At 63.1% G+C, this 57,671-nt stretch carries 47 protein-coding genes and 1 tRNA gene (1 of these 48 running past the window's edge); 27 read left to right on the top strand and 21 right to left on the bottom strand.

All coding sequences use genetic code 11. The features are described 5' to 3' along the window. Window positions 1-460: 460 nt before the first annotated feature. Window positions 461-1,537 carry a YihY/virulence factor BrkB family protein gene (locus BRAS3843_RS20360; protein WP_035982315.1) on the bottom strand — a complete coding sequence of 359 codons (1,077 nt, stop codon included), beginning with the start codon at window positions 1,535-1,537 and terminating at the stop codon, window positions 461-463. A gap of 320 nt (window positions 1,538-1,857) precedes the next feature. Between BRAS3843_RS20360 and BRAS3843_RS20365 the strand changes: the two genes are divergently transcribed. Then, the gene (locus BRAS3843_RS20365) at window positions 1,858-2,118 is read left to right on the top strand and encodes a DUF3551 domain-containing protein (protein WP_008970904.1); all 261 of its coding nucleotides are present in this window, start codon (window positions 1,858-1,860) and stop codon (window positions 2,116-2,118) included. A 19-nt stretch (window positions 2,119-2,137) separates the two neighbouring features. Here BRAS3843_RS20365 and BRAS3843_RS20370 read toward each other — a convergent pair whose 3' ends face one another. Continuing rightward, window positions 2,138-2,698 carry a carboxymuconolactone decarboxylase family protein gene (locus BRAS3843_RS20370; RefSeq protein ID WP_008970905.1) on the bottom strand — a complete coding sequence of 187 codons (561 nt, stop codon included), beginning with the start codon at window positions 2,696-2,698 and terminating at the stop codon, window positions 2,138-2,140. A 431-nt stretch (window positions 2,699-3,129) separates the two neighbouring features. Here BRAS3843_RS20370 and BRAS3843_RS20375 point away from each other — a divergent pair, with 431 nt between their 5' ends. The 5 genes from BRAS3843_RS20375 (at window position 3,130) to BRAS3843_RS20390 (ending at window position 7,790) form a co-directional block, all read left to right on the top strand. Next, window positions 3,130-5,256, top strand: coding sequence for a TonB-dependent siderophore receptor (locus BRAS3843_RS20375; RefSeq protein ID WP_244425420.1), 2,127 nt, complete (start codon window positions 3,130-3,132; stop codon window positions 5,254-5,256). Next, the gene (locus BRAS3843_RS41620) at window positions 5,253-5,426 is read left to right on the top strand and encodes a hypothetical protein (protein ID WP_008970908.1); all 174 of its coding nucleotides are present in this window, start codon (window positions 5,253-5,255) and stop codon (window positions 5,424-5,426) included. The genes BRAS3843_RS20375 and BRAS3843_RS41620 overlap by 4 nt, the downstream gene beginning before the upstream one ends. Continuing rightward, complete coding sequence (locus tag BRAS3843_RS20380; RefSeq protein ID WP_008970909.1) at window positions 5,423-6,631, top strand: PepSY-associated TM helix domain-containing protein; 1,209 nt, start codon at window positions 5,423-5,425, stop codon at window positions 6,629-6,631. Before BRAS3843_RS41620 ends, BRAS3843_RS20380 begins: the two co-directional genes overlap by 4 nt. 331 nt (window positions 6,632-6,962) lie before the next feature. Beyond that, window positions 6,963-7,247 carry a hypothetical protein gene (locus tag BRAS3843_RS20385; RefSeq protein WP_008970910.1) on the top strand — a complete coding sequence of 95 codons (285 nt, stop codon included), beginning with the start codon at window positions 6,963-6,965 and terminating at the stop codon, window positions 7,245-7,247. A 105-nt stretch (window positions 7,248-7,352) separates the two neighbouring features. Next, complete coding sequence (locus BRAS3843_RS20390) at window positions 7,353-7,790, top strand: hypothetical protein (RefSeq protein WP_008970911.1); 438 nt, start codon at window positions 7,353-7,355, stop codon at window positions 7,788-7,790. Window positions 7,791-7,938: 148 nt separating this feature from the next. On the opposite strand, the gene BRAS3843_RS20395 is transcribed toward BRAS3843_RS20390, so the two are convergent. From BRAS3843_RS20395 to BRAS3843_RS20420, 6 genes are all read right to left on the bottom strand, one after another. Next, window positions 7,939-8,499: an NYN domain-containing protein gene (locus tag BRAS3843_RS20395; RefSeq protein WP_008970912.1), complete on the bottom strand. Its 561-nt coding sequence runs from the start codon at window positions 8,497-8,499 to the stop codon at window positions 7,939-7,941. Window positions 8,500-8,602: 103 nt separating this feature from the next. After that, the gene (locus BRAS3843_RS20400) at window positions 8,603-8,887 is read right to left on the bottom strand and encodes a DUF3551 domain-containing protein (RefSeq protein ID WP_008970913.1); all 285 of its coding nucleotides are present in this window, start codon (window positions 8,885-8,887) and stop codon (window positions 8,603-8,605) included. A 151-nt stretch (window positions 8,888-9,038) separates the two neighbouring features. Further along, window positions 9,039-9,968 carry a LysR family transcriptional regulator gene (locus BRAS3843_RS41625; RefSeq protein ID WP_008970914.1) on the bottom strand — a complete coding sequence of 310 codons (930 nt, stop codon included), beginning with the start codon at window positions 9,966-9,968 and terminating at the stop codon, window positions 9,039-9,041. A 15-nt stretch (window positions 9,969-9,983) separates the two neighbouring features. Beyond that, window positions 9,984-13,088 (bottom strand): efflux RND transporter permease subunit, encoded by a 3,105-nt coding sequence (locus BRAS3843_RS20410; protein ID WP_008970915.1) that lies wholly within the window; start codon window positions 13,086-13,088, stop codon window positions 9,984-9,986. Continuing rightward, window positions 13,085-14,146, bottom strand: a complete 1,062-nt coding sequence (locus BRAS3843_RS20415; protein ID WP_244425422.1) for an efflux RND transporter periplasmic adaptor subunit — start codon at window positions 14,144-14,146, stop codon at window positions 13,085-13,087. Before BRAS3843_RS20415 ends, BRAS3843_RS20410 begins: the two co-directional genes overlap by 4 nt. Before the next feature lie 11 nt (window positions 14,147-14,157). After that, window positions 14,158-15,258, bottom strand: a complete 1,101-nt coding sequence (locus BRAS3843_RS20420) for an efflux RND transporter periplasmic adaptor subunit (RefSeq protein WP_008970917.1) — start codon at window positions 15,256-15,258, stop codon at window positions 14,158-14,160. A gap of 347 nt (window positions 15,259-15,605) precedes the next feature. Here BRAS3843_RS20420 and BRAS3843_RS20425 point away from each other — a divergent pair, with 347 nt between their 5' ends. Next, window positions 15,606-16,295, top strand: coding sequence for a TetR/AcrR family transcriptional regulator (locus tag BRAS3843_RS20425; protein ID WP_008970919.1), 690 nt, complete (start codon window positions 15,606-15,608; stop codon window positions 16,293-16,295). A gap of 173 nt (window positions 16,296-16,468) precedes the next feature. On the opposite strand, the gene BRAS3843_RS20430 is transcribed toward BRAS3843_RS20425, so the two are convergent. Beyond that, window positions 16,469-17,173: a TetR/AcrR family transcriptional regulator gene (locus BRAS3843_RS20430; protein ID WP_008970920.1), complete on the bottom strand. Its 705-nt coding sequence runs from the start codon at window positions 17,171-17,173 to the stop codon at window positions 16,469-16,471. A 130-nt stretch (window positions 17,174-17,303) separates the two neighbouring features. Here BRAS3843_RS20430 and BRAS3843_RS20435 point away from each other — a divergent pair, with 130 nt between their 5' ends. The 3 genes from BRAS3843_RS20435 to BRAS3843_RS38965 all read left to right on the top strand — a co-directional run bounded on the left by BRAS3843_RS20435 (window position 17,304) and on the right by BRAS3843_RS38965 (window position 18,247). Then, entirely contained in the window at window positions 17,304-17,507 is a 204-nt protein-coding gene (locus BRAS3843_RS20435; protein WP_008970921.1) for a hypothetical protein, read from the top strand. After that, window positions 17,504-17,629: a hypothetical protein gene (locus tag BRAS3843_RS42530; protein ID WP_008970922.1), complete on the top strand. Its 126-nt coding sequence runs from the start codon at window positions 17,504-17,506 to the stop codon at window positions 17,627-17,629. Before BRAS3843_RS20435 ends, BRAS3843_RS42530 begins: the two co-directional genes overlap by 4 nt. 108 nt (window positions 17,630-17,737) lie before the next feature. Further along, window positions 17,738-18,247, top strand: coding sequence for a hypothetical protein (locus BRAS3843_RS38965; protein WP_008970923.1), 510 nt, complete (start codon window positions 17,738-17,740; stop codon window positions 18,245-18,247). 52 nt (window positions 18,248-18,299) lie between these two features. Here BRAS3843_RS38965 and BRAS3843_RS20445 read toward each other — a convergent pair whose 3' ends face one another. Continuing rightward, window positions 18,300-19,040, bottom strand: a complete 741-nt coding sequence (locus tag BRAS3843_RS20445) for a hypothetical protein (RefSeq protein ID WP_008970924.1) — start codon at window positions 19,038-19,040, stop codon at window positions 18,300-18,302. 454 nt (window positions 19,041-19,494) lie between these two features. On the opposite strand from BRAS3843_RS20445, the gene BRAS3843_RS20450 reads away from it, so the two are divergent. Both BRAS3843_RS20450 and BRAS3843_RS20455 read left to right on the top strand, forming a co-directional pair. Beyond that, window positions 19,495-19,797, top strand: coding sequence for a hypothetical protein (locus BRAS3843_RS20450; RefSeq protein ID WP_008970925.1), 303 nt, complete (start codon window positions 19,495-19,497; stop codon window positions 19,795-19,797). Window positions 19,798-20,177: 380 nt separating this feature from the next. Continuing rightward, on the top strand, window positions 20,178-21,062 hold the full coding sequence (locus BRAS3843_RS20455) for a hypothetical protein (RefSeq protein WP_008970926.1): 885 nt from the start codon (window positions 20,178-20,180) through the stop codon (window positions 21,060-21,062). A gap of 68 nt (window positions 21,063-21,130) precedes the next feature. Here the strand turns inward: BRAS3843_RS20455 and BRAS3843_RS20460 are convergent, their stop codons facing one another. From BRAS3843_RS20460 to BRAS3843_RS20475, 4 genes are read right to left on the bottom strand one after another with little or no spacing between them, the layout of a single operon-like run. Beyond that, entirely contained in the window at window positions 21,131-21,403 is a 273-nt protein-coding gene (locus tag BRAS3843_RS20460; protein WP_008970927.1) for a hypothetical protein, read from the bottom strand. Continuing rightward, window positions 21,396-22,691: an NAD(P)/FAD-dependent oxidoreductase gene (locus BRAS3843_RS20465; protein WP_008970928.1), complete on the bottom strand. Its 1,296-nt coding sequence runs from the start codon at window positions 22,689-22,691 to the stop codon at window positions 21,396-21,398. Before BRAS3843_RS20465 ends, BRAS3843_RS20460 begins: the two co-directional genes overlap by 8 nt. A gap of 8 nt (window positions 22,692-22,699) precedes the next feature. Further along, entirely contained in the window at window positions 22,700-23,401 is a 702-nt protein-coding gene (locus tag BRAS3843_RS20470) for a dihydrofolate reductase family protein (protein WP_008970929.1), read from the bottom strand. Then, window positions 23,398-24,705, bottom strand: coding sequence for an MFS transporter (locus BRAS3843_RS20475; RefSeq protein ID WP_008970930.1), 1,308 nt, complete (start codon window positions 24,703-24,705; stop codon window positions 23,398-23,400). The genes BRAS3843_RS20470 and BRAS3843_RS20475 overlap by 4 nt, the downstream gene beginning before the upstream one ends. An 852-nt stretch (window positions 24,706-25,557) precedes the next feature. On the opposite strand from BRAS3843_RS20475, the gene BRAS3843_RS20480 reads away from it, so the two are divergent. From BRAS3843_RS20480 to BRAS3843_RS20495, 4 genes are all read left to right on the top strand, one after another. Beyond that, window positions 25,558-26,361: a hypothetical protein gene (locus tag BRAS3843_RS20480; protein ID WP_008970931.1), complete on the top strand. Its 804-nt coding sequence runs from the start codon at window positions 25,558-25,560 to the stop codon at window positions 26,359-26,361. Window positions 26,362-26,852: 491 nt separating this feature from the next. Beyond that, on the top strand, window positions 26,853-27,806 hold the full coding sequence (locus tag BRAS3843_RS20485) for an ABC transporter ATP-binding protein (protein WP_008970932.1): 954 nt from the start codon (window positions 26,853-26,855) through the stop codon (window positions 27,804-27,806). Then, a complete protein-coding gene (locus BRAS3843_RS20490) occupies window positions 27,799-30,735 on the top strand; it encodes a Gldg family protein (RefSeq protein ID WP_035982305.1) in 2,937 nt (978 codons plus the stop codon). The genes BRAS3843_RS20485 and BRAS3843_RS20490 overlap by 8 nt, the downstream gene beginning before the upstream one ends. Then, window positions 30,732-31,829 carry a DUF4340 domain-containing protein gene (locus BRAS3843_RS20495; RefSeq protein ID WP_008970934.1) on the top strand — a complete coding sequence of 366 codons (1,098 nt, stop codon included), beginning with the start codon at window positions 30,732-30,734 and terminating at the stop codon, window positions 31,827-31,829. Before BRAS3843_RS20490 ends, BRAS3843_RS20495 begins: the two co-directional genes overlap by 4 nt. 78 nt (window positions 31,830-31,907) lie before the next feature. Here the strand turns inward: BRAS3843_RS20495 and BRAS3843_RS20500 are convergent, their stop codons facing one another. After that, a complete protein-coding gene (locus BRAS3843_RS20500; RefSeq protein ID WP_008970935.1) occupies window positions 31,908-32,804 on the bottom strand; it encodes a LysR family transcriptional regulator in 897 nt (298 codons plus the stop codon). 211 nt (window positions 32,805-33,015) lie between these two features. Between BRAS3843_RS20500 and BRAS3843_RS20505 the strand changes: the two genes are divergently transcribed. From BRAS3843_RS20505 to BRAS3843_RS20515, 3 genes are all read left to right on the top strand, one after another. Continuing rightward, window positions 33,016-34,032 (top strand): zinc-dependent alcohol dehydrogenase family protein, encoded by a 1,017-nt coding sequence (locus BRAS3843_RS20505; RefSeq protein WP_008970936.1) that lies wholly within the window; start codon window positions 33,016-33,018, stop codon window positions 34,030-34,032. Between the two features lie 121 nt (window positions 34,033-34,153). Continuing rightward, window positions 34,154-34,606 (top strand): (2Fe-2S)-binding protein, encoded by a 453-nt coding sequence (locus tag BRAS3843_RS20510; protein ID WP_008970937.1) that lies wholly within the window; start codon window positions 34,154-34,156, stop codon window positions 34,604-34,606. A 2-nt stretch (window positions 34,607-34,608) separates the two neighbouring features. After that, on the top strand, window positions 34,609-36,924 hold the full coding sequence (locus tag BRAS3843_RS20515; RefSeq protein WP_008970938.1) for a molybdopterin cofactor-binding domain-containing protein: 2,316 nt from the start codon (window positions 34,609-34,611) through the stop codon (window positions 36,922-36,924). Window positions 36,925-37,128: 204 nt separating this feature from the next. On the opposite strand, the gene BRAS3843_RS20520 is transcribed toward BRAS3843_RS20515, so the two are convergent. The 4 genes from BRAS3843_RS20520 to BRAS3843_RS20535 form a co-directional block, all read right to left on the bottom strand. Then, window positions 37,129-38,982, bottom strand: coding sequence for a tetratricopeptide repeat-containing glycosyltransferase family protein (locus BRAS3843_RS20520; protein ID WP_008970939.1), 1,854 nt, complete (start codon window positions 38,980-38,982; stop codon window positions 37,129-37,131). A gap of 110 nt (window positions 38,983-39,092) precedes the next feature. Beyond that, window positions 39,093-40,592: a DASS family sodium-coupled anion symporter gene (locus tag BRAS3843_RS20525; protein WP_008970941.1), complete on the bottom strand. Its 1,500-nt coding sequence runs from the start codon at window positions 40,590-40,592 to the stop codon at window positions 39,093-39,095. 75 nt (window positions 40,593-40,667) lie between these two features. Then, on the bottom strand, window positions 40,668-42,764 hold the full coding sequence (locus BRAS3843_RS20530; RefSeq protein WP_008970943.1) for an acetate--CoA ligase family protein: 2,097 nt from the start codon (window positions 42,762-42,764) through the stop codon (window positions 40,668-40,670). Between the two features lie 4 nt (window positions 42,765-42,768). Beyond that, a complete protein-coding gene (locus tag BRAS3843_RS20535; protein ID WP_008970944.1) occupies window positions 42,769-43,560 on the bottom strand; it encodes an enoyl-CoA hydratase-related protein in 792 nt (263 codons plus the stop codon). Between the two features lie 298 nt (window positions 43,561-43,858). Between BRAS3843_RS20535 and BRAS3843_RS20540 the strand changes: the two genes are divergently transcribed. From BRAS3843_RS20540 to BRAS3843_RS20555, 5 genes are all read left to right on the top strand, one after another. Continuing rightward, a complete protein-coding gene (locus tag BRAS3843_RS20540) occupies window positions 43,859-44,638 on the top strand; it encodes an IclR family transcriptional regulator (RefSeq protein ID WP_008970945.1) in 780 nt (259 codons plus the stop codon). Between the two features lie 43 nt (window positions 44,639-44,681). Continuing rightward, window positions 44,682-45,599 carry a type II secretion system protein GspK gene (locus BRAS3843_RS20545; protein ID WP_008970946.1) on the top strand — a complete coding sequence of 306 codons (918 nt, stop codon included), beginning with the start codon at window positions 44,682-44,684 and terminating at the stop codon, window positions 45,597-45,599. 586 nt (window positions 45,600-46,185) lie between these two features. Next, a complete protein-coding gene (locus tag BRAS3843_RS20550) occupies window positions 46,186-50,913 on the top strand; it encodes an RHS repeat-associated core domain-containing protein (RefSeq protein WP_175361142.1) in 4,728 nt (1,575 codons plus the stop codon). Beyond that, the gene (locus tag BRAS3843_RS40850) at window positions 50,900-51,382 is read left to right on the top strand and encodes a hypothetical protein (RefSeq protein ID WP_139024931.1); all 483 of its coding nucleotides are present in this window, start codon (window positions 50,900-50,902) and stop codon (window positions 51,380-51,382) included. The genes BRAS3843_RS20550 and BRAS3843_RS40850 overlap by 14 nt, the downstream gene beginning before the upstream one ends. 89 nt (window positions 51,383-51,471) lie before the next feature. After that, a complete protein-coding gene (locus BRAS3843_RS20555; RefSeq protein WP_008970949.1) occupies window positions 51,472-52,020 on the top strand; it encodes a hypothetical protein in 549 nt (182 codons plus the stop codon). A gap of 1,029 nt (window positions 52,021-53,049) precedes the next feature. Here BRAS3843_RS20555 and BRAS3843_RS40855 read toward each other — a convergent pair. Continuing rightward, window positions 53,050-54,012, bottom strand: a complete 963-nt coding sequence (locus BRAS3843_RS40855; protein WP_008970951.1) for a hypothetical protein — start codon at window positions 54,010-54,012, stop codon at window positions 53,050-53,052. A gap of 721 nt (window positions 54,013-54,733) precedes the next feature. On the opposite strand from BRAS3843_RS40855, the gene BRAS3843_RS20565 reads away from it, so the two are divergent. Next, window positions 54,734-55,084 carry a hypothetical protein gene (locus BRAS3843_RS20565; RefSeq protein WP_008970953.1) on the top strand — a complete coding sequence of 117 codons (351 nt, stop codon included), beginning with the start codon at window positions 54,734-54,736 and terminating at the stop codon, window positions 55,082-55,084. A gap of 867 nt (window positions 55,085-55,951) precedes the next feature. Here BRAS3843_RS20565 and BRAS3843_RS20575 read toward each other — a convergent pair. After that, window positions 55,952-56,028, bottom strand: a tRNA-Pro gene (locus tag BRAS3843_RS20575). A 296-nt stretch (window positions 56,029-56,324) separates the two neighbouring features. On the opposite strand from BRAS3843_RS20575, the gene BRAS3843_RS20580 reads away from it, so the two are divergent. Both BRAS3843_RS20580 and BRAS3843_RS20585 read left to right on the top strand, forming a co-directional pair. Next, window positions 56,325-57,326, top strand: coding sequence for an L-threonylcarbamoyladenylate synthase (locus BRAS3843_RS20580; protein ID WP_008970954.1), 1,002 nt, complete (start codon window positions 56,325-56,327; stop codon window positions 57,324-57,326). Between the two features lie 30 nt (window positions 57,327-57,356). Beyond that, window positions 57,357-57,671 carry the 5' portion of an FAD-binding oxidoreductase gene (locus BRAS3843_RS20585; protein ID WP_008970955.1) on the top strand. The gene runs 1,113 nt beyond the window's last position, so 315 of the gene's 1,428 nt are visible here — the first part of the coding sequence; its start codon is at window positions 57,357-57,359; its stop codon lies beyond the right edge, outside the window.

The following is a 57,671-nucleotide window of genomic DNA, read 5'->3' on the forward strand; positions in this document are numbered from 1 at the left end:
CAACAAGAAAAGCAGGCGGCAGTCACCACAGGTTCGGCCGAAGCATCCCGGCCTTCCCCGCGCGGCAGGTTTAACGCTTATACGCGCTCTCCCTGGGGACCGGCTCTCTTGCCCCCATCATCGGCGCGATGCCCTCGCATCGCAAAGCGATGTCGAGTTGCATCGTCGCCAACTTGACGCCAGCACCGGGGCGCCAGGACCACACGCTTTCACGTCCGCAACAAACTGCGCTCGTCATCGCGCAATCCATCGCGGCCACCGCATCCCGCACTCCACGTATCGTGACGACGCGTACGCCCCTCTCGATGAGGCGGGACGGCGCATAATAAGCACAATTTCCGAAAAAACGAAAGAGAAAAATTCTGAAATTCGGCAGCATTGTCGCGATCGCGCTGAACGCGCAGGGAAAATCAGCCGGTCGGCGCGCAGTGGACAGCACCCGTGCGCGTGACTGCGCCGGTCAACTCGCATGCCCAACGGTATCGGCCACGGCGGCACCGCGCGTGCCGAGCGGTTTGGCGGCGCCGGTGGTGGTGTCTCGCGCGGTCTGATGCTCCAATTCCGCATCCAGCTCGGCGCCGATCAGAATGACGGTTGCCGAGATCCAGAGCCAGGTCATGAAGCCGACCACGGCGCCCAGCGAGCCATATGTCGCGTTATAGCTGCCGAAATTGGCCGTGTACCAGGAGAACAGGAGCGATGCGAGGAGCCACAGCGCCGCCGCGAGCGCGCTACCCCAGCTGATCCAGCGCCATTTCGGCTGTTCCCGATCGGGGCCGTAACGGTAGATCAGCGCCAGCGCCAGCGCGATGCAGACAAAAATCGCGGGCCAGCGTCCGAGCCGCAGCAAGGTGTCGGCCGCCCCCGACAGCCCGACATAGTTCAGAACGATAGGGACCACCACGATCGCGCCGAGCGCCAGAAGCGCGAACACGATCGCGCCGACCGTGAACAGCAGCGAGATCGCATTCAGCCTGATGAAGCTGCGCTGCTCGCGTTCGCCATAGACGACGTTGAGGCTGTCGAACAGCGACTTCATCGCCGCGTTCGCACTCCACAAGGAGATCACAAGACTCACAGCGAATGTGAGGCTGAGCGCCTGCGAGCCCTTCGAGGAGACGCGCGTGAGCTGGTCGCGCGCGATATCGATCGCACCACCCGGCATCAGCCCATTCAGTTGCTCCAGATGGGCCGAGATGCTGGCGGGATCTGCGAATAATCCGTAGATCGCGACCAGCGCGGCCAGCGCCGGGAATATCGCCAGAAGACTGTAGAACGTCATTCCGGCGGCAAAGGCGAGGATGCGGTGCTCGCTGAGGTCCTCGTAGAGCCGGACCATAATGTCCTTCCAGCCGCGCGCCGGGATCTCGGATGGCGTGCTGGCCAGACGCCCGCGCCCGGGCTCGAGTCCGCCGCCCGAGCGCCTCTCCTCGCGGCTGCCTTGGCCATCGCGATCGGCGGGCCGCCGATCGATATATTGGACCAGGACCGCGATACCGAGCAGCGCCAGCACACTGCCGACGCCCGGCAGGCGAATGGATTGCGTCGATTGCGCGGGCACGTTCGCGCCGCCGCCGGCGCCAGGCTGTTTCGATCCGCCGAACATGGGACAGGTCCGTCTTGATGCATCAAGCAACCGGAGCAGTCCCGGAATGTTCCGAACCCGCAAAGCAGTCACGTCGTGCGATGCAACGGACCCGATTTTGCGCGCAAACCAGACCGCAACGGTGTCGCAGCTTTGAACGCAGCTCGGCTTGGCCGACACTACAATGAGCCACCATCGCGAGAGACCGCGCGCCAGGAACGGCGTCGCGGCATCCTGCGTTGAAGCATCGCCATACCGACTGGAGACACCCCATGCGCCGCCTGTTACTTGCTACCCTCTCCGCCGTCACCCTCGTTGCCGGCTTTGTCTCGCTCTCGCCTGCCGACGCCGCGCAGGATCGTTACTGCCTGCAAGGGCGCATCTGGGGCTACCCCGGCAACTGTCAGTTCTCGACCTACCGACAGTGCCTGGCCTCCGCTTCGGGAACCGAGGCCGGTTGCGGCATCAATCCGGCCTACGCCTATGCGCGCCCGCGCGGCTACTACGGCTATCCCCGCGGCTATTACCGCTGAGAGCCCGGCATGGCCGGTATCAATCCGGCACAGGCACGTCGAACGTGTTCAATGTGACCGAGACCATGCAATAGACCCCGACGAGATAGGACAGTTCGGCCGCGCCATGGACGCCGAACTGTTCGACCGCCGCGCGGTAGGTGAGTTCGGGGAGCACGCCGCCATTGACCAGGGCCGAGGCGACATCGTAGGCGACGGCCTCCTGCTTGGTGAGGTCGACCGGCCGCTGGCCGGCAACGATCGTGGACAGTTTCTCGTCGGTCAATCCGCGCTGCTCGGCGACCAGGACATGGGCGTAAAGCTCATAGGCTGAGCGGAAATGCGAACCGGTCACCAGGATCGCGACCTCGCGTACCGCGGCCGGCAAGGATGGCGCCGAGGCCACCGCCTTCACCAGCTCCCAGACCGGCTTTCCGAATTTCGGTTCGCGCAGCCACGGATTCCAGGGCCCAAGCAGCGCGCCGTCGTCGCGCAGGTTGACGAAACCCCTGAAGTGATCCTGCATGCCCTTCTTCATGTCTTCATAGAGGGGCTTCTGCTCGTCGTTGAGTTCGGCCGGGCTGACAATCGGTAGACGCATGATCGCTCTCCTGTTGAGGCGTTGAAGCTGACGGCAATTGCACGCGCAGGCAAGTGAAGTTCCCGTGACGCTTGCGCGGCGCGCGGCCGGCCTGCGTGGCATCGATGCGAGCACGATCGGCGATCCCTGGCGCTGTTAGAGGGATTCAAGTCCGGGTGACGTTCTCATCAGCAGCGATGGCTGATAGAGGCAGCGCGTGGTTTCGCTGGACTTGGAAGTGACTTGAAGTGACGACGAAGAAGAATTGCCGGCGCGGCGCACGACGCGCTCAAGCCGGCAAGCACCGCCTGAATGTTCTGGCAGGCACCGTAGTGCTGTTGGCTGATGCCCTCTCCTCCACAACGAGCGCAAGCGCGCAAGCAGCCTTGCCCCCGGTGACGGTGGAAGCGCCGGCTCCGAAGCGGAAGCTCCCGCGCCCAGCTGATTCGCCGATGCGCCAGGCGCGCATATCGGCGCAGCGTCAGCAAGCTCGCACCACGCCGGCACCGCAGCCGACGCCGTCCGAGCGCGCAGCCGCTGCGGCCGCGGCCCTCACGGAGGCCAAGCTCGGCTATCGGGCGATGCCGAGCGCAACCACGCTCCGCGGCAGCACCTCGCCGCTGGACAGCTCGCAATCGGTCAATGTGGTGCCCGCGCAGGTGCTGAAGGATCAGATGCCGCGCAATCTCGACGATGCGCTCGTCAACGTCAGCGGCATCACCCAGACCAATACGCTTGCCGGCACTCAGGATGCCGTGCTCCGGCGCGGCTTCGGCGACAACCGCGACGGCTCGATCGTGCGCAATGGCATGCCGCTGGTGCAGGGCCGCAGCCTGACCGCCGCGGTCGAGAGCGTCGAGGTGCTGAAGGGACCGGCCTCGCTGCTCTATGGCATCATGGATCCCGGCGGCATCGTCAACACCATTAGCAAGCGCCCGGAGCTCTATCAGCACGGCTCGATCACGCTGCTCGGCTCGGCCTATGCCAACAATCGAACCGGCTCAGACGGCACGCTGGACATCACCGGGCCGATCGGCGATGGCGGCCTCGCCTATCGCTTCATCGGCTATGGCGTCAGCGAGGATTACTGGCGCAATTTTGGCCGTCACCGCGAAATGCTGGTGGCGCCGTCGCTGGCCTGGTACGGCGATACGACGGCGGTCCAGCTCAGTTACGAGCATCGCGAGTTCATCACTCCGTTCGACCGCGGTACCGCCTTCGTCAACGGCGCGCCGCTGGCGATCCCGGCCACGCGGCGGCTCGACGAGCCGTTCAACAACATGTGGGGCAATTCCGACCTGATGCAGGCTTCGGTCGAGCAGAAGCTCGACGACGTCTGGAAGGTCACGGCGGCCTACGGCTACAACACCGAGACCTTCAGCGCCAATCAGCTCCGTGTCACCGGCGTGAACGCCAAGACGGGTGTCGAGACCCGCAGCGACGACGGCACGCACAACTCGCTCAGCAATGTCAGCCACGGCACGTCCTACCTGCAGGGTGACGTCTGGCTCGGCGGTCTGCGCAACGAGGTGCTGTTCGGCGGCGACGCGCAATATCGCACGATCTATCGCCAGGACCTGATCCGGCAGGCAACGCCCAGCTTCAATGTCTACAACCCGGTGTATGGGCTGGTCCAGCCGGGCACGACGGTGTCAGCCGCCGACAGCGACCAGACCGACAAGCTCGGCACCCGCTCCTTTTTCTATCAGGACACGGTGCACCTGACCAACTGGTTTGCCCTCGTCGGCGGCGTGCGCTGGATGCAATATGAGCAGCTCGCCGGCAAGGGCCGCCCCTTCGTCGCCAACACCAATCTCTCCGGCGACAAGCTGCTGCCGCTCGGCGGCGTGATCGTCAAGCTGAGCGACGAGCTCTCCTACTACGTGAGCTATACGCAATCGCTGAAACCGACGTCGACCATCGCAGCGTTCAATTCCGCGCTGACGAATTTCGTGGTGACCTCGGCCATCGCCCCCGAAGAAGGAACGCAGTGGGAGACCGGCCTGAAATTCGATCTCGACAAGCGGCTGTCCGGCACCTTGGCGTTCTACGACATCGACAAGAAGAACGTGCTGGTGACGCAGCTCAACACCGCGACCGGCCTCAACGAGGCCCACGCCGCCGGCAAGGTGCGCTCACGCGGTGTCGAACTCGACGTCACCGGCCGGCTGTCCGACCATTGGAGCATGATCGGCAGCTATGGCTACACCGATGCGCGCGTGGTCGACGACCCGACACTTGTCGGCAACAAGCTGCAGAACGCGGCGATGAACACGGCCTCGCTCTATCTCGTCTATGATTTCGGCACCACCCTGCCCGGCCGTCTCCGACTCGGTGGTGGCGCGCATTATGTCGGCGACCGGGCCGGCGATGCCGCCAACAGCTTCGTGCTGCCGGCCTATACGGTTGCAGATATCTTTGCGACTTATGAGACCAAATACGACAATCTGCCGGTGGTCTATCAGTTCAACGTCAAGAACCTGTTCGACAAGGTCTATTACCCGTCCGCCAACAGCGTCCTGAACGTGGCGCTCGGCGATGCGCGTCGCCTGTCGCTGTCGGCAACGGTGAAGTTTTGACGCGCGACGAAGGACACGCGCAAAGCTGGAGCTATTACAAACTGGACAGCGTCGGATCGGGTGGCGACCCGGACGTCACGCCGTTATGGTGCGCCGCGCTGCTCGGTCATCAGCGCGGCGAAACTCGCAATGCCGATATCTCCACTGCCGCCAATCCTCCCGGTTCATGATCAAGTCCGCCGTCAAATCCGTATTGTTGGAACTCCACTCCATCATTGGTCTCCTCCTCTCGCTCGTGCTGGCGGTGATCGGGATCACCGGCGCGATCATGAGTTTCGAGGATGAGATCCAGGCCAGCCTGAATGCCGCGATGACCCAGGTCGAGGCCCGCGCGACACTGAGGCTGGCGCCGGACGAGCTCGTGACGCGGCTGCAGGCGGAGCACGGCTTCGGCAAAGTGGCGGGGATGACGATGTCGAGCGATCCGGCCGCCGCGGTGCGCGTCCGCTTTGCCCGCAGCGCGGATCGTGCCCGGCCGTCCTCGGTCTATGTCGACCCCTATGATGCGCGCCTGCTCGGCACGCCACACGGCGAGGAGTTCTTCGCCACGGTGCGCCGGCTGCATCGGTGGCTGCTGATCCCCGGCGATGGCAACAGCTATGGCCGACAGATCACCGGGATCGCGGTGCTCGGCCTGGTCGCGCTGATGATCTCGGGGCTGGTGCTGCGCTGGCCGCACCGCGCCACCAGCATCAAGCTGTGGCTGAAGCCCAATCTGGCCTTGAGCGGACGCGGCCTGCATCGCTCGCTGCACACGGTCATCGGCACCTGGGTGCTGCCGATCTATCTGGTGATGGCGCTGACCGGCCTGTGGTATTCGTTCGACTGGTACAAGAGCGGCGCAACATGGCTGCTGTCGCGACCCGGCGCAGCCGCTGCGACGATGGCGCGGCAGCCGCCGCGCACCACACGCACGAGCGACGGCAGGGTTAGTATCAAGAGCGAGGAGAGGCCGGAGGGCGCGCCGATCAGCCTCGATCGTGCGTGGGAGGCGTTTCTGCACGCGCAAGGCGACCGCTACGCCAGCGCGCAGCTGATCCTGCCGCAAGGTGCCGGCACGGTCGTCCGCATCCGATCATGGCCGCATGGCGCTGCTGACGGCGCGCGCGATGAATTTCGCATCGATGCCGCGGCCGGTCAGATCGTCACCTCGGAGCTCTATGCGGACAAGACCACCCGCGAGCGCATCCTGGCCCGCGTGCTCGACATTCACCGCGGCAGCGTCCTCGGCTGGCCGGGCAAGCTCCTGTTCATGCTGGCGGCGGCCATGATGCCGCTGTTCGTCGTCACCGGCCTCCTGCTCTATCTGTCGCGCCGCCGCCACCGGCGCCTGGTCCGGGCAGCGCCACGGCCGAGCCTCGTTCCCGGCGAATGAGCGCGCGCTGGCGGGACAACTGCGCTCGCACGGATCAGACCTCGCTGATCCGATAATCTGAGCCCGCTCGGCCGCCGGCCTCGCGTCCTGCCCAAGCTGCCCAGCCATGTCTCTGCCCGCCCGCGCGGCCTGCGGGTCGCCCCCCGATCCCTGGGATGATTGGGCGCCACCGGCCATGGAGGCAGCCTTGCGCGCATTTATCCATGCGCAGCATCAAACAATGCTCCCGCGCAAACGAATAGCTGCCCGGCACTCTGCACGTTGACAGGCCGTATCGGCTCAATTATTAAACTATACCGTATAGTTTGACATTGAAGGCGAAGAGGACGTGATGACCATATCGAAATACAGCCTTGCGGGAATCATACTGGCTGCGGCCTGCATCTGCGGACAGCCGGCCATGGCCCAGGAGGATGATGGCGAGAATCGCGGCACGCCGGAGCAGCAAGCGGCGTGCACGCCGGACGCATTCCGGCTCTGCAGCTATGACATTCCCGATGCCGGCCGGGTCGAAGCCTGCCTGCGGCAGCACAAGGCGGCTCTGAGCAATGCCTGCAGGTCGGCATTCGACGGACGTGCGGCGACGGCCTCGATCAGAGGACATGAGCGCAGATAGCGTGCGCAAATCATTACCTACGACAGTCAGGGCTGCCGCAGGCGCGGGCCATTCCGGCACGGTGCTCTCGCCTGACAGGCGCCGGAAGAGCGGAGGAGAACGAGCATGAACACCATCTACGTCCCAGCCCTGGCCGCCTTCGGAGGATCGGCTTTCGGTGCGATCTCGAGCATCATCACCAATTGGGCGGCCGAGCGCCGCAAGAACCGCGTCCGCCGCCATTCGCGGTCAGCCGCCAAACGCGAAAAGCTGTACAAGAGCTTCATCGGGGAAGCTTCGCGGCTCTATGCCGACGCGCTGGTCAGCGACGGCTATGAGATTTCGACACTGGTCGACATGTATGCGCTGATCGGACAGATGAAGATTCTGTCGAGTGACGAAGTAATCGCCGCCGCCGAGAAGGTCGCTACCCTGATCATCGAGACCTATGTCTCGCCCAACCGATCCTTCGCCGACGTGCCGGGCTTCGTCAGGGAGGTCGATCCGCTGCGTGACTTCAGCGACGCCTGCCGGCGCGAATTGCAGCTCGCGGGCTCGGACTAGGCCTCCGCCTGCGCTTCGAAGCATGGCGAAAGCCGGGGTGGGACGCATCCCGACTTTTGCTTGTGCGGTAAGCTTGCGCGGCTTTCATGATCTCCTGCCACGCGCCGCGGACCCGGTGGCGCTCGCACCGTCTGCTGCGGGGATCCGGTCAGGCTTGGCCGACCGCGGTCCGGATACGTTCCACAGGGCTACGGCCGATTCTCGGCTGCAACTGCTTGAGGTCGAGGAATTCGTCGGCCTGGCGGCGCAGCTCGTCCGCCACCATCGCGGGCTGGCAGGCGATCGACGAGACGACGGTCACGCGGACGCCCCGACGCTGCACCGCTTCGATCAGCGAGCGAAAGTCGCCGTCGCCGGACAACAGCACCATCTCGTCAATATGTGCCGCGAGCTCCATGGCATTGACCGCAAGCTCGATGTCCATGTTGGACTTCACCCTGCGCCGCCCGTTGGCGTCGATATATTCCTTGGTCGGCTTGGTCACGACCGTATAGCCGTTGTAGTCCAACCAGTCGACCAGGGGCCGGATCGACGAATATTCCTGATCCTCGATTACGGTCGTGTAGTAGCACGCGCGCATGAGCTGCCCGCGGCCCTCGAATTCCCGAAGCAGCCGGCTGTAGTCGATATCAAAGCCGAGGGCTCTGGAGGTCGCGTAGAGATTGGGGCCATCGATGAAGATTGCGACCTTGTTGGTGCGAAATGACATGATTGATCAGTGAGCTGAACTGGGCTGAATGAAACGAAACTCAAATTGCAGTCGGCTGAGGGTTCTGGCGGCGCCGCGCGCCAGAACCCGCAAGATTTTGGCGTCAGTCGGCGTGATGACGGTGCGAACGGACGTGGGCCTTCGGCGCGTAAGCCAGGACCGTGCGGGCAGCGCTGGTATCCCCGAGGAACGGGTTGCGGAAGCAGCTGCCGCCGCGGCCGGCGACGGTCGAGAAGCACTGCTCTGCGGTGTCGAAGCTGCAGACCCGCGTGCCGCCCGAATAGTCCTGGCGGCAGTACTCGTAGTCCTTGGCCGCGGCCGGTTGCACGAAAAGGGCTGCGCCGGCGAGTGCGGCGGCAATCGCGCTGAAGGTGATCATCTTGCTCATATTGCTCTCCGTGATGCTGGTCTCTGGTGAAGGAGACGGATGGAGAGCTAGCGCGATCTCCTGAACTGAAAAACCAGGCGCGGCGCGAAAGACTGTCACGTGATACGAGCCAATCCGCCGTGTCCTGACGGTCAGTCGCGTGCTACACGAACTATATGATCACCTCTTCGGAAGACGCCGACAGCGTCGTACGCATCTGGCGCACTTGTTCGATGACGAAGTCCATGACGAGGCGGGTGCGCGGCGCCAGATGCCGGCGCGACGAGTAGACCAGGCTGAACGGCACCCCCGGCGCTGGATGGTCGCTCAGGACGCGCACCAGCTCGCCTTTGCGGAGGTCGTCGACGACCTGGACCAGCGGCAGGAAGGCGATGCCGTAACCGGTACGTGCGGCAAGGTGGACCGCGACGGTATCGTTCGCGAGGATCGCGCCGGACACTCGGACATCCTGTACGCCATGCGGCCCGGCAAAGGTCCAGGTATCCGAATCGGGGCCGACGTCGTGGACGATGCAGGTGTGGCGTCCGAGCTCCTGCGGGTTTGCAGGCTGCCCGTGCCGCGCGATGTAGCTCGGCGCGGCGACAGCCACGCGTGCCGCGATCCCGACCCGGCGCGCGATCACCGAGGTATCAGTGATCTCGCCGACCCGCATCGCCAGATCGAGCCGGTCTTCGATCATGTCACCAAACCGGTCGCTGACCACGAGTTCAACCTTGAGCCCGGGATGGGTCGCCAACAGATCCGGCAGCCGCGGCGCGATGAAATGACTGGCGGCCACCATGAGCCCGACCCGCACCAGCCCGACCGGCGATGCGCTCTGTTGCCCGAGCGCAGCCTCGATGGTCTCGATGCCTTGCAACACCGGCTTGGCGAGACCAAGCAGCATCTGTCCATCGTCGGTCAGGCTGAGCTTGCGTGTCGTTCGGTGCAGCAGGCGCACGCCGAAATGCTGCTCCAGATAGGAGATCTGGCGCGCCACCGCCGCCTTGCTGACGTCGCGCTCGCGCGCCACGGCGGAAAACGAGCCGGTCTCCGTGACCCGGACCAATGATGCCAGCGCGTCGACGAGATCCATCGCCATGTCAGCACCAACGGATCAGGCCGCAGCCGGCGCGGCATGGACGGCCGCGACGACGGGCCCGGTCGCCGTTTCATCATGCGGCTCCTCCTTGATCCGGAACCACGCCACATAGAGCGCCGGCAGGAACAAGAGCGTGAGCAGCGTGCCGACGATGATGCCGCCCATCATCGCATAGGCCATCGGCCCCCAGAAGATTTCCCGCGCGATCGGAATCAGCGCGAGACTGGCCGCCGCTGCGGTCAACAGAATCGGCCGCATCCGGTGCTCGGTCGCCTCCACCACTGCATCCCAGGCCGGCCGCCCCTCTTTCTTCAGATCCTCGATCTGGACGATCAGGATCACCGAGTTGCGAACCAGGATGCCGATCAGCGCCAGCACACCAAGGATGGCGACGAAGCCCAGCGGCGCGCCGCTCGGCAGCATCGCCATGACGACGCCGATCAGGGCGAGCGGGGCGACAGCAAACACCAGGAACAGCCGCTGGAAGCTCTGCAGTTGAATCATCAGCACGGTCGCCATGACGAACAGCATTAAGGGCACGACAGCGATGATCGGTGCCTGGCTCTTGGCGCTCTCCTCGACCGAGCCGCCGATCTTCACCCGATAACCGGCCGGCAAGTCCTTGACGAACGCCGCCACCTGCGGCGCCAGCTGATCGACGATCGTCTTCGGCTGCACATTGTCGACGACGCCCGCCTTCAGCGTGATGGTCGGAATCCGCGCGCGCCGCCAGATCGTCGGCTGCTCGATTTCGTAGCGCAAATTGGCGACGGCACCGAGCGGCACCGACTGACCATTCAGCCCGGTCAATTGCAGCCCCCGCAAGGTGTCAATCGAGGCGCGCTCCGGGGCGGTCGCCCGCCCTGTCACGTTGACGAGATAGATGCTGTCGCGCACCTGGGTCACAGGCGAGCCCTCCAGCACCCCGTTCAGGGTGGTGGCGATATCCTGCGAGGTCACGCCGAGCTGACGGGCCTTGTCCTGCAGCACGTCGACCTTGACGACGCGCGCCGGCTCCATCCAGTCGAACACGACGTTGCCGAGATGCGCATTGCTGCGGACGATACCGGCAAGCTTCTGAGAGAACTCCCGGACCTTCGCGATATCCGGTCCGCTGACGCGATACTGCACCGGACGCCCGACCGGCGGGCCGACCTCGAGCAGCTTGACGTAGGTGTCGGTGCCCGGGAAAGTCGTCTTCAGATAGTCCTCGAACTGCGCCTTGGCGCGGTCGCGGGCCTTGATGCCGCCCTTGGTCACGACGACCATCTGGCCGAACCAGGTGTTGGCCGTCTGCACGTCGAACGACAGCACGAAGCGCGGCGCGCCGGTGCCGACATAAGTCGACCAATGCTCGACCGAGTCATTGCCCTGCAGCTGCTCGCGCTCGAACCGCGCCATCTGCGCATTCGTGTCGGCGATCGAGGCATTCTGCGGCAGGTTCCAGTCGATCACCAGCTCGTCGCGGTCCGAGGACGGGAAGAACTGCTGCTGCACGAACTGCAATCCGACCAGCGCCAGGAGGAAGGCACCGACCGTCACTGCAACGGTGCTCCAGCGATGGCGCATGCAGAACAGCAGCAGGCGCGAGAACATCTGCGCCACCCGGCCCTTCCCCTCATGATGGCCTTTCATCTTGGCGGGCAGGATGGTGACGCCGAGCAACGGCGTGAACAGCACCGCGACGATCCACGACACGATCAGCGAGACCGCGATCACCACGAACAGGGTGAAGGTGAACTCGCCGGCATTGCTGCTGTTGAGCCCGATCGGGATGAAGCCGGCAACGGTGACCAGCGTGCCCGTCAGCATCGGAAATGCGGTCGACGTATAGACGTGGGTCGCCGCCTTCTCCAGGGGATCGCCGATCTCGAGCCGCGCCACCATCATCTCGACCGCGATCATGGCGTCGTCGACCAACAGGCCGAGCGCGATGATCAGCGCGCCCAGCGAGATCCGCTGCAGCGAGATGCCGTCATAGGCCATGACGACGAAGGTGATGGCGAGCACGAGCGGAATGGCGATGGCGACCACCAGCCCTGCACGCAATCCCAGGCTGAGAAAGCTGATGCCGAGGACGATGACCACGGCCTCGAACAGCGCCTCGGTGAAGCCCGAGACTGCATGCTCGACGACGACCGGCTGATCGGCGACCTGATGGACGCCGACGCCGATCGGAAGGTCCGCGGTGATCTTCGACATCTCCGCCCGCAGTGCCTCGCCGAAATGCAGCAGGTTGGCGCCGGACTTCATGCCGATCGCGAGCGCGATCGCGGGCTGGCCGTTGAACCTGAACAGCGTCTTCGCCGGATCGACATAGCCGCGCGTGATGGTCGCGACGTCGGTCAGCGGAAAGAAGCGGTCGTTGACCCGCAGATTGACCGCCTTCAGGCTGGCCTCGGACGTGAACGCGCCATTGACGCGAACGCTGATCCGCTCCGGTCCGGCCTGGAACATGCCGGACGGCGTCACCGCGTTCTGCCCCTGCAGGGAGGCCATGATCGACTGAACGTCGAGGCCCAGGGCCGCGACCTTCCGGGTCGAGAATTCGAGATAGATCACCTCGTCCTGCGCGCCCAGAATGTCGACCTTGCCGACATCAGGCACGGTCAGGACCTTGGCGCGGATGTCCTCGACCTGGTCGCGCAGCTGGCGCTGGGTCAAGCCATCGGCGGTGAAGGCATAGACATTGCCGAACACGTCGCCGAAGCGGTCGTTGAATCCCGGCCCGACCACGCCTTGCGGAAAGTCACCCTTGATGTCCGCAATCATGTTGCGGACCCGCGCCCAGGTCGGAGCCACGTCAGCCGCTTTGGTCGTGTCGCGCAGATAGACGAACACGGTGGTCTGGCCGGCGACCGTCACGCTCTTGGTGTAGTCGAGCGATTCCAGCTCCTCGAGCTTCTTCTCGATCCGGTCGGTGACCTGACGCGTCATCTCCTCGGGCGATGCGCCGGGCCACTGCGCCTGGATCACCATGGTCTTGATGGTGAAATCAGGATCTTCCTGCCGCCCAAGCTGGAAATAGGCAAACAGACCTGCCGCCATGAAGGCGATCATGAAATACCAGACGAGCGAACGATGTCCGAGCGCCCAGTCGGAGAGATTGAACGACTTCATGAGTTCTGATCCTGTTGGATGCGGACTTGCTGTCCTTCCTTGAGACTGTGCACGCCGGCGGTCACGATGCGTGCGCCGGGCGCGATTCCGCCGGTGATCCGGATGCCGCCTTCATCAGTGGCGATATCGACCTTGTGCAGCGACACGGTGCTGGCGGCGATGTCGACCACCCAGAGGAAACTGGCACCGTCTTTGGCCAGCACGGCGGTTTCTGGCACGCGAAGAATCGGGCCTTGCTGCTCGCTGAACTTGGCCGTGATGGTGGTGCCGAGACGAAAGCTCGACGGCGGATTGTCGAGCGCGATGCGGACCCGCCAGGTGCGCGTCACCGGATCGGCCTGCGGCGCGATCTCGCGGATCTTGCCTTCGACCTGAACCGAGGGAAGCAGCTGCAGGCCGACCGTGAACGGCAACCCGACCACCAAGGGAAGCGGAAAATCCGCGCCGATATCGACGACAGCTTCCCTCACGTCAGGCCTCGCGACCGTGACCACGCTTTGCCCGGGCGAGACCACCTGTCCGACCTCTGCGCCGACCGCGGTGACGACGCCGGCGAAGTCCGCCTTGAGCTGCGCATAGCCGAGTTGCTCGATCGCCTTGGTCAAACTGGCGCGGTTGCGTGCGACCGACGCCTCGGCACCGGCCCGTGTCTGCTCGGCGTTGTCGACGGTCTGCTTGGTGGTCGCATCGCTGGTGATCAGAGCCCGCTGCCGCTCTTCCGTGGCGCGCGCGTTCTCAAGTTGCGCTTCCGCCTTGGCAAGCTCGGCCTTTGCCGAGCGCACCGCAAGCTCGAGCGCCGTGGCATCGATGGTGCCGACGGTCTGCCCTTCCGTGACGAGGTCTCCGACATTGACCGGGCGCGAGATCAGGCGCCCGAGCACGCGGAAGGCAAGGTCGGTCTTGAACCGGGGCTCGATGACGCCCACGGCGAGCGCGGCATCCGAACGGCTCGGCTCAAGCACCATCGACAGCACTGGCCGCACGGGTTCTGGAGCTTTCGTCTCCTGCTGACAACCAGCCAGCGCCAGTGCCGAGACAAGCAGGCCGGCTGCGTACATCGCACGCCTCATCATGAGCGGTCCCCTTCATAAGTGACGAGCTGGCCTGCGCTCAAAAGCTTGCCCCCATCGATGACGATGCGATCGCCAGCCTGCAGCCCTGCCTTGATCAACACCTCACCAGCCTCATAGCCGGCCACCGTGATCGGCTTCAGCGACGCGGTCCTGGTGGCGGGATCAATGGTCCAAACGGCGGGCTTTGCTCCCGTCGCCATCAAGGCGGTCCAGGGCAGCGCGATCTGTTGCCGGGGCTTGCCCTTTCCGGTCCCGGCAACCGGGCTTCCGAGTGTCATCGCCGGCGGCGGATCCTGGATGGTCACCTTGACACGAATCGTCGCGCTCTTCGCATCGACCGCTGGCGAGATCTCCCTGACATAGCCCGTCGCGGTCACGGTCGGATCGGAGACGAGCGCGAGCGACACGCGATTGCCGTCGAGGTCACCGAAGAAGATCGATTCATAGACGTCGAACACCGCATCGCGCGCCCCGTCCTGCGCCAGCGTGAAGACGGGTTGCGCGGCCTGGACCACCTGCCCCACTTCCAGATTGCGCGCGGTGATCACGCCGGGCGCTTCGGCACGCAGACTGGCGTAGCCGAGCGCGTCCTTCGCCGATCCGAGCTGCGCCTTCGCTGACTCAAGACCCCCTTCGGCGGTTCGCAATCCCTCCTGCGCCTGATCGTAGGTCGGCCGGGTGGTGAAGCCACTGGTGATCAGCGCCTTCTGACGTTCGAAGGTCGCTTTCGCCACCCGCAACTGGGACTCCGCTGCAGCCAGCGCCGCCGTCGCAGCATCGACATCGGCCTGTTGCTCGGCAGGGTCGAGCAAAGCCAGCACCTGCCCGGCCTCGACATGGCTGCCGACCTCCACCAGTCGTGAGATCACCCGCCCGCTGACGCGAAACGAGAGATCGGCGCGGAAACGGGCCTGCACCTCGCCGGTCAATGTGAGCGAGTCCTGCTGGACGCGCGGCTGCACGATCGCCGTGCGAACGAAGGTAGCGCGCACGGCTGGAACGGTCGTGTGATCATTGCAGGCGCTCAGCGTCGCCGTCGACAGCACGACGACGAGCCCACTGAGCCGCCTTGCGAGGGAAGAGAAGCGGTAAGTCATGACACATCCATGGAGTGACACGGGGACGATGCGGCGCCTCCGGCGCCGCGAGAACGGAAGCTTTCGGCAAGCCTGCCGACGGCGGCGCGGCCTGGGGCCTCGGGGCACCGCGCAGGCTCGGGCGACCAAATCCTATCCCCCGCTACCGGGAGAACCTGGCTGAACAGGACCACGATAATCTCCTCAACGCCCTTCGGCGGGCCGGCGATGCTCTCCAGCGCTTGAAGTCGGAGGATCGCCGCACTTGAATTATCAAACTACACTGTTTATTTTCTTTTCATCGAAGCCGGCGCGTGTCAAGTGAATTTCTGCGCGCTGCAGCAAAACCTGAAGGAGGAGATCGGAGAATGGCGAAGACCAACGAGCCCAAGCTCGGCCGCCCACCCAAAGATCTGGCCGGCAAGGTTCGGGAGCGGATTCTCGATGCCGCCGAACAGCTGTTTCTGGAAAGGGGCTTTCGCAGCACCAGCATCGACGAGATCGCGGAAAGAGCCCCCGCAAGCAAGCCTACGATCTACGCGCATTTCCCTGGTAAGGAAGCACTGTTCACAGCGGTCATCGGCCGCGCGATTGCCAAACTGACGGATTTCGACGGCTTCGTGCCGCAGGGTCAATCGACCGAGGACAAGCTGGTCGCGCTCGGCACGGAGATCGTGGAGCGATTTTTCGCCGATACGGTGGACCTGATACGCGCCATGATCGCCGAGGCACAGCGCTTCCCCGGACTGAGCCGAGATCTGCATGATGCCGCACAAAGGCGTGTTGCCGGTGTGGTTTCGGAGTTCCTGGGCGACGCGACACAGGCGACAGCATGTGCAGCAAAGGTGCGGCTCGACGGCAGCCACAAGCTCGCGATCGCGCAGCTTTTCGTGGATATCATCGTGCTTCCGATGCTGATGAGATCGCTGCTCGGCGCGGAACCGAAGGACCTCAACAGAGAGCTGCCGCCCTTCCTGCATGAGCGGGTCCGCTTCTTTCTTGCAGCTTGCGAGTCGCTCGGGGCGCAGGATGGACCGGAACGACTCGCCCTGCCCTGATGGCAACACTTGCAGCCGATCTGGCGACAGGTTTGCCCGCCGAGGGCAAGAGACCACCATCTAGCTTATAATTAGCTCGTTATCCCGCTGATTCATTGAACGCCGGTCGGACGTCGGATCTGACGTTCGCGTCCCGCCGGCAGGGTAGCGAACGTCGAACCCGTCCGGCTGCATTAGCGCTGGCTGAGCGAAGCCCTGCGCAGCTCGGAGCAGCTAGCGACATCCTGGCCCGATACTGGCAGGCACAACGCATCGACACAGAAATCAAGCATCTCATTGAATGTTGGCCGGGCCGCCGCATCGCCGGCCTCGCGCACGATCACATGATCATCCATCGCCCCAAGCAGACACCGTGCGAGCGTGGCGGAATTGCCGCCGCGAATCTCGCCGCGGGCCTGCCCGGCGGCGATGATCGGCGCTACCAGGCCGGCGATACGATCGATGTAGTGGCGGACCATCGGCCGGTTCGCACGCGCCGCTGCAGCGACGAGCTCATGGAGCTTTCTGTCGTTCACCCGCCGGCCTTCGTGCAACTGCGCGATGGTCCGGAACACCGCCCCCAGGCGGTGAATGGCCGAGCCGCCGGCGCGAGCAACATTCGCCGCGGCCTGAAACACCTCGTCCAGCAGCTCCGCGACAACCGTCTCCTCGATGTCCTTCTTTGAACGGAAGAAGCGGTAGATGTTGGCCGGCGACATCGCGGCACTGTGCGCGATGTCGACGACATTGGTCTTGTTGTAGCCGATGTCCCGGTAAAGCTGGGTGGTGGCTTGGAGGATACGGCGTCGTGTGCGCGACGATTTGGTCTGACCAGCAATGTTTCCATGCATGTTAGCGATCTCCTGAATAGCACTCTGCATTGCGACCTGCGGCAGCACGCTGGATCCCCCCGCTGGCCGCGCCTCGGACCGCCGAGTTCGCGCCTCGCCTGCAGGACCCGACCATTGACAACGCCGCCGGCCAGCCGTATTTCAAACTATACGGTTTAGTTTATACAAGGAGCGACGGATGTCAACATTCGTTTCGTTTTTCGCGGAGGGGCCGGTCGCAGGCCTCGCGGTCGTGGGCCTCAACCTGCTGGTGGGACTGGGGCTGATCGCCATCAGCCTGGCGTTGGGCATTGCGGTGTCGCTGCTGATCGGTCTGCCCGCGCTGGTGACCCAGCCCCGGCGCGCCGTTCAGATTCGCATCACCCGGAGGATGCCTGAATGACACCGGCCCTGCTCATCGCGCGCGATTTCATCATCTACTGGGTCAACGTCTCGCTGCTGCCGGTCGAAGTCACCTTCGATGCGATCGAGGCCGAGCTTCGGCGGCGCGGCATCAAAGTCTGAGCAGACCGCAGCGCCCGGGCGAATGCCCCTGAGACAGCTTGCAAGGAGATGAAGGTGAGGCGCAGTCCTTTTCGATCGATACGTAGCGCCGCGCTGGATGGGCCCGTGATGCCCCTCCGCAGCTACCTGCTCTGGGTCGGCGGCGCATTGCTACTGCTGCTGTTTGCCCTGGATGGGCTGCTGCCACAGACGGCCTCGAGCGAAGCCTTCAGCGCGAGTACGGAGCTGCCGCCGATCCGCATTCGCTCCGAGATCAAGGGCCCGGAGGCGGTGGTGATCGACACCAGCCGCGCGGCACGCCTGCCCACTCAGCCGAATGACGAGGCGGCTGCGTCGGAGCCAAGCTCTCCGACGCCTGGATCAGAGCAACTGTCAGGTGGCGTGCGCGCGCCCGACGAACCGCCGACGAACGAAGGATCTACGTCGTCAACACAAGGCTCAAATGTGCATGAAACGTTCGCGCAATTCGTCCCACCCGATCGTTCGAAGCCGCCGAAGGCCAGCCGGCACTCGCATCGGCCACATGCCGGCCTAATCGCCCGGCACAAGGGAGCGCGTGCTCCGCGCGCGCTTGAAGCTCAACGCTCGACCGCGCCATTCGAGCTGCCGAGAAGCTAGGTAGGGCGCCCGGAATCGCGCCCGAGAAGGTGCCGCGGGCGCTTCCGGTTGCTCAGAACCCTTCCGCCTGGCTTCGGTAGAACGTGTTCAGGATCGACATCCGCGGCTTGGTGGTTGCGATCGGCGGCCGCCCGTGCCAGCTCATCCCAAGCAGCGAATGATAGGCCTTCAGCACGACGAACGCGTACCCCGTGTTCGGGAGGAACGGAATCGTCTTCGCCGGCTCCAGACAATACGAGCCGACATGCAACAGGCCCTTCAGCGATGATCGGTACAGCGTGGTGCCGAGAGCTTCCTGGCTGGCATCGGTCGGACAATACAGCTGCATCGTCACGACCTTCTTGCGCGTATCCGGATGCGGCTTGATGCGGTATCCGTCATTGTCGCGATAGATGACCGGCTTCGCGAACAGCTTGAGCTCATCGAGAGGAAGCTTGTCGCCTCGTGCGCGAATCTCCAGCCCGTCGCGGAGCTTGAGCGCAATCGCCTCCGCGAGCTCCTCGGAGGTCAGCATGTGCGAGACTGCGGTCCAAAGCGCTCGCAGATCAGGCGAGATCCTTTCCAGATGATCGCCATAGAGCCGAAGCGCCACGCGGCTCTCGGTGATCGGGTCGTACCCGGTGGTCGGAAACGCGCCAACCAGCTCGCGGTAGATTGAGGCGGGAAAGAAGTCGCGGAAAACGATATGCGGAAACGGATCCGCGGAATGATCTGCAGCGCGAATGCTCGCGACAGCGTGATCTGTCAGTTCCTCGGCGAGGCTGCGCTCGACGATTCCCAAATCCATATCCATCCGAAATCCCCCGCATCGCAACCACAAGCCATGCAGCAACAGTATGATACGAAAAACAACAAAGGTAAATCAATAAGCCGGCGTGGAACCGGCCCATCTCGCTTGTGAATGAACGGCCGCAGTCCCGTTCCGTTGCACCCTCTCCGCTTGCATCGCCTATCCGCCATTCGGTCGCCGTCGAGTAGGCCAGTCTTGCAAATCACCGCTTGCCGCGCTCGCGCGCGCTGGAACATCACCTAGAGCATCGGGATCAACAAGATGCCGATTGAACTTGCGGCCAGCGCCACCGAACATCGCGGGCCGACTGCGCGACCGCTCAATGCAGCCGCGCCGGTTGCAATCACGAGCGGAACGAGGCCGAGTCACAGCGCATTTTTCTTGGTATGCCGTGCGCCCGGAGGAACCGCGTGCCGCACAGGACATTCATCCATGAGGCAGATAGGCGGAGGACCTCATGTCTGAAGTCACAACCGACCACAAAACAATCCGCCGATGGGCTGAGCAGCAAGGCGGCAAGCCGGCGGCGGTCGATCGGACGCATAAGGGCGACGATGTCGGAATCATCCGCATCATGTTCCCGAAAGCGCCGAACTCGGAGCACGGCAACCTGGTCGAGATTTCGTGGGAGGAGTTCTTCGCGGAGTTCGAGGAGCGAAACCTGGCGCTGGTTTACGACCCCGATGGAATGTTCAGCAAGATTGTCGGACGCGACACGGCGGAACGTCGCGAACACGGCGACCATCGTGCGGCGCGGTAGTCGGGCAACGGAAATCGCGGCAGCGAAAGTCGTGCGCAGACCAAAAGCTCCGGCGACTAATCGCTGAAAGAACGGGAATACCGCGACAGCGACGGCACGGCGCACCATCACACCAACGTCTATATGGAGCAGCACGGCACGACGGAATGATCTCCGCTCCTGCTGTGCTGCTGAATGTTTGTCGGATCGCATCGCTTCGTCTTGCAATGCACACCGGAGATGAAACCCGCCGCTATTGGGAACATTACAGTCCGACATTGCTTATAGGGACCGAAACGGTCTTGAGGAGGACAACATGGACGGACTGATTTATTTGATAGGGCTCATCGTGGTCATCATGGCCATCCTGTCTTTCTTCGGTCTCCGCTGAGGCAGCGGCAATGACGATCGAAGCAACTGCGACGGACGTGACTGCAGCGTCCCGGCCCGCGCTGGATAGTTGGACGCTGCAATGGACGCCCGTCGTGGCGGGAGCTCTCACCGCGGCAGCGGTCACTTTCATTCTCATTACCTTCGCCGCAACGGTCGGCCTCGGCGTGAGTTCGGCCGCCCCCACCTGGCGCGACGCATCGGTCGCGCTCTGGCTGCTCTCGGGCCTCTATCTGGTGCTGCAATCGCTGGTCAGCTTCGGCTGCGGCGGCTACATGGCCGGCCGGATTCGCACGCCCTATGAAGCGCCACGCGGGGACGACACCGAGCGGCGTGACGGCCTTCACGGCATCGCCGCCTGGGCGCTTGCGGTCGTGCTGGGCGCAGCTCTTTCAGGGTTGATCGCTTCCGCGATCAATCATCCGAATGGTTGGACCCGACCGGCTTCGGCCAACGAACCGTCGGTTCTCAGTTACGAGCTGGACCACCTGTTCCGCTCGCCACGGCATCCGCCGACGGCCGAGCTCGCACCCGCGCGTGCGGAAGCCGGGCGCGTGCTGCTGACGTCCTCGAGCCATTCGGGCGTCAGTTCGGATGATCGAGCCTACCTCGTGCAGCTGGTGACGGGCGTCACCGGGCTCGCCGGGCCCGACGCCGAACGTCGTGTCGACAGCGTCATCGCGGCGTCCAAGACCGCGCTCTCTCATGCGCGGGCGGGCACCGTGATCCTTGCGTTCTCGGTCGCGACGGCGCTGCTGCTCGGAGCGGTCGCCGCCTGGGCCGGCGCGGAAAGCGGCGGCAGGCATCGCGATGGCCTGCCGATCTCCGGCTGGATGCTGCATGCCAATCATCGCTTCGGCCGGCGCCGCGGCCTGCTAGGCGACATGACCTCGTAACGGCATAGTTGGTCGCCCGGGGCACAGCAGCCGGGCGACCAGCTCTCTTTGTCTCTGATAAAAGCCGCTCATCGGACCAGGCTCACCCAGCCTTCGGTCGCGGTAAAGGCTTTCGCAAACAGCGCCTCGGTCGGCTGCCCGCGATGCAGCGCCTTGCCGACCTCGCAGATCGCGAGTAGCGCGCTGGCACGCGCTTCATCGACCTCGATCGACTCAGTGCCGCCTGCGCTCTTCGCCAGGCCGATCACGCCGTTCAGGAGCTGCAACGCGGTCTGCGGTGCAGCCGCTTGCGCCGATGTCAACACACTCAGGAAATGCTCGGCCTTTTCCAGTTCAGTCACCTCGATCTCCCGTTTGAAGAATGCTCCGCGCCGTCTCCAGGCCGCTCGCCAGCGCAGCCTCGACTGTGCCCATCTCCGCTCCGCGGTAGAGCGCCTCGCCGGAAAAATGGATCGGCCGGCCATCCGCCTCCGAGAGCCTGGACTGCGCCGCACGCGTGCCCGGTGTCGCGTAGGAATAGGCGCCGCGCGCGAACGGATCGCGCGCCCAGTTGATCGCGTAGGCAGCTGTCAGCATCTGACTTAGCTGCTCAGGCTCGCGATCGAAGATCCCAGCGAGCGAGGCAAGCCCGATGTCGACCAGATCATCCGCGTCGAGATCGGCCATGGCAGCAGTCTTGGGACCGGCGAACCAGCCGGTGAGCACCGGACGATCGGTCGGATACTGTGTCCACCACACCGGGATCCGAGCCTCCGAGAGCAGAAACATCAGATCGGCGAGATCCTTTCGCGGCTCGAGCCACCAGCGCCTTTCGAAGCGCAACAGGATCTTGATGACATTGCCAAAGCCGATATCGGCGGCAGCCGAGATCCTGTCGCGTTCCGGCGCCGGCATCGCGATGCTTGTCAGCAGCGGGATCGGAACGGTGACGATGACAGCATCGCCCGCGTGATGATCGCCATTTTCGCAGCGAACCCGGACGCCCCTGTCATCCGCTTCGATTCCCCCCACCGGACAGCCAAGATGGAGCGCAACCCCATGCTTGCGGCACTCCGCGACGAGGAAATCGATCAGCGCCCCGTAGCCGCTGACGATGCGGCCGGCCTGCCGGCTTTGTCCGCCTCCCATCCACTCCTCACGCAGCGCGAATGTGCTGGCCCGTTCCGGCTCGGCTGCGTCGTAGCTTTCGACCATGCGCTGCACGCTGTGCCGCAGCCGGTCATATTGCGCGCCGGCAAAATGCCGCCGCAGAAACTCGGCAATCGGCAAGTCGTCAGTCAATTGCCGCAACGCATCCTGCAGCGCGGCCTGATCAACGTCCCAGGATTCCTGCAACAGGAACTGCCCGTCGTGGACCGTCCATCTCCAGCCTTCGACAGGACGCAAGGCGAGCCCGGCCTCGCGCAGCAGGCCGTGCGTGACCGAGGCCTCGCCGTGCACGAATTCGGCACCGGCTGCCGCGCTGTATCCGAAGCTTGCCTCAGCAAGTGTATGGATGCGCCCTCCGCACCTGTGTTGTGCTTCCACGATGGTCACCCGCCTGCCCGCGCGGGCCAGTTCGCGGGCGGCCATCAGGCCGGCAGCCCCGGCCCCGATGACGATGATGGTGTCTGATTGTGGTCGAGTCATACCGGAAGCTATCGTGAGGCCTCATTCTCGAGCCTATATCGCAGCAAGATGGCGCCGCCGTCCAGGAGCTGGCTGCTTTCGAGCGTCATCGCAGCCACCGGCGCGCGCTGATCAGCTTCCGCCTCGGTGGAATCGAACACGCTGGGCGCCCCCTTGGCACCGTCGACCGCCGGACAGATGATCAGGTTGAGCTCATCGACCAGGCCGGCGCGCAGGAAGGCGCCGTTGGCACCGCCGCCGCCTTCAAGCAGCAGCCTGTTCACACCGAGGTCACGATTGAGGATGTCGAGCATCAACGCGAGATCGATCTGGGTGCGCCCGGCAAAGATGTAGGACACGCCTTCCTTGCGCAGGCCGGCAAGATGCGCGTCCGGCACCGCCTCGGTGAGCACGACCACGATCGGATCACCGCCGATGTCCGAGCGGCCCCACGCGATCTTGCCGTGGGGGTCGAGCACGACGCCATAGGCGTCGGCATCGCGCCTTGCGAACCAGGCCGTTCGCGGGAAAGTCGCGTCCGTCGTGGCCGGATAGGATTTGCCCTTGGCGAACTCCTGGCCGGTGACGCGGCCGACCAGCCACGCGTCACCATCGAGCTGATCGTGCACACGCTCGAACAGATCACCGGCCGACCCCTTCGGACGCCAGCGGCTGTGCAGCGTGCGCCCATCGACGCTTGCGACCATCAGACAGATCACGTGCGGCTTCATGCGGTCCTCTTATTCAGTTCGACCCGGCCGATCTTGGCCGGCGCAGTCTCGGGTATCAGGGCCATCGCCACCAGGCCGGCGGCTGCCGCCACCAGGAGATACCAGGACGGCGCCAGCGGATCGCCGGAGACATGGAGCAGCCAGGTCACCACGAGCTGGGCGGTCCCGCCGAAGCTTGCGATCGCAACCGCGTATATGGTGGCGAACACGCCGCCGCGGATCTCCTGCGGCAAAGCTTCGGTGAAGGCGGCATAGAACGCCGTGTAAGGCAGCGATCCGATCGCCGACAGCAGGCCGAAGCCGAACAGCAAGGACCACGCGCCGGGCGCATTCACGATCCACAGGAAGGCTGGATAGGTCAGCACAAGCACAGCCAGTTGCGGCCACACCATGACGGGCTTGCGCCCATAGCGGTCGGCCAGCCAGCCGCCCAAAATCGCGCCTGCGATCTGCAGGCCATTGCTCACGACCGATACGGTAAAGGCGAGGTCCGCCGCGACGTGCAGCGTGGTCTTGGCATAGGTCGTCATGTACTGGGTGACGTAGGTCGAAATCGTGCCGCTCGCCAGGATCATCAGCGCCAATACGATCAGGCGGATATGCCGGCCGGCGAGCACGAGATGGCTTGTTCGCGCCTCCTCTTTGGAGGCGTCAGGAATGACGGTCTCCGGCAAGCTGCTGCGCATCCAGAGCCCGACGGGCAAGCAGGCCGCGCCGATCAGGAATGCAATCCGCCAGCCATAGGCGTCGAGCGCCTCCGGCGCCATCGCCCTGCTCAGGACGACGCCGACGAGCGCGCCGGCGGTGGCGGCGATCTCCTGGCTAGTCGGCTGCCACGCCACCACCAGCGCGCGATTTTCGGGCGAAGCGATCTCCAACAGATAGGCCGTGGTCGGCCCGACCTCGCCGCCGAGCGCAAAACCCTGCACCATGCGCGCGAGGATCACGATGATGGGCGCCGCCAGCCCGATCGTGGCATAGGACGGCGTCAGCGCGATGGTCAGGATCGCCACGCCCATCAGCGCGAAACTGAGCAGCATCGCGGGCCGCCGGCCGACCCGATCCGAATAGATGCCGAGCACGATGCCACCGATCGGCCGGGTCACGAATCCGGCACCGAAGGTGGCGAGCGACAGCATCAGGCTCCCATAGGCGCTCTGCGCCGGAAAGAAGGTGCGGCCGATCTCGACGGCGAAGAAGCTATAGGTGATGAAGTCGTAGAATTCGAGCATGTTGCCGATGGTGGCGGCAAATGCGGCGCGTTGGACGCTGATCTGTGGCTCGTCTGCGATTGCCAACGCCAATGTCGAATCTCCATTCCCTTCGGCACGCGCCTTGGACGTTCGCCACACACGCGTGAAGCGATATCAAATCCGTCCCCGTCAGGCGGTTCCGATCTACTTGCCCGCGCACCATCGTACAATGCAAATCAACGTGCTGATATATTCTCGCAACGCATGCGCGCCCGAGCTTTGCGGCAGGCTCGCCCTCTTGAATGAGAGGGCGCAGGGAAGGCCGGGAGCTCGCCGCCCCCATGGCCCGCCTGCAACAAGAAAAGCAGGCGGCAGTCACCACAGGTTCGGCCGAAACATCCCGGCCTTCCCTGCGCGATGAGTTTACGGCTTATTTCGCGCTCTCCCCAGGGACCGGCTTTCTTGCCCCTGTAACGACAACGCTAACGCGTTGCGCACGCGACAACGCTAGCGCGTTGCGCAGACATCAGCACCGGGATGCCAGGACCACACGACTTCGCCGTCCACGACAGCTGCGTCGTCTTTCGCAACTGATCGCGGTCACCGCATCCCGCCTCCACGTATCGTGACGACGCGTACGCCCCTCTTCGATGAGGCGGGACGGGCGAGAGATAGCATGATTTCTGAAAAAACGAACGAGATATTTCGGGAACGTCGTTCCGAAATCGGATTGCGGACGCTCGGGTCAGCTTGGGGGCATTCCTAACAGCGCCGCCCGATGCACGCCATCTTGGGAAGATATGGGCGCGCTGCCCTGATCGAGCACGATCGCCCTCACCCGGAGACGCTGCAGAGACGCAGCCCCCTCGCCCGTGACTTTCTCGGGCCTTCCGCGTTGAGGGCGCGGGAAGCTTTCGATGGAGCCGGCGGAACTCACACCGCTCGGCACGTTGCGGAGGAAACATGGCAAGCGAAGACGCGATGCTCAGCAAAATCCCCGAGGTGACGCTCGGCTTCTGGGTGATCAAGATCCTGGCCACGACGCTCGGTGAAACCGGCGGTGATTCGGTGACGATGAGCTGGCTGCACGCCGACCAGGACGCTCAGAATGGCGGCTATCTGATCGGCACCGGCATCTTTCTTGCGGTGTTCGTTGCGGCGGTGATCGCCCAGATCGCGACGAGACGCTTCAATACCTGGATCTACTGGCTGGCCATCGTGGCCTCGACCACGGTGGGCACGGCCATGGCTGATCTCTTCGATCGATCATTGGGCATCGGCTATACGGGAGGCTCGTCTGTCCTGCTCGGCCTGGTCCTGTGCTCGCTCGCAGCCTGGTACCTGACGCTCGGATCGATCGATGTCCGGACGGTGGCAACGCCGCGGGCGGAGATCTTCTATTGGGTGACGATCACATTTTCGCAGACGCTGGGGACCGCGCTCGGAGATTGGACCGCCGATGGCACCGGATTGGGCTATGACGGCGGTGCCCTCGTGTTCGGTGCGGGCCTCCTCCTGCTTGCGGCTCTGTATTATTGGACGACGGTCTCGCGCGTGTTCCTGTTCTGGGCCGCCTTCATCTTGACGCGACCGCTCGGCGCGACGGTTGGAGACTTCCTGGACAAGCCGACCAGTCAAGGCGGCCTGGCGCTCAGTCGACCTTTGGCGTCCGGAGTGATGCTGGCGGCGATCATTGTGCTGATCGTGATCCTGCCGCAAAGGCCGGGACGGCATCCGGGATCCGACCTCGCAGCGCAGCTGCCGTGACTTGTCGGATAGCCTTGTCGAACAGGCCCGCGGTCGCGTTGCAACACGCGAGCGGCGGCGCCAGCCTGTTGCGCCCGCGAGGCACGTGGTGCGCTCATCCCGATCGACGCGGTCACCCTGCTCACACGCAATTGACCGGATGTGAACGCGCCGAGACATCTCCTGCCGCTTGATTCATCCGCCGTCCTTTGATTACTCCTCGGGCGAGATTGAGTTTGTCTGTCATCAATCTCGTCCGGCCAATTGATGCTTTGCGTGAGGCTTTGTCCCGCCATGTGCTCTTCTGGATAACCGCGAAGACCCGCCGAGCGCGCAGCAACGGCAACATGCCTCGCGCCTCGCACTCCCCTCAGTGACAACGAAGTCCCTGTTCGCAGGATCGATTCCGCTTGGGATCGAGCCCTCTGTTCGACGGCTCGCGGACGCTCATGTTCGTGAGCCCTGCGCGCGCCAGCCGCAACGGACCGCAAACTTCAGGAGCGATGCCGACCATGATCTCCGCGCAGAACCTGACACGCAAGTACGGATCATTCACCGCCGTCGACGACGTCAGCTTCCGTGTCGGGGACGGCGAGATCGTAGGTCTCCTCGGCCATAACGGCGCGGGCAAGACCACGATCATGAAGATGTTGACCGGCTATCTGGAGCCGACCGCCGGAACCGCTGAGATCAACGGCTATGATATCAGCGAGCGGCGGCGCGAGGCGCAGGCGCTGATCGGCTACCTGCCGGAAAACTGTCCGCTCTATCCGGAGATGACCGTCGTCGAGTTCCTCGACTACGCCGCCGAGTTGAAGGGCATTACGCCGGGCGAGCGGCCGCGCGCGTTGCGCGACGCCATCGCAGCCACGGGTCTTGCCGAGAAGGCCGCGGAGCCGATCGCCAGCCTGTCGCGCGGCTACCGCCAGCGCACCGGCGTGGCGCAGGCCATCCTGCACAGGCCGAAGATCGTCATCCTCGACGAGCCGACCAACGGCCTCGATCCCGCGCAGATCGCGCAGATGCGCGGCCTGATCAAGCAGCTGGCCGAAACCGCCACCGTCATTCTCTCCACCCACATCCTGCAGGAGGTGCGCGCCGTCTGCGAGCGGGTGCTGGTGATCAATCGCGGCCGGCTGGCGCTCGACGCCAGGATGGACCAACTCGGCAGCGCCGGCCGCTTGCGTCTCGTCACCAGCGGACCTCCGGACAAGGTCGAACCGCTGATCGCCGGGCTCAATCTCGTCAAGAGCGTGGACCGGCTGGCGCCGGAGGGCGCCGCGCACGCCTATGGGCTGCGACTGAATGGCCACGGCGCCGAGGCGGTCGCGCCCGCGGTGGCGCGCGCCATCACGACCAGCGGCCTCGACCTCTATGCGCTTCATCCCGAACAACGCGACCTGGAAGCGGTGTTTGCCGAGATCACCGCGGTCGATGCAGCAAGCCGGGAGACCCAGAATGCATAATGTGCTCCGTATCGCCCGCAAGGAGCTGGGCGCCTTCTTCGCCTCGCCCGCCGCCTTCATCTTCATGGCTGCGTTCCTCGCGATCTCCCTGTTCCTGTTCTTCTGGGTTGATCGCTTCTTCGCCCGCGATATCGCCGACGTGCGGCCGCTGTTCGAGTGGATGCCGGTGCTGATGATCTTCTTCGTCTCCGCCGTGACCATGCGGATGTGGAGCGAGGAGCGGCGCGCCGGCACGCTGGAATTTCTGCTGACCTCGCCGGTCGCTCCGCTCCAGCTCGTGCTCGGCAAGTACCTGGCCTGTCTGGCGCTGGTGGCCATCGCGCTCGCGCTGACCTTGCCCTTGCCGATCACGGTCTCGCTGATCGGCCCGCTCGACTGGGGACCGGTGCTGGGCGGCTATCTCGCGGCGCTCGCGCTCGCCTCGGCCTACATCTCGATCGGCCTGTTCGTCAGCGCGCGCACCGATAACCAGGTGATCAGCCTGATCGTCTCGGTCCTGATCTGCGGCGTGTTCTATCTGCTCGGCTCCAGCACGCTGACGTCGCTGACGGGCAATGAGGGCGGCGAATTGTTGCGACTGCTCGGCGCCGGCTCGCGCTTCGAGTCGATCGCGCGCGGCGTCATCGACCTGCGCGACCTGTATTACTATCTCAGCATTTTCGGCGTCTTCCTGGTGCTCAATCTCTATGTGCTGGAGAGCCTGCGCTGGTCGGCGCAAGGACGCGAGCCGCAGCACCGGCGCTGGCGTATCGTCGCGGCGCTCACGGTCGCCAATCTCGTCGCCGGCAATCTGTGGCTCGGGCAGCTGACGGCCGCGCGCGCCGATCTCACCGCGGGCCACATCTACTCGATCTCCGACGAGACCCGCGGCTATCTGCGCCAGCTGCAGGAGCCGCTCCTGATCCGCGGCTATTTCAGCGCCCAGACCCATCCGCTGCTGGCGCCGCTGGTGCCGCGCCTGCGTGATCTCCTGAAAGAGTACGAGATCGCAGGCCGGGGCAAGGTGCGGGTCGAGTTCGTCGATCCCCAGCAGAACCAGGCGCTCGAAGCCGAGGCCAACAAGCACTACGGCATCCAGCCGGTGCCCTTCCAGACATCGAGCAAGTATCAGGCGTCGGTGACGAATTCGTACTTCAACATCCTGGTCAAATATGGCGACGAGTACACCACCCTCGGCTTCCGCGATCTCATCGAGGTCAAAGACCGCGGCGAGGGCGAAGGCGACCTCAATGTCGACCTGCGCAATCCGGAATACACGATCACGCGCGCCATCAAGAAAGTGCTGAACAGCTATCGCGGCTCCGGCGACGTGCTCGCCAGCATTCCGCAGCCGGTGACGCTGGAAGCCTATATCTCAAAGGACAAGCTGCCGGATCCGCTGCCGGCGCTGAAGACCGGACTCGAGGAGCTGATCAAGGACTATCAGGCGAAGGCGCCCGGCAAGCTGAAGGCGGAGATCATCGATCCCGACGCCGATGGCGGGCAGACCGCCAAGATGCTGCAGGACACTTACGGCCTGGAGCCGCTGGCTGCGGGGCTGCTCAATCCCAAGCGGTTCTGGTTTGACCTGATCCTGAAGAGCGGCGACAAGGCGGAGCAGATTCAGCTGCCGGAATCGCTCGACAAGGACGGGCTGAAGCGCAACATCGACGCCGAGTTGAAACGCTTCACGCCCGGCGCGCTGCGCACGGTGGCGCTCTACACGCCGCCGCCGGCGATGCCGCAGCTCGGCATGGCCGGCGGCTCCGGCCCCTCCTTCGAGCTGTTGCAGCAGAAGCTGCAGGAAGACGAGCTGGTGGATGCGGCGGACCTGAAGGACGGCCGCGTGCCGGATCGCGCCGACATCCTGTTCGTGGCTTCGCCTGAGCAGCTCGATCAGAAGCAGGTGTTCGCGGTCGATCAGTTCCTGATGAAGGGCGGCACCGTGATCGTCGCCACCTCGCCCTATCAGCCCTCGCTCCATGGTGATCTCAAGGTCACCAAGACACCGTCGGGCCTGGAGGACTGGCTGAAATTCCAGGGCCTGCAGGTCGAGGACAAGATGGTGCTCGACAAGCAGAGCGCACCGTTCCCGATCCCGACTGAGCGTGACATCGGCGACGGGCTCAAGGTGCGGCAGATCCAGCTGATGGATTATCCGTTCTTCGCCGACATCCGCAGCGACGGGCTGGCGCAAGGCGCGGCGCCGTCGGCCGGCATCCAGCAGCTCACTTTGTCCTGGGCCTCGCCGTTGACGATCGCGCCCGACAAGGCCGGCAAGCGCAAGGTGGTGCGGCTGATCGAGAGCTCGCCGCAGTCATGGAGCGCGAATACGACCGATGTGGTGCCTGATTTCCGCGAGCATCCCGCGACCGGCTTCCCCGAGCCCGAGAAGGAAGGACGGCAGCTGCTCGGCGCCATGGTGGAGGGCGAGTTCACCTCGTTCTTCGCCGGCAAGCCGTCGCCCTTGGCCAAGGACGCGCCGGAACAGAAGCCAGGCAAAGACGACGCCGCGCAGGCAACGAAGCCCGCGGCCGCGCCCAAGGACGGGCCCAAGAACGACAAGCCCAGCATCACCGGCGTGATCGGCCGCTCGCCCGAAAGCGCGCGCCTGATCCTGATCGGCTCCGGCACCTTCCTTTCGGACGACGTGCTGCAGCTCGCCTCCAGCGTCGACCGCACGCAATATCTCGCGCCGGTCGATTTCGCGCAGAACCTGGTCGACTGGTCGCTGGAGGATCGCGGGCTGCTGACGCTGCGCAGCCGCGGCGGCCAGTTCTCGCGCACGCTGGCGCCGATGAAGAGCAGCGGCCAGATGTTCTGGGAATATCTCAACTATGCGCTGGCCCTGGCGGGGCTCGGCATCGTCTACATCCTGCACCGCTCGCTGCGGCTTGGCGCCAGGCGCAGATATCTCAACATGCTCGGCATCGAGGGAGCCACGACATGAGGCGGCCGACCGTTCTCCTTCTGACAGCCCTGTTGGGCGGACAGCTCGCACTGGCGCTGGTCATCGCGCGGACCGGCTCCGATCACGCCGCCTTCAGCGCCAAGGACCCGCTGCTTGCATTCGAGCCGGCGAAGATCGATCAGATCGCGATCGACGATGATGCCGGCCACGCGGTGACGCTGGACAAGCAGAACGGCGAATGGGTAATCCCCGCCTCTGCCGGCTTCCCGGCCGACCAGGGCCGGGTCGAGAGCTTCCTCAGCCAGCTTGCCGCATTGAAGAGAGGCTTGCCGGTGGCGGAAACGGCAGGTGCCGCCGAGCGCTTCAAACTAACCGAAAAGGTTCATGACCGCCGCGTGGTGCTGACCAGCGGAGGCCAAAAAGTCGGAGAACTCCTGATCGGGACGTCGCCGACCTATCGCCAGGTGCATGCCCGCCTCAGTGGCGCTCCGGCGATCTATGTCGTGGATTTCGCCGCCTATGATGCCGAGAGCGATGCGGCTGCGTGGATGAACCACGGCCTTCTCGACACGCCGCGGAACAAGATCGCCAGCATCGCTGTCGGCGACGTCACGCTCGACGGCAAGGATGGCAAGTTCGCGCTGGCCGGCTTGACCCAGGACGACAAGCCGCTTGCCGACAAGATCGACTCGCTGGTGGGTGCGGTCGCGCATCCGCTGTTCGATGCGGTTCAGGGCAAGGGCAAGGACGCGTTGGCCAAGGTCGACGATCCCGACGTCACGGCCACCGTGAAGCGGGCGGACGGAAGCTCCGTCACCTATCGCTACAAGAAGGATGCCGGCTTCTATCTGTTTGCAAGCTCGGCCCAGGACTATTTGTTCCGCGTCGCGGATGACAAGATCAAGCCGGTCATCGAGGCCAAACGTGCGGCGCTGATCGAAGCCCCGAAGCCGAAGCTCGATGCCAAGCCGGAGACCGCGCCCCAAGCCCAGCAGACCCAGGCTCCGGAGACCAAGGCGCAAGAGACCAAGGCACCCGAACCGAACGGCGCGCCGAAGGCTGCCCCTGATGGCGCCAGGAGCGACACTCAGGCCTCGCATGGGGATGCACCACCTACAGGGCATGGCGGTTGAAGAGTGGCGCAGCGATCACGCTGCGCCGAAGCAGCACCGGACCTCGGCTTTGCTCAGGCCTGGCTCTCCATGCGCCGGTCAACCAGTCTTGTGCCGGAGCGCATCGACAATGATCTTGAACGCCGGCGAGTTCTGTCGCCGGCTCGGATAATAGATGTGATAGCCGTCGAACGGTGGGGACCAATCGTCCAGCGCCAGGACCAACGCTCCCGAGGCGATGTGCTGATCAACGAGGTTCTCCGGCAGATAAGCGATGCCGTAGCCATCCAAAGCCGCGTCGATCATCCCGGAGGAAATGTTGAAGGTGAGCTGTCCGTCGACCCTGACGCGAAGCTCCTGTCCGCCCTTCCCGAATTCCCAGACGTAGAGGCCGCCGGACCTTTCCTGCCGCCGGTTGATGCAGTTGTGCCGGATCAGATCGTGGGGATGATCCGGCACGCCATGCGCGGCGAAGTACCGAGGTGAAGCGACCGCAACCAATCGCCAATCCGGCCCGATCCGCACCGCGACCATGTCTTTCTCGAGGCTCTCTCCGAGTCGAACGCCGGCATCGAAGCCCTCCTCGACAATGTTGCGAAATCCGTCGTCCAGATTCAGCTCCAGCTTGATGTCGGGATAGTTCTCCAGAACGTGCTTGAGTTTCGGCCACACGACGCTCTGCAACGCGTGGTCCGACAGCGTCAGCCTGATGCGCCCGGACGGCTTGTCGCGGAACGCCATGAGATCGGCGATGTCGGATTCGATCTCCGCGATCCGGGGCGCCAACGACTGGCGCAATCGCTCGCCGGCCTCGGTCAGCCGGACGCTCCGCGTCGTCCGCATCAGCAGCCGGATGCCCATCTGATCTTCCAGGCGCTTGATGGTGTGGCTCAGCGTGGACTGGGCGATCCCGAGCGTAGCCGCCGCCTTGGTGAAGCTGCGTTCCTTGGCCACCGCCAAGAACCACAGGAAATCATTAAAGTCTTGGTTGGACATCTTGGTTGGACATGGGTTTCCGCCGCGGTACGGCCGACCATTTATGCCGCCAGTCGATTAATGCAAGCGAACTATTCCGGCTAATCGCGATCCGCCGCAAGCTCTAGCTTGGTTGCTCGGCCGCCTGCTCCTCGGTGGAGCGGCCCGCCTCACGGGAAATCCCCGCGCGCATCGCGCTTCACCCGTGAGCCCTGCTGATCGGAGTTACCCCATGCTTGCAGCCGTCATGCACGGTCCTCGCGACGTTCGGTTCGAACAGGTCGACGACCCGAAGATCCTCAAACCCACCGACGCCATCATCAAGCTGTCGGCCACCTGCATCTGCGGATCCGACCTTTGGCCCTATCGCGGCCTGCAACCGATCGATGGCCCCGCGCACATGGGCCACGAATATTGCGGCGTTGTCGTCGAGGTCGGCCGCGAGGTGAAGACGGTGCGGCCCGGCCAGTTCGTGGTCGGCTCGTTCTGCATTTCGGACAACACCTGCCCGCATTGCCGCTTCGGCTTCCAGTCGTCATGCGTGCAGCGCGAGTTCATGTCGGGTGCGCAGGCGCCCTACGCGCGCGTTCCCTTGGCGGACGGCACGCTCGTTGCGACCGCGGAGCTGCCATCGGCTGATCTCATCCCCGATCTGCTCGCCGCTTCCGACGTGCTGGGTACGGGATGGTATGCCGCCGACGCCGCGAACGTGCGTGAAGGATCGATCGCTGTCGTGGTCGGCGACGGAGCTGTCGGCCTGATGGGCGTTCTGGCCGCCAGACAATTGGGCGCGGAGCGGATCATCGCCATGAGCCGCCACGAGACACGGCAACGGCTCGCGCGCGAGTTCGGGGCGACCGATATCGTCTCCGAGCGCGGCGAAGATGGCGTAGCCCGCATCAAGGACATGACGCGCGGTGTCGGCGCCGATTCCGTTCTCGAATGCGTCGGCACGCAGCAGTCCATGACGCAGGCGATCGAATGCACGCGTCCGGGCGGGACCATCGGCTATGTCGGTGTGCCGCACGGCGTGACGTTCGATGGCCAGGCGATGTTCTTCGCGCAACGACGCATGCTCGGCGGCCCGGCCCCGGTCCGGCGCTTCCTTCCCGACCTGATCGACCGCGTTCTCACCGGCAAGATCAAGCCCGGCAAGGTTTTCGATCTCAAGCTGCCGCTGTCAGAAGTCGCGGAGGGTTATCGCGCCATGGATGAGCGGCGCGCGATCAAAACGATCCTGACTGTTTGATCGCAGAGCCTCACAACTCAGTCATCACCCCGGGCCTTGTCGGCTTGCGGGAGTTCCATGTTGCTATCTCTGCGCGAAGGTTCATTATCGGCGCAAGACAAAAGAATTCGGGGAAACGATCATGATCAAAATAACAATCAACGGCCAGGAACAGACCTGGGATGGTGATCCGGAACTTCCGCTGCTCTGGTACTTGCGCGACGAGGCCGGGCTGACCGGCACCAAGTTCGGCTGTGGCCAGGCGCTGTGCGGTGCCTGTACCGTGCTTGTCGACAAGGACGCCGTGCGTTCCTGCATCACCTCGGTTGCCGACGTCGCGGGGCGCAAGATCACGACCATCGAGGGCCTGCACCCGACCGGCGATCATCCCGTGCAGAAAGCCTGGCGCCAGGTCAACGTTCCTCAATGCGGCTTCTGTCAGGCCGGGCAGATCATGCAGGCTGCCGCGCTGCTGATGGACAATCCCAAGCCGTCGCACGACCAGATCCGCGAAGCGATGTCCGGCAACATCTGCCGCTGCGGCTGCTATCAGCGGATCGAGAACGCCGTCCATCTCGCATCGACGGGGGTGTGACCATGAATTTCATCGACAATCCCGGCAAGCTTCGCGGCTTCCAGCGCAGCATCCGAGTCGAGAAAGTTTCACGTCGCAGTGTGCTGAAGGGTCTTGGTATCAGCGGCGGCTTCGTCCTCGCCGCACCCCTGATGTCGCGCAAGGCATTTGCTTATGAGACCGGCGCCGGCAAGATGCCGCATGGCGTGGTGGTCGATCCGCGCGTCTTCGTCGCGATCGCGCCCGATGGCGTCGTGACCATCCTCGCCCACCGTTCCGAAATGGGCACCGGCGTGCGCACCAGCCTGCCGCTGATCGTGGCCGAGGAGATGGAGGCCGACTGGTCCAAGGTCAGGGTTCAGCAGGCCCATGGCGACGAGGCCAAGTTCGGCAACCAGGACACCGACGGCTCTCGCAGCACGCGGCATTATCTGATGCCGATGCGCCAGATCGGGGCCTCGGCCCGCGTCATGCTGGAGCAAGCCGCCGCGAAGCGCTGGGGCGTGCCGGCAACCGAGGTAAAGGCCGTCAATCACGAGGTGGTCCATGACGCCACCAGCCGCAAGCTCGGCTTCGGCGCGCTCGCGGCCGACGCGGCCAAGGAACAGGTCCCGAGCATCGACAGCCTCAAGCTGAAGGACCCAAAGAATTTCCGCTATCTGACCAAAGGCCAGATCAGCATCGTCGACCTCCACGACATCACGACCGGCAAGGCGCGCTACGGCGCCGATGTGCGCCTGCCGGGGATGAAATATGCCGTCATCGCCCGCCCGCCGGTCACCGGCGGCAAGTTGGTGTCGTTCGATTCCGCAGAGGCGTTGAAGATCTCCGGCGTCGAGAAAGTGATGGAGGTGCGCGGCTGGCCGTGGCCCTCGAAGTTCCAGCCGCTTGGCGGCGTCGCCGTGATCGCACGCAACACCGGCGCCGCGATCAAGGGCCGCGACGCATTGAAGATCGTCTGGGACGATGGACCGAACGGCCAATATGAGTCGGTCGCCTTCAGAAAGGAGCTGGAGGACGCCTCGCGCAAGCCGGGTCTTGTCGTGCGCCAGGATGGCGACGCCGATGCCGCATTGAAGAGCGCCGAGAAGGTGATCGTCGGCGAGTACTACATCCCGCATCTTGCTCATGTCAGCATGGAGCCGCCGGCCGCCGTCGCCGATGTCAAAGGCGACAAGGCCGAGATCTGGGCGCCGGTACAGAGCCCGGGCGGCACTCGCGAGGACACCGCCAAGACGCTCGACATCCCCGAGGAGAACGTCACGGTCAACGTGACGCTGCTGGGCGGCGGTTTCGGCCGCAAGTCGAAATGCGACTTCGCGCTCGAGGCCGCGCTGCTCTCGAAGGAGCTCGGCGCACCGGTGAAGGTGCAATGGACGCGCGAGGACGACGTCCACCACGGCTTCCTGCACACGGTCTCGGCCGAGCGGATCGAGGCCGGCCTCGACAAAAACGGCAAGGTGATCGCCTGGCGCCACCGCAGCGTGGCTCCGAGCATCGCTTCCACCTTTGCCGCCGGCACCGTGCACCAGGCTCCGTTCGAGCTGGGCATGGGCTTCGTCGATATGCCGTTCGAGATCGCCAACGTCACCTGCGAGAATCCGGAAGCGGCGGCGCATACTCGCATCGGCTGGTTCCGCTCGGTGTCGAACATCCCGCACGCCTTCGCTGTGCAGTCCATGGTCGGCGAGCTCGCCCACGCCACCGGCCGCGATCAGAAGGAGATGCTGCTCGCGCTGATCGGAAGCCCGCGGATCGTCCAGCTCTCATCGGTCAAGGACCTCTGGAACTACGGCGAGCCCTATGACAGCTATCCGATCGACACTGCGCGCCTGCGCAAGGTCGTCGAGGTGGTTGCTGAGAAAGGCGAATGGGCGCGCCAGCTGCCGAAGGGGCATGGCCTCGGCATCGCCGTGCACCGCAGCTTCGTCAGCTACATCGCCACCGTCGTCGAGGTCGCCGTCGACGAGAAAGGCAAACTGACGGTCCCGCGGGTCGATACTGCGATCGACTGCGGCACCTATGTCAATCCCGAGCGCATCCAGTCGCAGATCGAGGGCGCGGCCATCATGGGGCTGAGCCTCGCCAAATATGGCGAGATCACCTTCAAGAACGGCAAGGTCCAGCAGAACAATTTCGACGACTTCCCGGTGGTCCGGATCGACGAAGCACCCTTGGTGACCAACGTCCATATCGTGCCGCCCGGACCCGAGACGCCGCCGAGCGGCGTCGGTGAGCCCGGCGTGCCGCCGTTCGCGCCCGCGCTGATCAACGCGATCTTCGCCGCGACCGGCAAGCGCATCCGCTCGTTGCCGATCGGCAAGCAGTTGGAAACCTAGTTGGAGACGCAGCCGGAACGGTAGATAGGTCGCAATCAATCTCGTCGATCGGGCAGAAGCGGTCGACGACGCTGATCTCCCTGGCGCTCGCAGCGTTTGCTGTCGAGCGCCTTCCTTTGTCGGCGCGACCCGCGCAAAGCGGCAGGAGATCTCAAACAAGCTCAAATGATGTGGAGCGACGCGCACTTCAAAGACATGCAAGCTTCATTTGTATTGGTCCGCAGCGTGCTTCCATTTCTCTGCCATTGCCGACAATTCCCGGCGCACACGTTCGATGACGCTGTCGTATTCGCGCGTCTCGGTCTGCCTGAACAGACGGACCGTCGGATACCAGGGACTGTCCTCGCGGCCGAGGAGCCAGCGCCAGTCCGGTGCATAGGGAAGGAGGATCCAGGTCGGACGGCCCAGCGCTCCGGCAAGATGGGCCACGCTGGTATCGACGGTGACGACGAGGTCCAGGCATGACACCAGGGCCGCCGTCTCTGCGAAATCGGTCAACAAGGCGGTATGATCGACGATCTCCTCGCGCTCGCGGAGCGTCTCGGCATCCTCTGGCCTCGGGTTCTTCTGCAAGCTGACGAACAGCGCATCGACATTCAGGAGTCCGGACAGCAAGCGGAGCGGCACGGAGCGGTTGCGATCGTTGCCGTGCTTTGGGTTACCCGACCAGACAAGGCCGACCCGCATCTTCTCGTGGAGGCCGAGACGATCTTCCCAGGCCTGCACAAGGTGCGGCTCTGGAGGCGGCAGGTAATTCTTCCCCAGGGGAATGGAGTCCAATTGGGTGCCGAACGCGAACGGCAGGCTGTCGATCGCGATGTGCAAATCGAAAGGTGGGATAACGGTCCTCTGCGTCTTGGGCAGGCAATGCGAAACTCCGGCCAAGCCCGACAGCAGGGGACAAAGCCCCTGATCGACGACGAGAATGATGCGGGCGCCGCGCGCCGCAAGCATCGGGATGTAGCGCACGAACTGAATCGCGTCCCCCACCCCCTCGGTCTGGCAGATGACAACCGTCTTGCCTGCGACCGCCGCTTCCCCGGTCCACATCGGGGTGACGAGCATTGGATAGTCTTTCGCGAACTCCGGAACATTCCAGCGCGCCTCGCGCCCCCGCCATCCGGCTTCGAAGTCACCGCGCAACAACTGCAACAAAGCATGATTCCATACCAGCGATGGATTTTGGGCATCGATGCTCATCGCATACCGATACGCCGCCTCTGCCTCAAGAAAGCGTCCGAGCTCCGTCAGTGTGAGCGCTCGGTTGGTCGCGTTCGCGATGTCCGGCTTGAGGGCCAGCGATCGGTCATACCAGACCAGCGCCCTTTCCGGATGTCCGAGAGCTTTGAGAGCATTGCCGAGGTTCGAGCAGGCTTGCGCATGTTCCGGGTCCAGTCGGATGGCCAGTTCAAAATCACCGATGGCCTGCTCATATTGCTTCAGGCTCGCACGAACAAATCCCCGCAAGGCAAATGTCGGAGCGTGATCCGGTCGCGCCTCCGCGCTGCGGTCGAGATACACAAGAGCTTCGTCAACGCGCCCCTCCTCCTTAAGAAGGAGGCCGGCCTTGTAGGCCGCATCAGCGTCGGCGGGATTGAGTTTGACCGCGTGCTGAAAGCAAAGAAGTGCTTCGCCCAAACGCCTGGTTTGGAGGAGAGTGTTGCCGAGGTGCTGCCAGAGGTCGGCATCATCCGGCTTGAGCTGCACCGCCTTGTCGAAGACCAGGACAGCTTCCTCCTGTCTTCCGAGCCTTAGTAAGGCAGTGCCGAGCGTCTTCAGGTACGAAGGTCTCGGATCCTTCCTGATCGCCCGCGATGCCCATTCGACCACGTAGTCAAACTCGGCGGCCTGCAAGTAAATCAACGCCATCAAGTGCAGGAGTTCGGGCTCTTCAGCGTGGGTTTCGAGGGCTCGCCGACAGCGGAGCTGAGCCTCAAGGAGCTTCCCTACCCTCATTTCGGCAACGGCTGCGATGCAGACCGTCGCGATGTCGCCCTCCTCCGAATTCAAGCTCAGTTCGTCTTGGTCGGCGGCGGCATGGTCGATCTGACGAAACATTCGTCTGCCACGAATCAATTTCTGGGCACAACCTATACACGATCCTCCGAGCAGCGGTAAAGGAGTGCTTCCCTTATATATCAAAGAGCTCGATGCATCCTCGCCTCCGTTTACATCCAGAGCCCGACCAGCGGCCAATATGAAAACATGAACAGCACGATCAGACCGTACATGACCGCAGCCAATGGCAGACCGAGCCGGATCATGTCGCGCGTCGTGAAGCCGCCGGCACCATAGGCGATCATCGCCGGCGCAGACGTCACGGGAAGGATCGCGAGGCATTGCGCGATCAGCGCGACGCCGAGCACGATGCCGACGATCGGCACGGCCGGATTGTTTAGGGAGATCAGGAAGCCGATGATCGCCGGCGTGATCGCGGTCAGGCACGAGGTGATGCTGGTGAAGCAGAAGCGGACGAAGAAGACGACCACGAAGATCATGATCGCCAATGCCGTGACCGACAGGCGCCCCATGCCGGACTCGACGAAGGCGACCTTCGACAACCACGCCGCGCCGCCGCTCTTGGTCAGCATCTCCGCCATCGAGATGCCGGCGCCGAACAGCAAGATCGAGTTCCAGTCGATCCGCTTGTACAGCTCATTGCAGGTGGTGACGCCTACTCCGGGCAACACGAGCAGCAGCACGCAGAGCACCGAAATGGCTGACGCTTCGATGTGGTGCAGCTTGTCGGTGGCCCACAGCAGGATAGTCAGCACCATGATGGCGGAGGCCTTCTTCTCGGCTGCGGACATCGGTCCCAGCTCAGCCAGACGCGCGGAGATGTAGTCGCTTCCTCCGGGCAGCTCGGTGAACTCGAAGCGGAAAAGCCGGGTGGCGAGAAAATAGAGCCCGATGGAAAAGACGATCGTGAAGGGCAACAGATAGATCAGCCAATCGAGATACCCGACCTGGACTTGGCCGGCGCTGGTGAGGAAATTGACCATCACCGGATTGGGGGCCGCGCCAGTGAGAACACCGACGCCGGTCACCGACGGCAGGATGCCCGCGAGCAGCAGCATGGCCTTGCCGATCTGGCTGTCGCGCGGCAAACCGAACGCCTCGATCAGCCCGATCACGATCGGCACCAGCGTCGCGGCCCGCGCGATCACCGAGGGGATGAAGAACGTGAGCGCGAACGCGGTCAGGATGATGCCGAGCATGATCGCGTGCGTTCTTGCGCCGACTAGCTTCAGGATCAGATAGGCAACGCGCTTCTCCAGCCCCGTGCTGGTGATCGCCGCGGCCATGGCCAGCCCCGCCGCGACGAACAGCCAGCCGCTGTTGGAGAAACCGCTGAGCGCCAGCGGCGTGGCCTTGGCCGTGCCAAGAATTGCGCCCGAGTTGCCGGCCGGCGGCGAGAAGCCGAGCGCGAGGATCAGCAGGAACACCAGCGCGACTGCGCTGACGCCATAAGGGATGGCCTCGGTGATCCACATCAGCACCACGAAGACCATGACAGCGATCACACGCTGGCCGGCGAGCGAGAGCCCTTCCGGTGTCGGCGCCATGACGATGGCGGCCATGATCGCGAGTCCGATCAGGATCGTGATCAATTTCCGGCTGCTGACCTCCGTCGTCGTTGCGGACGCAGCATGAACCAGCGTCGACATGCGTATCCTCCATCTTGTTGATTGTGCACCGGCTGGATGCCGATGTTTTTTGTGTTGGTAGCCGCGGCCTTTAACTCAGCCAGCGGCTGCTCCGAGCACCACCACGCCGTCAGCAGCGCGCACACCGTCGCAGGCCGGCAGGACGAAGACCGGGTTGATCTCGGCCTCGATCAAGCGGTCACCGAGCTGAGCCGCCATCATGGAGAAGGCGACGATCGCCGACACCAGCGCCTCGACATCAGCCTTCGGCCGTCCGCGAAATCCGTCCAGCAGCGGCCAGGCGACCAGGTCGTGCAGCATCGAGCGCGCCTCGTCGCGGCTCAGCCCACTCCCCGGTGGCAGCATGCGCATCGTGGTGTCCTTGAACAGTTCGGCCGTGACGCCGCCCATACCGAGCAGAACCGCGGTGCCGAGCGGATCGCGATGCAGCCCCAGGATCAGCTCGGTGCCGCCAGACACCATCTCCTGCACCAGGAAGCGCTGCGGCCGCCGGCCGGTCGCGGCCTCCACCTGCGCCGTCATGGCCGTCAGCCGCTCGCTAATCGTGTCCGGCGTCAGGTTGACGGCGACGCCGCCGACGTCACTCTTGTGCGTGATCTCGCCGGACAGGATCTTCAGCACGACGCGTCCGCCAAGCTCACGCGCGGCCGCAACCGCCTCGGCGCTCGTCGTGACGATGCGCTCGGCAACGCCGCGAATGCCGAACCGGCTGAACAACGCCTTGGCCTCGGCCTCGTCGAGCGAGCCTGAGCGAAAATCGCTGATATCGATGCGCGCTCCGAGCGGTGTCGTGTGTTCACTCCGCACCGGCCGGGCGGCCTGAAGCAGGCCCGACAGCGCGGACGCGCAGCTTTCGGCCGAGGTATAGGCCGGCACGCCCTGCTGGGTGAGAGTGAGGCCGACGTTCGGCGCGTAAGGGCTCACATAGGCGATGACAGGCTTGTCGGACATCGATAGGCAGTCGTGGACGGCGTCGGCCAGCAACGCCGGCGAACCGACCGCCGAGGAGCCTGCGATGATGGTGAGCGCATCGTAGGACGGGCTCGCGAGCAAAGCGCTGATCGCGCCACGCAGGATGTCCGGCTGCAGGCCGGCCAAGGTGAGGTCGACCGGGTTGCGGTCGAGATTGGCGTGCGATCCGGATTGCAGCGACTTCAACCGTGCTGCGGTCTCGGCATCAGGCGCGGGCGTCTCGAAGCCGGCGACGCCGAGACTGTCGGAGACGATCGTCCCGGCCCCGCCGGTCGAAGTGAGAATGGCGACCCGCTTGCCATTGAGCTTGCGTCCAGCGGCGAGCACGGCGGGAATGTCGAGCAGATCCTCGAACGTCTTTGCCCTGATGACGCCGAGCTGCCGGAACAGCGCGTCATACATGCGGTCCGAGCCGGCCAGCGCGCCGGTATGCGAGACAGCCGCTTTTGCTCCTGCCTCCGAGCGGCCGATCTTGAACGCCACCACCGGCTTGCCGGCCTGGCGCGCCGTCTGCACGGCGGCGCGGAAGCGGTCCGGACGGCGGATCGCTTCCACATACAGGGCGATCACCTTGGTCGCGTCGTCCTCAGCCAGGAATTCGATGAAGTCCGACAGCTCGAGATCGGCTTCGTTGCTGGTCGACACCAGCTTGGAGAGCCCGATGCCGCGCGCCGCCGCGCGCGACAGCAGCGCGCCGAGAATGCCGCCGCTCTGCGAGACCAGCCCGATCGAACCGGCCGTGAAATGGTCCATGGCCAGGGCGCCCGAGGCCGACAGCACGATGTTGTCGGTCAGATTGACCAGCCCGATCGTATTGGGTCCGAGAATCCGCATGGCGCCTGCAGCCTGCATGAGCTGACGCTGACGCAAGGCCCCCTCCTCGCCGGTTTCGGCATAGCCGCTGGCCAGCACGATCGCTGCGGCCGCGCCCCGTGCGGCGAGCTCGCGCACCGCCAGATGCGCGCGCTCCGCGCCGAGCAGAACGATGCCGACATCCGGCACAGCCGGCAGCGCCGCGACATCCGGATAACAGGTGAGCCCACCGATGTGCCCGACCTTCGGATTCACCGGATAGATCTCGCCGCCAAAACCGTGCTTCTGCAGGAACGCCACCGGCCGTCCCGAGGTCTTGCTCGGATCGGCCGATGCGCCGATGACGGCGACGCTACGCGGGCGGATGAGGCGTGCGATGGCGTTCACGCGATCACTCCTTCGCGGAGGATTTTTCGAGGAACGCCAGCACCGCCTCACGATGCTCGGCGCTGGTGTAGCAGATTGCCTGTGCCTGGCTGCCGAGATCGAAGATCTCATGCGCCGAGCGCTCGAAGCTCTCGTTGAGGATCTTCTTGCCCAGGGCCAGCGCAGTCGCTGAGCCCTGCGCCAGCTCGACGGCCCACGCTTGTGCTGATGACAACAGCTCGCCCGATGGCGCCGTGCGGTCGAGAATACCGAGCGCGAGCGCCTCGTCGGCCTCGACCATGCGGCCGCTGAAGATCAGTTCCTTGGCGAGCGCCAATCCGACACGGCGCGGCAGGAAATAGAGGCCGCCTCCATCGGGGATCAGGCCACGCTTGATGTAGGACCAGGTGAATTTCGTATGCTCCGAGCCGATCACGAAGTCGCAGGCGAGCGCGGTGTCGGCGCCGAGGCCGGCGGCGGCGCCGTTCACCGCGGCGATGGTCGGCTTGGGCAGATTGAGCAGCAGGGACTGCGCGTGGTGCACACGCTGCTGCCGGCTCCAGCCATTGAAGGCAACCTCACCGGGCGGTGCGTCCAGGCGCCGCTTCATGCCGCTGATGTCGCCGCCGGCGCAGAACGCGCTGCCGCGTCCCGTCAGCACCAGCGCCCTGATCGCCTTGTCGCCGGCGACGGTCTGCAGCGCGCTGACGAATTCCGCGCGCATCTCGTCGCTCATCGCATTGCGACGGTCCGGCCGGTTCAGCGCGATGGTCGCGACACCGGCTTCGACTGAGAATTCGATCGTCTGATAATTCATGTGCGAGCCCTGTTGGTGGTGAGCATTGCGCGCGCGTTCGTTCGAGAATGCGCGGGTCCTTCGACTGACACCCATCCGGATGCGCCAGCGCCGACGGACAACAAAGGACGGATCATGGCAAACCGCCGGTCGTCACTGCAGAACCGGCGAAGCCCGATTTCACGCGAGAGAACTGTCTGACACTGCGTTTCGTCCTCCCGGCGCGCTCTGCGCTTGTTTTGTTTTTTGCTTCTTTACCGGACCGTCATAGACAGGGGTACCCTGCAATTCCACTAGGTGGAAACGGAGGAGATGGGTCATGGCACCACCGCGGCACTATTCCGGGGGCGCGAACGGCAATCGCTCGCTGGAGCGAGGCATCGAGATCCTGCGCGCCTTCCGCCCCGGCGTCGACACCTTGGGCAATGGCGAGATCGCCGAGCGCACCGGCCTGCCGCGGTCGACGGTGAGCCGGCTGACGAAGACGCTGGTCGACTACGGCATGCTCGACGAGATCAGAGCCAGCCGAAACTACCGGCTGGCCGCGGCCGTTCTCAGCCTTGGCCACGCGGTTCGTATGGGATCGCCGGTGCTGCAGGTTCTGGCGCCGCTGATGCGCGCCGAGTCGACGCGACGGCGGCTGAACGTCGGTCTGGCGACTGCCGACCGGACGATGATGGTCTATCTGGAATCCATTCGCTACAACCCGCGCGCGACACTGCGCAGCGTCGTCGCCGGCCAGCAGGTGCCGATGGAATTGACGTCGCTCGGCCGCGCCTATCTTGCGGCGCTGCCGGACCCCGCGCGGGACCGGCTGATGGCCCGGCTCAAACGGCGAAATGCCGCGGCGACCCGCGCGCTGATCGCCGACGTGCAGAAATCCATCCGCGCCGTCAGGCGTGACGGCTATTGCGCGGTGTCCTGGCAACCCGGCGTGCTCGCCGTCGCCACCCCGATCGTCCTGGAGGGGCTGCCGGTCTACGCGCTCAACATGAGCCTGCAGGACATCGACCCCACCGACGGTCTTGCCAAGGAGATCGGCGAATATCTGATGGCATTCGCCGCGAGATGCAGAGAGGCTCTCCGGGGAGAGGTGTAGGTAACCGCCGGAATCCGGCTTGGCTCAGATCCGAGCTGGCCGTATGCTGCGCGAGCCCAAGCTCATTGCAGTTGTCCGCCGATACGGCCGCGGAGACTCCCATTTTGGCCGCCAAGCCGCAGCTATCGCAGAGGCCACGAATTTGCCGCTCCTCACGGTTCTTTGGGTCCTGGGACTATTGACGACGGTCTCACTGTCGTTGCTCTGGGACAGCAACGTGTCATATCGCCTGAGCCGCAACGATTGCGACGCTGCAATCCTTAACGCGATCGCGGACGGAGCGGTGGACTATGCGGTATCCGACTTGTTTGATCAGCAATCCGATCGCCTTTGGCGGCAAGACGAGGTGCACCTCCTCAAGCTTGCGGGAGCCAAAGTCCGCATCATGGTGCAGGATGAGCTTGGGAAGATTGACATCAACCAGGCGGACCCCGCCTTGTTGAGCAGTCTGCTGCGATCGACCGGGCTGGACGCCGACGCAGCGGCCGACCTCGCTGACAAAATCGCCGACTGGCGAACAACCACCGAGCTGAAGCATCTCAACGGGGCCAAGGAATTCGACTATCGCGCGGCTAATAGTTCCTCCCGCCCACGCAACGGTCCGTTCCAGAGCGTCGACGAACTCCTCCTGGTTATGGACATGACGCCGGCTCTCTTTCGGCGGATCGAGCCTGCCGTGACCGTGTATTCGGGAAGCCAGTTTGTCGACCCACGACATGCCACACCTGAAGCCCTGGCAGCGTTACCGGAGGTAATCAGGAAGCAAGGGACAGCCTCAGAAGCTCCCCCTGCTTTTCCGATCGGTGGAAACGACAACCAGACCTCATCCTTGAGCGGTCGCGCCTTCACGATCCGCATCGCGATCGAAAAGTCGGACCAGGTCGCCCGATATCAGGTTGTTGTTCGAATGACCGACAATCCGGCACGCCCTTATTTCCTTCTGAGCTGGAAGAGGGCGTAAGCTCTGGGCCGCCGATGTGATCAGCGAGTTCGCGTCGGGCGTCCCCTTCGGTCGGCTCACGGCCTGAACGTTCATTGTCCCAGCCCGCATCAATACACCTAAGACTTGCAACTGCAGCCATTCACCTACTGCAGGGAGGGCGAAAGCGGAATGACAACATCGAATCAATAATGTCCTGACGTTCTCGCAAGCGATTCACGCGCCGATGATAAACGCCAATGCTTGTCCCCAACAGCGACCGCCCCGATCGGTCTAAGGAATCGAGAGAATCCGACGCGGTGTAGGCGACCAAGCTTTCGTAGCAGGATGCGCTTTCGAAGATGCATTCCATTGGCAAACAGATCCTCGGCTGACGACTCTGCTCAGCGATAAAGAAACCGTGTGGATAACACCGTGAGGTTCACCAAAATGAAGTTGCGGTATTAGGGGAATTACACAACCTTAGTTTGTGTAATGAGGCTGGGTTTTGGGGGCAAGGATGGTACTTCCGGCAGTTGCACGGCAACTATACAACTTAAGATTGATCTTCGTTCGCCTAACAACGTTTCTTGTTGAGAGCCTGCGTGACTTAGGAGCGTCTTTGGGCTTGGCCGGCGGAGGTGAGGGTAACCGAAGCTTTCTCACTAGACGTCTGGTGCGGTGTCTCAACGCCATCAGCCATCGGCTGGCCATCAGCGTTCTCGCTCCCCGCGCGATCTGTCTCGCCGGGATAGTGGCAATAGCCACAGCCAGCACGCCCGCGGCGGCGGATGTGTGGCAGGGATTTAGTGATTCGTCTGGCCAGTTCAGGAGCTCGGACGGCTGCCTCGTCGCGCAACATGATTTTGTGACGTATGTCAATCCTCAAAATCCCGACCCAAACTACTATAGATATTTCACCGGCTGCTTGTACGGGAAATCGGGACCGGGCGGCATTGTGGACGCGACCTACAGCTGCCACGCCATAGAGGATACGCACCCGAATTGCCCCATCTTACCCAGCCTCTCTGTCAGCGACGCATCGGCATTCTGGGTCAGTTGCGATCCCGGTTACCAGTATATCGAAGGCGAAGGGTGCGGGACCTTACAGCCCGATGATCCGCATCGGGACGATCCGCATTGCGGCTTCTGCGTCGGCGATCCGATAAACCCCGCAACTGGCCTTCCGATCCAGCACTACGTCGACTATCAGACCGCCGGGCCATACCCCCTCAAATTCGAACGCTACTACGCCAACAACGACAAGCCCAGATTCTCAGCATCGAATTGGCTGCGGAAATCGATGCTGGAAACCGTCACCGGCGCGTGGCGATCGAATTTCGACGCAGCCATGTACAACCCGTATCCGGGCTCACGATATCCACACGCACTCTACTTTACCCTCCCCAGTGGCAAGACCCTGTTCTTTGTCGACTCGACCGGTTCCGGCAGCTACGTCCCGGGCATGTACTACGTGAACATTGTCAATCAGGCGGTTTCGGTGCCGGGCGGGCGCGGCGTCGGTCAAGCGGTGTCGCTCAGCTCGGACGGCTTGCAGGTCACCCTGACGGACCTTGACGGCACTCATTACGTCTTCACGAACAGCCTTGCAGGTCCGGCAACGCGCGGCTCCCTGATCGCCATTCAGTATCCGGGAGGTTATTCGCAGACCCTGAACTACGACGCCGCGACGACCCATTTGTCGTCAGTGACCGACAGCTTGGGCAGAAGCATCGCGTTCCAATACGACGGCTACGGACACCTGGTGGCACTGATCGCAGGCGGATCGACCGTTGCGACCTATTCGTATATCGCCAACCCCACGCAAGCGACGATCTATTCACAGATCTATTCACAGATCGCTCCGCTGGGCGTGCCGGCCGCTGCAGGACAAGCATCGGGCGCGCTTGGCAGTGTGACCCTTGCCGCTACCAACGAGACGACGACCTATTCCTACGTCAATAATCCCAACGACCCGAACACCATGATCCTGTCGAGCCATACGGATCCGCGTGGCGTGACCTATTCGACCTGGAGCGTCGACTCGTCTTCTCGTGTCGTATCGAACTCGCTGGCGGGAAACGTGGGAAATACCGCTCTCAGCTACGCTCCCGCCAACCTCGCCTTTACGCCTGCCGCCGGTTACAGCGCCCAGACGATTACAACGACCATAACAAATCCACTCGGCGCGACTGAAGTGGCAACCTACGCCCTCACCGCATCCGGCAACCCTCAAGGCGCGCCGTTTGGATTTGGAACCAACCTGCTGTTGACCCAACGCCAGCGGCAGGCAACCAACTCTCTCCCGGCTGCGACAACAACCTATGCCTATGACTCAAACCAGTTCCTGTCCAAAATGACGGATGCCGAGGGGCGGGTGACCACCTTTGTCAACGATCCCGCGACAGGCCTGCCGACCTCGATCACCCGCGGCTCCGGATCGTCGAGCGCAGCCACGACGACCTACACCTGGAACACCAATTGGCGTGTCCCGACACAAATCGTCGAGCCCGGTCTTACCAGCTCATTCACATGGAGCGATTCCGGGCAACTCACGTCCTATACGCAGACCGACACGACCACGACCACCGTTCCATATTCAACCGCAGGGCAGACACGAACGCTGACATATGCCTACAGCGCAAATGGGCTGCTTTCGAGCGTGTCGGGCCCGTTGGCGAACCAGACCGTGAGCTTCACCTATAACTCGACCGGCTTCATCCAATCGATCACCGACGAGGTGGGTCATGTAACCACGGTTACGGCTTGGAACGGTCGCGGCCAACCGACCTCCATCACGGACCCCAATGGCGTGGTCTATGCCTTGATCTATGATGGCCAGGGCAGGCCCACGGGTATTACGATCGATCCGTCCGGCCTTTCAGCGACCACCAACATTGCCTACGACGGCACGGGCGAGATCACCCAGATCACGCGTCCAAACGGCGCGTACCTCAAGCTCACCTATGACGGCGCCCGTCGTCTCACGCAGGTGCAGGACGACACCGGGGCGACCATCGTCTACACCCGTGACAGCATGGGTAATGCCACCGCTCGCCAGATCAAGGATTCGAGCGGGACCGTGCAGCTATCGCAGACAGCGGCTTTCGATCAGCTTGGCCGGCTGCTCAAATTCATGGGCGCGTCGAACCAGACCTGGGCGCACGCGTACGACAAGACCGACAACCGGATTTCAGTCACCGATCCCCGATCGAATGTCTTCGGCTGGAGCTTCGATGCCTTGAACCGGCTGAGCAAGACGACCGACGAGGAAGCCAACGCCGAAACGGTGCAGCTCAATGGGCAAGACGATGTCACCAACTACAGTGACCCGCGTTCGCTCAACACCGGCTTCGTACGAAGCGGCTTTGGCGAGGTGATTCAGCGTACCAGCCCCGATACGGGAACGACCGTCTATGTCTACAACGCGCTGGGCAAGCCGACCCAGATGACCGACGGGCGCGGTATCGTCACCAACCTGACTTATGACGCAGCCGGGCGGCTGCTGACCAAGCAATATCCGGCCTCGTCGGGAGAGACCATCACATACACCTGGGACTCGACCGCGGGCGGCAACCGTGGCATCGATCGGGTGACGCGGATCGACGACTCCTCCGGCAGTATCGAGTGGACCTACAACTCGCTCGGCCAGGTCATCCAGGAGAAGAAGACGACGGCGGGAGTCGCCTATACCGTCGGTTACGGCTACGACTTGGACGGCAAGGTTACCAGGATCATCTATCCTTCGGGCCGCATCGTTAATTACTATCGCGGCGCAGCCGGGCTCGTCACGACCGTCACCCAGCAGTCGAACGCAGCCAGCTCCGAAACTCTGCTGGCGAAGTGGGTCACCTACCAGCCTTTCGGACCCCTGCAGTCGCTGTCTTACGGCAACGGCCTGATCCTGTGGAAGACATTCACGCAAGACTACAATCTCAGCACATTCGTCGTCGAGCAGGGCTCGAACTCGATCATCAACCGCGCCTACACCTACTGGTACAATGATTTCGACATCACCAACGTGTGGGACAATAACGTCACCGCTCGGACAGACAATTATGTCTTCACGCCGAGCCACCGCCTGCAGAACGTCTATGGTGACTGGGGAACGCAGACCTATTGGCAGGATGCGGTCGGCAATCGGACGGGGGACGTCTTCACCGTCGGGAGTACGACCACAACCAAGGTGCTGGGCTATCCCTATAATAGCAACCTCTATGTCGGCACCACGCAGGGATCGACCACACTGCGCAGCGTGACCAATGACGGCGCCGGCAACATCGTCACCGACGTCAGGGGCAGCACGACCTACAACTATCACTACAATAACCGCAACCGGCTCGACCGGCTGACGATCGGCTCGACGGTAATGGCGAGCTATGCGTATGACGGGCTGGAGCGGATGGCGATGCGCACGACCCAGAATATGACGCCATCAGCAACCACGCACTACATCTACGACGGGTCCGGGCGACTGCTGGCCGAGGCCAGCGCGGCCGGTACGACACAGCGGGAATATGTCTGGCTCGACGATATGCCGCTGGCGCTGTTTGCAGATCTCGACACGGCAGCACCCAAGCAGTTTTACGTCCACCCCGATCACCTTGACCGCCCGAGCAAGATGACGGACGCGAACCAGAACGTCGTCTGGGATGCCTGGTACTGGCCCTATGGCGAAGTTCGCTCAATCACGGGAAGTGCAACCAACAATATCCGGTTTCCCGGACAGTATTTCCTCGTCGAGTCCGGATTGCACTACAACTGGCATCGTCATTACGATGCGTCGATCGGGAGATATACCCAAGCCGATCCGCTGGGGCTGGCAGCTGGACCGAGCCTTTATCTCTATGCGGGCGGAAATCCGGTCTCCTATACAGATCCCACGGGAGAGTTTCCATGGGGGCTTGCGTTTGCTGCGTTAGACATTGGACTGCAACTTTACGAGAACGACGGAAATTGGCGGTGCATTAACGTAGCAGAAGTTGGGCTGAGCCTTATAGGTGGGGGCCTCGCAGGTGGCTTGGAGAAAGGAGCGTTTAGATTCAAAGATTTCGGAAGTCACACCTGGGACGCGACACGCAAGTGGATGAACACGGAGGGCATTCAGCTACTAGAAGATGGGCAGGCGAGGCATCATTGGTTGTTCGAGCGGAACCAAGGCATAGGGCGGATCGTGCCAGACTGGATCAAGAACCAGCCTTGGAATACAAATCCCATTTCAAAATCCTTGAATTCCAAGCTCGGGCAGTATCCTGGGTTGGCCTGGTTGGCGGCTCCCGGCTGGGCTAGGAGTTTGACCGTTGGTGCGATCTTAACAAGAACCGGTTCTGCGGGAGGTGGATGTGACTGCAAATAATAGCCCGCACGCTGTACTTCTCTTCGATGAGAGGGCGGAAACTGTGCTGCCCTATAGCAGCAATGCGTTCAACGTATCGACTGGTCTGAAGGAGCGGGTACGTCAGCGCTATCTGGGCGTGATGGTATTGGATCGCGACGGGACGGTTTGCCGGATTGAAGAGATTCTCTTTGAGCATCTCTGGGGAGCAAGTATTTGGCGCAGAATGTTCAGCTTCATTAATGGAGGCACTCGTCAAATATCAGTAACCATGAGTCAGCTTGTTGGAATGGGCTTTAATGAAATGCGGCAGCATGCGGTGGAGTATGTCAGGAAGCATCCTGAGCTTATTGAACAGTATTTCGACAAGGCATCTCCTGAAGAGGCTCTAAGTCAAGCGGCCTCGTCGTCAACCTATCCGGAATTGTTTGATGCCCTGGGGGTACCGGAACCTTTGAATTGTCTGGACTCGCTTAGCGCCGGCCGCTAGCGAACTCGTCGAGCGCGAAGCCCGAATGAACGCCGACTCTTTCGACGTTGACAGTTTCTCTACGTTGGTTGTCCAAACAAGGATTAAAGATGATAGATCCACGACTTTTGGTTGTTGCCGTGTTCTGCATGATGTGTTCGGCGGCTGATGGTGCTGCACCGCCAGCGTTCCGCGCCTATCTCACTGCGGCCCAGGTGTTCACGCCGCCGACACCGTTGAATTATACACAGGTGCTGTTCAACGCTGTGGCATGGGATACCACAGGTTGGTTCGACACCGTCAACCACGTCTGGAAGCCTCAGGCCAGTGGCACCGCATTGTGTACCTGGCAGGTTTGGGATCAAGCCGGCGTCTACAATAGCCAATCGTATGGCATCACGGCCAAGTTAATTGGCACCGATTATTTGGGCAATAACAAGAGCTATGGTGGTGTAAGCGAGGATATAGCAGCTATCGGCACCCTGGGCAGCTATCCCAACACGGCCCAAAGCCAGTTGACAGCTCTGGTCCATGTCGATGCTGGCGACACATGGAAGGTGTCGAACTATGTGCAATCGGCATCCCCGCCAACAGGAACGGTGACGATCGATCCGAACCCGGCTCACACGATGTGGTCCTGCATGTTCTTTGCTGACTGACGGTCTTCGATGAGCAGCTCCCGGCACCATTGACCAATTCGCGCACGGCAGGAGTTCGTTTGATGTCGCGGCCGGGTTCATCGGGTCGGATAAATGGTTTATAGCCTCTCCTCGGAGGCGGCACTCTATAGCTCAAACTCCAAAATTGGTAGCATGGCATCTCTGACGCCAAGCGGCTCAAGTCGCTTGAGGAATAAAAATGCCAGGCTGAAGAGACCTGGCCAGTACCTCGTTATTACATCGCAACTAAATTGATATCTGCTGCATCCGGACCAACGGGTCGTTTAAGCACACGCGATACTATCGTCGTACGGCTATCCCCCGAAACAGCTATAAGTCTAAGCTCAGATGTCAAATACGCCTCCACCCTCCGAGCTGGAGTCCCATTTTGCTGGTCCGACCTCGATCTACTCCGCTTACTTGGCTAAACTTGCTACCAATAGTACTACCCTCGAAGAGTTCGAACAAACAAATCCAGCTTGGCGAACAACATTCCGGCGATTGCAGTCCCCGGAACGCGCAGAACTCGTCTGTGCGGGAAAAGCGCTGCTCACAAGTCACCTAAATTCCGAGCGCGCTTCACCGGACTCCCGCGCGCAAAACGTTTTGCGCATCCCCAACGCCGAAATCGCTGCCGACCCGCCTGTGCTGCCACCCTGACCGCAACAGGCGATCGGATGCGCAACCCCGACCAGCTCCGGCTATCGCCTGTTGCTCCACCTGCGCAATCGGCGAACGCCCAACCGGACTCCATTCTGATGGATGAAACCTCGGTGTCAGGTCAGCGCTACGATAGCATTCGCCATCGATTAGAGCGCGGCAGCTGTTCGTCAGAAGCGCCGCTCCTTCTTATGGGGTTCGTGCTTGGAGCGGCATTCGTTACTTCTGTGATGACGTACGCTCCAGCGCATTGCCAACAGATCGGGAGATTCGATTAGCGACCGCCGGAGCATTCTCGCCGCATCAAGGTGAGGCAGAAGGAGTCGGAGGTGAAACAGAAGCCCCCCCAAAGCCACAGCGTCCGATGTCTCAACAACCATTGATACTTATTTTGTTGGAGCAGGTCTTTGAGGCTGGTCCTGACACTGTTATCGCAAACGGGGCCCATGAATTTGAGAGAATAAGATTTTCGTTTCCAACATAGATATTCCCTCCTATCTCATCGTCGCTAAGCATAAGCACTTTGTTGTAGTACAGGTTGATGTTGCCGGTAATAACCGAATTTGTGATTGTCGTAACCGAAGAATTTCCAGTATCCGATATCACGATCGCACCGCTTGGATACGAGCCCGTAAAATCACACCGTACAAAGTGATTCTCGGGCTGCGTTAAACCGACAATATTGTAGCGCTGCTGATATCCGACTTGCCCTGACTGGGACCCGGGCTGATCGAACTTCACCCGAGTATACCAGTTCGCTCCCCCACTATTTAGTGCCGCCTGATGGCCCCAGATGAAGCCTCCCCAGATGTGACTATCAACGCCGTCGTTCCACAGACCGTACGCTCCATAGAAGCTGTTAACGTCCCGGAGGGTTACGTTGCAGTTTTGACCGATGTAGACAGTCCCCCTTGAGGAACCGGACCCATTGAAGCCATATACCCGGACACTTTCCATCGCACCGAAATGATTTCCCTGCGGACAGGTTCCATCGCTCTGGCTTTGGAAGCTGACCACAGCGCTATCGGTATTCGTGAACAAGACAGCACAATCTACGTCACCAACGACCCTCACCTTGGGAGGGATCACGACGCCTGCGCCCGAGATGAGATAGGAGCCGCAATGAAGGAGAGCTTGGCCGCCCCCATACGTTTGTTCGAGCCACATAAGCTGACAGTTGATCGCCGTCGTGTCATCGACAGATCCGGTGGCCGCCGCTCCACTACACACGTCTGCAATGGGTTGCTGAAGATCTATAGTTGAGTTTGCAGCTTGTGCGCGGCAGAGCGCAACCATCCCAATCACTGCAATCACGAGCAACAACCTACTCATATCTATCTCTCCTCAGGAGCTTTCCATTCACCAAATTTTTCCGACGAGTTGCTTACTTCATCGGCTAGCGCGCCGCGACTGAGCGCACAGTTGTTACTCCCGTGTCTGCCTGGTTCGCCACAGAGGGACCTCGGCAACAGAACGGCATTCCGCAGACTGATTGCGGCTCCCTAGTTCACGCAACTGCGCCGGCTCGAGCGCTTTGAGATCACAACTATATTGGATTCTAATTACAAATATACTATTTTAAATTGTATTACTTTCGCCTATCTTGCGCAGTCAGAACGTCTGCGAGATTCGCCAGCGTGGAAGTCGGGGTTCAATGCCTGGAAGGCGACGCGGAGCTGGCTCGGAAAACATGTTTGGGATCTCGAGAAAGGCCAGGAAGTGCACCATTGGCTCATCGAGCAGAGAAGTACGATTGGCAAGATGGTGCCAAATTGGATCAAGAACCAGCCCTGGACCTGAATCCGGTGCCTAACAGGGAGTGGCACGACTTCTTGCACCCGCATAGTCCAGTATTGCGCAAGATGTTGTGGGCTGGGGCTGGGCGCAAGGCGCTGGCATCGGTGGTGGTATAGCGGGTCCGGGTGGAGCACACTGTGGGTGCCAATGACCCCGACGGGCTGCTCATTTTACGGGAAGGGCTGCGCGGCCCAAGGCTTGAGCGGTTCATCGAGACCAAGCCGGGACACGCCTCATTTCGCTCGGCGAGTTGTTGATGCGTAGGCTGCGGGGCGCACGGCTTCTGCATCCATCTTTGGAGTTGTCTGAGATCGAAGGAATCGAGCTGGTTGGAATCGCGGGACCACGTACTCTCGGGGCTTCTATTTTCTCGTATGTCCTACTTCTCGTGCTGGGGTGGCTGACGCTGTCGATGCCGTTACTGGTGCGGTTACGGCTGTCGAATTCGAGGACCCTGACCCTCGACGAAGCCAAGACCCTCGTCATCCAGATGATCAATGAGTCGTCGTCGATGGATCAGGAGGACGCAGGCCGACTGGAGCAGCAGGTCTGCAAAGCGAGATCGGTGCACCGGATAGCGCTATTGCTCGATCGTGCGCACGAGTGAGTTCAGGCCCATGTGCCGACACGCTGGCTCGACGCCTCGTATCAGCTTAGTTCTCCAGACCGAGCGACAGCGAGCGCCACAACGGCAGCCCTGCGGGAGGCGGATATGACTGAAAGGAGTAGCTCGAAAACGGTGCTTCTGTTTGATATCGGACGGACCGAAGAAGCGTGTCCTGCTTTTTTGGAAAGATCGTCGTTGCTCGGGATGGGTCGGTGTCCCGCATTGACAACATCGAGTTTCTAGGCCTTTGGGGAAACGACTTAATAAGCAAGGCATTCAGTCTAAGGCATGCAGTCTTATGACCGGGCGCACTCGCCGAATCTCCGTGATCTTGCGTCCACTACCGAGTTCCGGTTCGAAGATGTGCGCCATCGTGCTGTCGAGTACCTCGGCAAACATCCGGATCACCTTGAGCAATACTTCGATCAGGAGGAGGATTCAGAAACAGTGCTGGACCGGGTCAGACGATCTTCGACGTACGAGGAGCTTGTTTGACGCTCTGGAAGTGCCCGACCCTTCGGATTGTCTGGACATTCTGGTTTGATGGGGCGCACCAGATTGCGGCCGAAGCGGCGGCCATTCGGGCCGTTGAGCAACTGCAAGCCGCGCAATCTTACGAGGCGGCGATCGACAAACGGCCAAAGTTGTAACCACAGTCGTCCGCAGGTGACTGAGCTCCGCAACGTCTGCGCGCCCGTTTCGGCCGAGCGCACACCTTCCGCTTGGCGCAGCTATCGCTGGTTACTGGCGGCCTTCACCGGCGATGCCGGCTGACGAAGCATTTCACTGGAAAGCCGGGGGGTGATTGGCTGAAAATCGGCCCGATATCAGACCGGCGACATCGGCCGACCTCGAAGCCGTGAAAAATGGTCGGAGCGGCAGGATTCGAACCTGCGACCCCTGCGTCCCGAACGCAGTGCTCTACCGGGCTGAGCCACGCTCCGACTTGGGAAGCCGGCTTATAGCGTCGGGTTTCGCGCTTCGCAAGGCGCTGGGCTCGCGAATTCTCAAGTAAAGCGTTGGTGGCGAGGGGCGAGTTAAGCCCTTGCCGCATTGAGGCTTTACCAGAAGGCCATTGGAGCGGACGCCGCGAAAGAGTACGGTCCGGCCGAAATCCGGCCCCCCTCACCCGATTGGCGCCGCCGATACATGCATCATCGGCACCGATCGACCTCTCCCCGATGACGGGGAAAGGCAAGCCACCTCCAGGAACAACCGCCGTCTACCATCACGTCCATTCATGTCGCCGTCCGAAACCACTGCCCTCGAAACCAAGATCCTCCCTGCCGATCGGGCCGGGATCGACGCCGCGGCGGCGACATTGTCGCGCGGCGGGCTGGTCGCGTTCCCGACCGAAACCGTCTACGGGCTCGGAGCCGATGCGACCGATGCGGGGGCGATCGCCCGGCTCTATGCCGCCAAGGGCCGGCCGGCCTTCAACCCGCTGATCGCCCATGTCGCCGACCTCCAGGCCGCCCGACGGATCGGCCGGTTCGATGCGACCGCGGAAAAGCTGGCGGCGGCGTTCTGGCCGGGGCCGCTGACCCTGGTGCTGCCGCAGACGGCCGAATGCGCGGTCGCCGATCTCGCCACCGCCGGGCTCGATACGGTCGCGATCCGGGTGCCGGCGCACCCGACCGCACAGGCCCTGCTCGCCGCTTTCGGCGAGCCGGTGGTGGCGCCGTCGGCCAATATCTCCGGCCACGTATCGCCGACCACCGCGGCCCATGTGAAAGCCGACCTTGCGGGGCGCATCGACCTGATCCTGGACGGCGGCCCGGTGCATGTCGGGGTCGAATCCACCATCATCGGCTGCTTCGCGCAGCCGACCCTGCTGCGGCCCGGCGGCGTGCCGACCGAGGCGATCGAAGCCGTGCTCGGCGAAAGGCTCGCGCGGCCCTTGGCAGAGGCCGCGAGCGAAGATGATCAGCCGGTGGCGCCGGGCATGCTGGCCTCGCATTATGCGCCGCGCGCGGCGGTGCGGCTCGACGCGAGGTCGGTCGCCCCCGGCGAGGCGCTGCTCGCCTTCGGTCCCATCGACCTGCCGGGCACAGACCGGGCGGCCGCGGTGCTGAATCTGTCCCCTGCCGGCGATCCGGCGGAGGCGGCGACGCATCTTTTCGGCTATCTTCGCGCGCTCGACATAAGCGGCGCGCGCGCCATCGCCGTCATGCCGATCCCGCATGAGGGGCTCGGCGAGGCCATCAACGACCGGCTGCGCCGCGCCGCCGCGCCGAGATAACGCCGAGCCAACACTGGAAACGATCATTCGATGAACATCAGCCAGCCGCCAGCGCCGCCCTTGCCGCCCGACCTGATCGCCAAATTTGCAGCCATCGTCGGCGAGCGTCAGGCGCTGACCAGCGCTGCTGACATCACGCCCTACGTCACCGAGGAGCGCAACCTGTTCCACGGCCGCTCACCGCTGGTGCTGCGTCCGGGCTCGACGGCGGAAGTGGCGGCGATCTGCAAGCTCGCCAGCGAGCACCACATCGCGCTGGTGCCGCAGGGCGGCAACACCGGTCTGGTCGGCGGCCAGACGCCGCACAATGGCGAGGTGGTGGTGTCCTTAAAACGCATGGACAAG

The organism is Bradyrhizobium sp. STM 3843 (assembly GCF_000239815.1).
GTDB lineage: Bacteria > Pseudomonadota > Alphaproteobacteria > Rhizobiales > Xanthobacteraceae > Bradyrhizobium.

What these genes read in the sequence shown, in the direction of transcription:
- BRAS3843_RS20415 (WP_244425422.1), bottom strand. Translation starts at nt 14,146, where the DNA reads ATGTACGCAGCCGGCCTGCTTGTCTCGGCACTGGCGCTGGCTGGTTGT.
- BRAS3843_RS20520 (WP_008970939.1), bottom strand. Translation starts at nt 38,982, where the DNA reads ATGTTTCGTCAGATCGACCATGCCGCCGCCGACCAAGACGAACTGAGC.
- BRAS3843_RS20505 (WP_008970936.1), top strand. Translation starts at nt 33,016, where the DNA reads ATGCTTGCAGCCGTCATGCACGGTCCTCGCGACGTTCGGTTCGAACAG.
- BRAS3843_RS20465 (WP_008970928.1), bottom strand. Translation starts at nt 22,691, where the DNA reads ATGACTCGACCACAATCAGACACCATCATCGTCATCGGGGCCGGGGCT.
- BRAS3843_RS20535 (WP_008970944.1), bottom strand. Translation starts at nt 43,560, where the DNA reads ATGAATTATCAGACGATCGAATTCTCAGTCGAAGCCGGTGTCGCGACC.
- BRAS3843_RS20540 (WP_008970945.1), top strand. Translation starts at nt 43,859, where the DNA reads ATGGCACCACCGCGGCACTATTCCGGGGGCGCGAACGGCAATCGCTCG.
- BRAS3843_RS40855 (WP_008970951.1), bottom strand. Translation starts at nt 54,012, where the DNA reads ATGAGTAGGTTGTTGCTCGTGATTGCAGTGATTGGGATGGTTGCGCTC.
- BRAS3843_RS20450 (WP_008970925.1), top strand. Translation starts at nt 19,495, where the DNA reads ATGTCTGAAGTCACAACCGACCACAAAACAATCCGCCGATGGGCTGAG.
- BRAS3843_RS20495 (WP_008970934.1), top strand. Translation starts at nt 30,732, where the DNA reads ATGAGGCGGCCGACCGTTCTCCTTCTGACAGCCCTGTTGGGCGGACAG.
- BRAS3843_RS20545 (WP_008970946.1), top strand. Translation starts at nt 44,682, where the DNA reads ATGCTGCGCGAGCCCAAGCTCATTGCAGTTGTCCGCCGATACGGCCGC.
- BRAS3843_RS20420 (WP_008970917.1), bottom strand. Translation starts at nt 15,258, where the DNA reads ATGACTTACCGCTTCTCTTCCCTCGCAAGGCGGCTCAGTGGGCTCGTC.
- BRAS3843_RS20580 (WP_008970954.1), top strand. Translation starts at nt 56,325, where the DNA reads ATGTCGCCGTCCGAAACCACTGCCCTCGAAACCAAGATCCTCCCTGCC.
- BRAS3843_RS20365 (WP_008970904.1), top strand. Translation starts at nt 1,858, where the DNA reads ATGCGCCGCCTGTTACTTGCTACCCTCTCCGCCGTCACCCTCGTTGCC.
- BRAS3843_RS20490 (WP_035982305.1), top strand. Translation starts at nt 27,799, where the DNA reads ATGCATAATGTGCTCCGTATCGCCCGCAAGGAGCTGGGCGCCTTCTTC.
- BRAS3843_RS20515 (WP_008970938.1), top strand. Translation starts at nt 34,609, where the DNA reads ATGAATTTCATCGACAATCCCGGCAAGCTTCGCGGCTTCCAGCGCAGC.
- BRAS3843_RS20555 (WP_008970949.1), top strand. Translation starts at nt 51,472, where the DNA reads ATGATAGATCCACGACTTTTGGTTGTTGCCGTGTTCTGCATGATGTGT.
- BRAS3843_RS20565 (WP_008970953.1), top strand. Translation starts at nt 54,734, where the DNA reads ATGCGTAGGCTGCGGGGCGCACGGCTTCTGCATCCATCTTTGGAGTTG.
- BRAS3843_RS38965 (WP_008970923.1), top strand. Translation starts at nt 17,738, where the DNA reads ATGCCCCTCCGCAGCTACCTGCTCTGGGTCGGCGGCGCATTGCTACTG.
- BRAS3843_RS20470 (WP_008970929.1), bottom strand. Translation starts at nt 23,401, where the DNA reads ATGAAGCCGCACGTGATCTGTCTGATGGTCGCAAGCGTCGATGGGCGC.
- BRAS3843_RS20395 (WP_008970912.1), bottom strand. Translation starts at nt 8,499, where the DNA reads ATGTCATTTCGCACCAACAAGGTCGCAATCTTCATCGATGGCCCCAAT.
- BRAS3843_RS20375 (WP_244425420.1), top strand. Translation starts at nt 3,130, where the DNA reads ATGCGCCAGGCGCGCATATCGGCGCAGCGTCAGCAAGCTCGCACCACG.
- BRAS3843_RS20525 (WP_008970941.1), bottom strand. Translation starts at nt 40,592, where the DNA reads ATGTCGACGCTGGTTCATGCTGCGTCCGCAACGACGACGGAGGTCAGC.
- BRAS3843_RS20455 (WP_008970926.1), top strand. Translation starts at nt 20,178, where the DNA reads ATGACGATCGAAGCAACTGCGACGGACGTGACTGCAGCGTCCCGGCCC.
- BRAS3843_RS20510 (WP_008970937.1), top strand. Translation starts at nt 34,154, where the DNA reads ATGATCAAAATAACAATCAACGGCCAGGAACAGACCTGGGATGGTGAT.
- BRAS3843_RS20400 (WP_008970913.1), bottom strand. Translation starts at nt 8,887, where the DNA reads ATGAGCAAGATGATCACCTTCAGCGCGATTGCCGCCGCACTCGCCGGC.
- BRAS3843_RS20485 (WP_008970932.1), top strand. Translation starts at nt 26,853, where the DNA reads ATGATCTCCGCGCAGAACCTGACACGCAAGTACGGATCATTCACCGCC.
- BRAS3843_RS20425 (WP_008970919.1), top strand. Translation starts at nt 15,606, where the DNA reads ATGGCGAAGACCAACGAGCCCAAGCTCGGCCGCCCACCCAAAGATCTG.
- BRAS3843_RS20390 (WP_008970911.1), top strand. Translation starts at nt 7,353, where the DNA reads ATGAACACCATCTACGTCCCAGCCCTGGCCGCCTTCGGAGGATCGGCT.
- BRAS3843_RS41625 (WP_008970914.1), bottom strand. Translation starts at nt 9,968, where the DNA reads ATGGCGATGGATCTCGTCGACGCGCTGGCATCATTGGTCCGGGTCACG.
- BRAS3843_RS20480 (WP_008970931.1), top strand. Translation starts at nt 25,558, where the DNA reads ATGGCAAGCGAAGACGCGATGCTCAGCAAAATCCCCGAGGTGACGCTC.
- BRAS3843_RS20370 (WP_008970905.1), bottom strand. Translation starts at nt 2,698, where the DNA reads ATGCGTCTACCGATTGTCAGCCCGGCCGAACTCAACGACGAGCAGAAG.
- BRAS3843_RS42530 (WP_008970922.1), top strand. Translation starts at nt 17,504, where the DNA reads ATGACACCGGCCCTGCTCATCGCGCGCGATTTCATCATCTACTGGGTC.
- BRAS3843_RS20385 (WP_008970910.1), top strand. Translation starts at nt 6,963, where the DNA reads ATGACCATATCGAAATACAGCCTTGCGGGAATCATACTGGCTGCGGCC.
- BRAS3843_RS20500 (WP_008970935.1), bottom strand. Translation starts at nt 32,804, where the DNA reads ATGTCCAACCAAGACTTTAATGATTTCCTGTGGTTCTTGGCGGTGGCC.
- BRAS3843_RS20445 (WP_008970924.1), bottom strand. Translation starts at nt 19,040, where the DNA reads ATGGATATGGATTTGGGAATCGTCGAGCGCAGCCTCGCCGAGGAACTG.
- BRAS3843_RS20410 (WP_008970915.1), bottom strand. Translation starts at nt 13,088, where the DNA reads ATGAAGTCGTTCAATCTCTCCGACTGGGCGCTCGGACATCGTTCGCTC.
- BRAS3843_RS20435 (WP_008970921.1), top strand. Translation starts at nt 17,304, where the DNA reads ATGTCAACATTCGTTTCGTTTTTCGCGGAGGGGCCGGTCGCAGGCCTC.
- BRAS3843_RS20380 (WP_008970909.1), top strand. Translation starts at nt 5,423, where the DNA reads ATGATCAAGTCCGCCGTCAAATCCGTATTGTTGGAACTCCACTCCATC.